A 51045-nucleotide genomic window follows, 5' to 3' on the forward strand; every position below is an offset into this window, starting at 1 on the left:
CTCGTCCCGAAAGATGCCAAGAGTGTTTTGGAAATTGGTGCCGGCTCTGGCAAGAACTGCGTAATCTACCCGAAGGATTCCTACAAGGTGGCAATCGAACCCGAGAACCGTACCGACTGCCAGACGGCGGAAAATTTTCCGGGCGGATTCAACGAATACCATCATGTGCTTTACGAAGACTATAAAGAGGACCGCAAGTTTGACCTGATAGTCATGTGCGACGTGCTGGAACACGTGAACGATCCGGTAGACCTCATCAATTTCTGCAAGCAGCATTTGACTCCGGAAGGCCATATCCTTCTCTCGCTCCCGAATTTTATTTGCGTCGAAAACATCCTCAAGATTGTCTTGACCAGGGATTTCCGCTATGTCAAGGTGGACCAGGGCGAACGTGCGCTTGGCGTTCTTGATATCAACCACAAGACTTTCTGGACCAAAAAGAGCTTTATCCGCTTCGCCAAGGAAAACGGCCTGGAAGTGGAGCGCATCGTGGGTATACGCAAACAGCTCAAATTCATGCCCAATATCCTGGCTCATTTGAGTTATATCCCGTTCCAGTACGGATTTTTGACCAAAATCAAAAAGTAGTTTACATTCCTACTTGCTTTCTACGTTGGAAAATATTATTTTCTTACAGTGAATGTTTACCCAGAATAAAGGGGTGAAGGAGACAAAATGAAAAAATGGTATGCAATCCCCGCGCTCGCCTCGATGGCGATAATCGGAATGGTCGGTTGCTCCACCGAGTCGTCATCATCTTCACTGACGGGTTCCGTGAGCGAAGAACAGAACGTGATCCGCGTGAATATCGCAGATGCCCGGACGCACCTCGCCAAGTACAGACGCTCCGTTGTGGAATCCTGGGATCTTTCCGGTCCTACTGCTGATTCTACGGTGACTGTCGATGTAGATACGACTCTGCAGAGTGACAATTTTGCGGTTGATGCTGATGTGCAGGTCGAAGACGATTCTACCTATACCGTTGCATCTGCCGGCGTCGATGGCGACGGTGCCGCTTGGATGATCCAGGTTGAAGGTGGCGCTATCGTGTATTCTTGGCGCAATCACGGCAACGGCGATTGGCACAAGTTTAAGACCGACAAACATATCGAAAAGAAGACTTTGGCCAACGTGCGTATGGAACGCGCCGGCAAGATTGTCGTGTTCTGGGTCAACGGCCAGATTATCGCTGCCTTCAAGGACGATTCCGGCAAGGTGGTCCAGGTGAGCGGCAAGCTTACGATTGGCTTTGATATCCTTGTTCCGGGCCAGTGCCACTGCGGTAACGGGTCCGTGGAACAGATTGGCGTCGAAAATATCGACGAAATCGAAGACACCCCGATTGATTCTGTCCAGGTAATCGATACCGTGAAGACTGTGGTCGACACGATTGACCTGACCAAGGATTCCGTGATAACTGAATGGGTTGCCGAATGGGACTTCAACGATGCCGCAAATGTGGGCCTCGATGTAACGGGTAACGGACATAATGCCGCTGCTGGCGAAGGTACGGTTTCTTCTGATTCCGGCGTTGCTCGCTTCGATGGCGAATCCGGTCTTAAGGTGTCGCTCGAAAACGACATCAAGATCAACGAATTTGTGGTTGAAGCGCGCGTCAAGCCCACCCAGTTCGGTACCATGCAGAACATTGTCGTGGCCGAGCCTCCTGGACGTGGCGTGGACGGCTGGCAGCTCCGTATTGACGAAGGCGTCTTGACGGTTCACTTGCGTGATACCGACAAGGACGGTGACGACTGGAATATCTTCCCGGGCAAGGAAATGTCGCTCAATGAATGGAGCGATATCCGCCTGGAACGTAGCGCCGACAGCGTCAAGCTGATTCAGAATGGCGAAGTGACCGTTGCCGCCGCTTATAAGGGCGACTTGACCCAGATGGCTTACGACTGGAGCATTGGCTACGATGGCATGAACCAGTCTTTCCATGACCGCTACTTCATCGGCGAAATGGATTATATCCGCTTCGGCGTGTTCAAGGGCTTTACCGTGGGCGCCGTGGTCGAAAAGAGCGAATGGCTGCTTGCTGCATGGGAATTCAACGAACCTACGTTTGTGGGCCTCGATCGCATGGCCAACAATTCTACGAAGGTCGCAGTTGGTAACCCGACCGTTGCAGACACCACCGTTTCTCTCGATGGCAAATCCGGTTTGCCGATCAGCCTTTCCAAGGTGTTCCAGCGCAATACATTCGCAGTAAGCGCCCGCGTCAAGCCGGTCGAATTCGGTGAAATGCAGAACATTATCGCTGCCGAACCTCCTGGACGCTATGGCGACGGCTGGATTGTCCGCATGGACGAAGGCGTGCTCACGGTTCATTTCCGCGATGCCGACGTCGATGGCACGGAATGGAATGTCCTCAAGGGTAAGGAACTTGCTCTTGGCGAATGGAACGACATCCGTGTGGAACGCACCGCCGACTCCGTGATCGTTTACCAGAACGGTCAGCGCACCGCTTGGGCTGGCGCCTCGGGCGATGTTTCTCAGCTGGGCTACAACATTGGCATTGCGTACGATGCTGTAAATCAGGCCAAGCACGATCGCTACTTTAACGGCGAAATCGACTACATCCGCTTTTACGGATTGTAATACTCGGTTGTAAGTTTAAACTATATTTGAAGGGACCTGCGGGTCCCTTTCTTAATTTAGGTGATTATGAAAATAGATGTCGGTATTATCAATTATAACGGCGGCTCGGAACTTTCGGAGTGCGTCAAGAGCTTACTTGCGCAAACGCAAAGTGTGCGAGTTCTTGTTTATGACAATGCCTCGACCGACAATTCTATCGCCCTTTTAAAGAATTCGGGGCTCGATTGCAAAGTCATTGAAAGCTCCGAGAATTTGGGCTATGCGGGCGCCTGTAACGGGCTCCTCGAAAATATGGATGCCGATATCCAGGTGCTTTGCAACATGGACCTGGAATTTGACCCGACTTGGGCGGAAAATCTTTTGAAGTGTTTCGATCGCCATCCCGAAGCTGGTTCTATCGCAAGCCTCGTGATGGAAAAGAGCGGGGTAGTGAATGCTGTGGGCGTACAATTTGGCCCGGACTTGTTTGCCAAAAACGAAGCGAGCGGTTTGAATATCGCCGATGCCGATGTTCGCGAAAAAGAAGTCTTTGGCTGCTACGGCGCCGTGATGAGTTTCCGAAAGGCGGCTGCTGAAGCGGCTGGCAAAATGGATGCCAGTTTCTTCTTGTTCTTCGAAGAAACAGAATGGTATTTCCGCCACAATCTTGCCGGATTCAAGACTGTCTTTTGCCCCGAGGCAAAGGTTTATCACGAACGCTCGATGACGACGGTGCGTTATTCGCCGCGCAAGTTATTTTATTCGGAACGCAACCGTTTGCGTACGGCGGTCCGCTTGTTGCCGGTAGGCGATATCTTGAAACTTCCGGTTCGCGGATTCGTGCGCTATTTGAATATGGCCAAGGGGGGAGTTCCCGGGCAGTCCGGCGATGGCAAAAAGCTTTCGAAAATTGCCATTTGTGGCGCCTTGGCAAAGGCCTGGCTGCAGGCTCTTGTGATGTTGCCCGATGAACTTGTTGTCCGAAAAAGATATCGTAAAAAATTCGGCGATGTAAGCTTTGCTACAAAGGCGATTCTCAACAAGTATCGAATCGACTGATTGAAAATGGTGAACGGCGTTTGCCACAACGAATCCGCGCGGCAATTTACTAAATTAGACCCATGGCTTTTGTTCACCTGCAAGTTCATTCTGAATTTTCTGTTTTACAGTCTTCCGCCCGTCTAGACGGCATTTTGGCAGCCGCCGCCGACGAAAACGCGCCTGCAGTCGCCCTTACCGACCATGGTGCCATGTTCGGTATTCTTGAAATTCAGACCCGCGGAAAAGACATGAACAAGGCCCGCAAAGAAAAGGGGCTGCCGCCGGTAAAGACGATTTACGGCTGCCATATTTATGTGGACACGCCGAGTGCTAATCAGAAAGATCCGATTACATTTGAACGATTGACGCTTTTGGTCGAAAATGAAGCCGGTTATTACAATTTGCTCCGCATTGTGAGTTACCGCTACGAAGACGGTGACCGCTGGGCAGAAATTCCGTCGGTGCCGCTGTCGGTTATCGAAGAGCATAAAGAAGGTGTTATTGCCATTGCGGGCGATTTCTTTAGCAAGTACGGTCAGAGTGTTGCGGCTGGGCGCAATAGCGTTGCCCGCGAATACATGGAAGCCCTCGACAAGATTTTTGACCATGACCATCTGTACATTTCGGTGTGCGACAACGGTGTGCCTCAGCAAAAATTGCTGAACGATTATAACGTTCAGTTGGCTGGAGAATTGGGTCGCGAAATTGTGGCGGTGGCAGACGTTCATTACATTAAGGCCGAAGATGCCGAAGCGCACAAGATTTTGCGTTGCATTGCCTTGAAAGAGACGCTCAATGGTTTCGATGACAAACATTTCCCGGATAACGGTAAATTCTATTTCCGTAGCGAAGCCGAAATGGTGGAACTGTTCGGGCATATTCCGGGCGCCATCGAAAATACGGTGAAGATTGCGGAACGCTGTAATTATACGGTCAAGACCGGTATCGGCGATGAATTCTGGCCGAGGTTCAAGATTCCCGAAGATTTTTTGGCCTCGGATGAATACCAGAGCATCAAGGCGATTATGAAGGCGGAATACGACGCGGAATACCCGGTCGTACGCGAACGCGAACTCAAGGGAGTCATCAAGGACAAAAAGAAGAAGGTGACGGCGACCTATTGCGCAGACAAGGGAATTGCCGAAGACGCCCTGACCGATGCAGACAAGGCCGAAATTGAACGCCTGTCGCAGCCGGAATTCTTTGACGAAGAAGACAATAAGGCTTGGGACAAGAGTGTGCGCCGTTGGTGTAAACCGGGTGGCGATGCCGATATTTATATTACGCACCTTTGTAATCAGCGTCTCAAGTGGCGATTCCCGAAAGAAGACTTTAAGTTCCCTGCCCACGAAACCGATGTGGGCAAGCGCATGTACAAAGAAATCAACTGTATCCGCAACATGAACGTGGCGGGCTACCTGTTGATTGTGTGGGACTTCATTAACTGGTCTCGTGAACATGGGATTCCCGTGGGCCCGGGCCGTGGTTCAGCTGCTGGTTCTCTGGTCACTTACATTATCGGTATTACCGACATCGACCCGCTCACTTTCGATCTCCTTTTTGAACGATTCCTGAACCCCGAACGTGTGTCCATGCCGGATATCGATACCGACTTTGCGGACCGTGACCGCGGTCGCGTGATTCAGTACGTGACGGACAAGTACGGCAAGGAATGCGTGGGCCAGATTATTACCTATGGTATGCTCAAGTCCAAAGCGGTGATTACCGACGTGGCTCGCGTTTTAGGGCTTCCGCCTGCCGAAGCAAAGCAGATTACCAAGCTGTTCCCGCAGCGCACCTTGAACTTTAGCCTTAAACAGGCTTGGACGGGTAAAGACAAGAAGGGCAACAACCTGGAAGACGGTTACAGCCCCGAACCCCTGCAGGCGATGATTGGTAGCCGCGCCAGTTACCAAAACCTTTGGGATATCGCGAAAAAGCTCGAAGATTTGCCGCGCCAGACGGGTGTGCATGCTTGCGGCGTGGTGATTACGCCGACCCCGATTTATAACCTTGCGCCTTTGTACCGTGCCGCCCCCGAAGATACTCCGGTGGTCATGTACGACAAGCACTACGCCGAAGACATCGGACTTTTGAAGATGGACTTCCTTGGCCTTATCAACTTGTCGATCATTCAAGACACGGTGAACATGGTCAAGAAGAATCGTTCGATTGAACTTGACATGGGTCATATTCCTTTGGATGACAAGGAAACGTTTGACCTGCTCGGCAAGGGCATGACCACGACGGTGTTCCAGTTCGAATCTCCGGGTATGCAGAAGTACCTGCGTGAACTGAAGCCCACCCGAATCTTTGACTTGATCGCTATGAACGCCCTATACCGTCCGGGGCCGATTGACCAGATTCCGCACTTTATTGCCCGTAAGAACGGCCAAGAAGAAATTGACTGCTACCACCCCGACTTGGAACAGGTACTGGGTGAAACCTACGGCGTGATTGTGTACCAGGAACAGGTGATGAAGCTTGCTCAGATTCTGGGCGGGTACACCTTGGGTGGCGCTGACAACATCCGCCGTATCATGGCCAAAAAAATGCCCGAAAAGATGGCAAAACTCGAACCGGAGTTTTTCCAGAAATGCTTGGACAAGGGCTACGACAAGGCCATGATTCAAAAGGTGTGGAATGCGGTGCTTCCGTTCTGCGGATACGCATTCAACAAGAGTCATGCTGCCGCATACGCTTACGTGGCTTACCAGACCGCCTACCTGAAGGCGCATTACGGCCCCGAATACATGGCTGCTTCGATGACCTCGAAAATGGGCAAGACCGAAGATATCGTGACGATTATTCTGGAATGCAAGCGCCTCGATATCGAAGTAGTTTCGCCCAACATTAATGCATCGATGGGCGAATTTGTGGCCAATAAGGAAGGCCAGATTCTGTTTGGATTGGCGGGTATTCGTAATGTGGGTCTCGCTGTCGTCGAAGACATTATTGCCGAAAGAGAACGCCGCGGCAAGTTCAAGGACATTTTTGACTTCTGCAAGCGCGTGACTGAATACCAGGGCGAACAAAAAGAAAAACGTCCGCCCATGAACAAGCGCCTTATCGAAAGCTTGATTATGGCTGGTGCCCTCGACGAATTCCCGGGAAACCGCGCTGTACTCATGGCAACCGTAGACCGCGCCATGGAAGTGGCCGCCCGCAGTCAAGAAGATAAAGACCGCGGACAGATGTCGCTCTTTGACATGGGTGGTGGCGCACCTTCTATGGATAGCTCTGCCGAAGTCCTCGAAGAAGCGGAAGAATGGTCCGCCATGGAAATGCTCAACAAGGAGCGCGACGTGGTGGGCTTGTTCTTGTCGGGTCACCCGCTCGACGAATTCCGCCCGGAATTGCAGGGCTTTACCTCGTGCTCTTTGGACGAAGAAGAATTGACTCGCCACGAAGGCGGTACCGTAATCGTGGGCGGCGTGGTGACCAAGCTCCGCTCGATTGAAACCAAGCGCGGCGATACCATTGGCGCGGGCTCCATTCAAGACTTCCACGGTGACTTGGAAATGTTCTTCAAGAAAGACATGTGGGAAAAGTTCCGCGACACCGTTGCGCTCGACGACCGCGTGCTCGTAAAGGGAAACCTGGAACATCAGCGTATGGGCGACGGTATGCAGCTGGTGGTCGAAGAAGTCATCCAGTTGGATCGTGTGCGTTCGGACATGGTAAGCCACATTCACATGGTGGTTTATTCTTCGATGATCGATGATGACTTCGCCGACAAGTTGCTGACGGCCATGGAAAAGTACGAACCCTTTGAAGGCGAACGCGGTTGCGAAATCGTGTGCCATGTCGAGGCGGAATCCGGCAACGTACATGTGCTTGCCTTGAAAAACAAGAAGGTCGTTTATACTCCGGAATTGCTGCAGTTCTTGCGTAAGGAATTGGGTGCCGCGAAGGTCTGGGTTTCGAATCGTGCCAAGCGGTAAAAGCCTATGGCGTGCGAGCCGTACATTCTGATTTGCGCGGGCGAAGACTCCGGGGATTCCGTTGGCGAACCCTTAGTCAAGAGTCTAGTTTCAAAAAAATTTACCGTGAAAGGTTCAGGCGGCCGCCGCATGCAGGCGGCGGGAATGTTGCCCTTGGTCGACTTCGAAAACTTGCCGGTTTCTGGCTTTGGCGATGTATTGCCCAAGTACTTTAAATTGCGTCGGAGTTTTATTGCTCTAAAGACGGCGCTTGAATCGCCGGAATGTCTCGGGCTGATTGCTGTTGATTATCCGGGCTTTAACATGAAACTTGTGGCTCTGGCGGGGGAACTCCGCAAGCCGGCTTTGTATGTGGCGCCTCCACAAGTGTGGGCCTGGAAACGCAAGCGTGCGAAGGTGCTTGCGAAAAATCCGTATGTCAAGCTCGCCGTATTTTTTGATTTTGAGGAATCGGTGTACCGCGAAGCCGGCTGTAATGTGGTTCGCGTTCAACACCCGTTTGTAAATTCAGAATTCGGAATTCGGAATTCGGAGTTGCATTTAGAGAGAAATAAGGCGTCGCATGGAATTGCGGAGACCGAAGCGGTTCCTAGTCCACGTTGTTTGTTGTTGCCTGGGAGTCGAAAGGCGCAGGCGCTCCGCAACTTGCCTATTTATTTGAAAGCGGTGCAGGGGCTTAAAAATGTAGTGGTGGTGGCAGCGCGCCAAGAACTGGTGGATGTTTTTAAGAAGTATAAGATTCCTGTGGTTGTCGCTCCCCAAAGTGCCGCAGAGCGAAAGGCTCTGTATCAAAGTGCGGAATATGCATTGACCGCCCCCGGAACATCGACCTTGGAACTTGCTTTGTCGGGAGTTCCCTTTACGGTTTGTACCAAGCCCGACTTGTTGACTTATTGTTTAGGTCGCTTGTTTATCAAGACAAAATTTTTCGCATTGCCCAACATTATTCTGAATCATCTTGTGTTCCCAGAACACATCGTCCCCCCGTGGTTGGGGGCCAATTCTTGGTCATTTGCTAAGGGTAAAAAAGAAAATGTCGCAGAAGAACTTTTGGAAACGCTCTCGGAGAAACTTGCCGTCGGGAGTTCCTTCGACCAACTAGCGCTTGAATTTCTTGGCCAGTTCGTCGAGCGTAAAGCGCAGTAACGTCGGGTGACCGTAGGGCGATTTAAGCGGTTCTTCGGTCAGCATGAGTTGGCTTACGAGAGCGGCCATTTCTTCCGACTTGAGCTTGTCGCCTGCTTGGTAGGCGTTTGTGTTTGCCCAGGCTTTGGCGATAGTGTCTTGCACCTTCACCATGTCGCCTTCGTTTTTGCCTTCGTCACCGATGCTGTCCAAAAAGTCCTTGACCGCCTTGATGGCGCGCGAAAGCGGGAGCGCGCTCGGGATCGCGCGAATTTGGTAGGTCTCGCCGCCGAAATGTTCAATGTAAAAGCCTAAACGCTTGAATTGGTCTTCGACACTCTTTAAAGCCTCGACCTCAAGCTTGGAAAGGTCCAGAAGTTCCGGAAACAACAGTTCCTGGCTGTCCAGGGCGGCTCCATTTCTTAAGGTGTCCAGCGCTTGTTCGTAAAGCACGCGCGAATGGGCCGCATGCTGGTCAATGACCAAGAGGCCATTGGAGTCATCGCCGGCAATGTAGGTGTCTGCAATCTGGAAGAATGTGGGCGGAACCCATTGGGTTACAGGCTCGGGAGTTTCGTTCACCTTGCCTTCCAGCGAAATGACCTTGCCTGCTTCAGGCGTGCTGAACAAGTCCTGGGCCAAATCATTTTGGCGCACAGCTTTGCGGGGCTTTTCAAAAGTGAATCCGGCAGTCGGAAAATTCGACATTTCGGGAATGTCGCCGCTCGATTCCTTTGTGCTAAATTCCCTGGGAGTAAAGCTCGGAGCAGGGGCGACGGCCGGTTTGGAAATCGGTTCTTCGAATCCGTAAGGAACTTCCGGCTTGCTATCTTGGAGGTCGCTCAAGTCGATCAAGGGCGAGTTGGCCTCCATGTCCTTGGTAAAGGCGTCGCGAATGGCGTGGGACACCACCAGAAATACCAAATTCTGGTTGGCAAAGCGAACCTCGCGCTTGGCGGGGTGCACGTTGACGTCAAATTCCATGTCCGGCATGTCTAAAAACAGGACCGAAACAGGCTTGCATTGGGCGCCGTAAGGCTCGTAGGCCTGCTGTACCGCCTTGCTGATCATCTTGCTTTCGATAGGGCGATTGCGGATGAATAAAAACTGGTGGTTGCGCTTGCCGTTGGTTTCGGTGGTGGGTGAGACGTAACCCCAAACGTGTACGCCGGCTTCGGTGTAGTCGACCGGCAAAAGCGCCTTTGCAATTTTAGAGCCGATGGCTTCGGCAATACGGTTGCGCAACTCTCCTGGGACACCTGTAAACAAGGTCTTGTCTCCGACTTTGTAGTCAAAGCGGATTTCGGGGTGTGCAATGGCCGTTTTTAGAACAACATCGAAAATTCGGGTGCTTTCGGCTGTTTCGCTGCTTAAGAAGTTGCGGCGGACGGGGGTGTTGTAAAACAGGTTTTCGACCAGGAAGGTGGTGCCTCGGCTAGCTTGTATGTCTTGTTTTTCGACAACGTTTCCGCCTTCCAGGATAATTCGGCCGCTATCGCCCTCGTCGGTGGCACTGGTAATGGTCAATTTGGACACCGCGGCAATGGAGGCCACGGCTTCGCCTCTAAAACCGTTTGTCTGCAAATGGAACAGGTCGTCTGCATTAAAAAGTTTTGAGGTGGTGTGTCTCAGGTAGCACAAATCCAGATCGGCCCCGTTCATGCCCTTGCCGTTGTCGGTAACCTGGATCTTTTTCTTGCCACCTTTTTCGATCGACACCTGTATACGGGTGGCTCCTGCGTCAATGGCGTTTTCTATCAGCTCTTTAACAGCCGACGCGGGGCGCTCTATGACCTCGCCAGCAGCAATTTTATTGATGATTTCATCCGATAAAACGTGTATTTCAGCCGATTTCATGCCCCAAATATAGCCTTTTGGGGGGTATATTACGTATTTTTTTGCTAAATTAATAGTCCGAAAAGGCTGAGTGGCGTTTTTCAAAATACCATTCAATAGAGTGAGGTAAAAGTGCTTTCTAACCTATTCCTTCAGTTGACTCACATTGAGTTGCTCATCTCGTATCCTGTCAAGGATATCTTGACTCTCATTAAGCGTGACCCTCGTTTCAATGTCAAGTTGCTAAACGACATCTACTTCGAAGATTCGTTCGTGGATGAAAGTGTTCACCGTCTTATGATGAACAATGTGGTAAACTGGCTCTATGAACGTGGCGAAAATCCAGACGAATTCGTACAGCGCATTATGGACCGTTGCGCCTCTTTCGAAGCGATTCCCGCTCGTAGCGTGCTTCGTTCTTACCTTCCGTATGTTTCGCAGTTCTATGCAACTGAAGACGTCCGTCAACTCTGTCTTGATATTATTCCGAAGCGTTATCCGCTGCTTTCCAATGCGAAGTTTCTCCGCCGTGAACTGGTCGACGGTTTCCGCAAGGAATACTTCACCTACCGGTTTGACTCCCCGGGTATGCTGATTACGAACCCCATGCGCTGGTTCAACGGCTTGGTGCAGATCGGAGCAATTCTCCTGAATACGCCTCGCTACGAAAAAATTGAATATAAGGCTTGCCAGACCTCTTTTGTCGAAGCTCTTGAAAATCGTGCTACAGCCGAAGTTCGCGATGGCTTTGTGTTTGTGAATGGCCGCCAGGTGGGCGAATATAAGACCTTTGGCGATTGCCTTGCCGAATATGGTCTCGAATGGGAATTTGAAGCCGAAAAGAAGATGGCCTGCATTCGTGCCACTGAAGATGTCATTGACGAAAAGGTTGGTGCAGTCCTGATTCAGAAGGGTTGCTATTACGGCGCACCGGCTAGCGTGGTCTACTTTGATTATAAGGCCAATGTGGTGGCTCCGGAACCGTTCAACAAGCTTATGAGTGCGGTCGTCAAGCAGGAATTCGATTCATGGGAACCCATCCAGAAGGCCCAGGAACAGTTGCTTGAAGCCATGAACGACTCCGTGACAATCATCTACTACAAGAGCGACGATTCTATTTCGGTGAACAACAAGCACTTGATGCGTAACGTGCCTGCTCGAATTCTCCGCAACTTGCTGCGCGAATACAGTGCAACTGGTCGTGAAGAATTTGAAAACCGTGAATTCAAGCGCGATCCGTCTATTTGCATGGACCCGCTGCGTCCGAACTTCGAAAGCCGCTTGAACCGCGTGATTGCTCATATCAACGGCTCCGACGATCCGGAACATCCGTCCGAAGGCGTGAAAAAGTTCTTTGAAATCGAACGCCATCGTCGCGGTGGATTCCGCTTCGTACCGAAGTGCAAGATCATTTTCCGCGAAGAGTAAACGCCTGTTTACTAAATCCCAAATGTAATCGAAACGGATTTAGAAAATAAGCAAATTGGTAGTTCCCGCGGGCAAATAAATGGGTATATTTGGGATTGTGAACGGTAGAAGGGTAAATCCTCAAACGACACTATCATTGCTCCCCTCCTGATAGGTTCAAGGTTCCACATACCGATTCATATTTTCTCCTTCTTAGGAAAGGCTCCTCGTTTGAGGGGCCTTTCTTTCATTTGGTTCTTTAGAACCAAATGAAAGCTAACTCTTCGGCTCGGCCATGCCCGTGCAAGCACGGTCGCGTCTCTCGCCTTACGAGTTAGTCTTTTTACAAGAGTAAGAATCTCGTCTTATGTGTTAGTCTTACAGCAAATTCTTCGGCTCGGCAATGTCGGCAAACTTGTTTGCCGCCGCTGCGCTCGCCTTACGGCCTTTTCTACGCCTGTTCTGGGGCTCGGAAATGGCAATGCAAGCATTGCCGCTTCTCGGTTTATTTTTGATTGATGACTTCGACGGTTAATTTGTTGAAGGCGAGCTTGCCGCCGTCGCGGATTTCAAGTGCTGCGCGGAAGGTCGTGTCGTTTTTCTTAAAAGGTTCAAGAACCGGCGTGAATTTGTTCTTGAGCAATCCTTCGACTTCGTCGTCGGTGAGTTTGCGCTGATAGAATACTTGCGGAATTCCAAAACCACATTGCGGGTTCATGCACACGTAAGCGGCGTGATTCGCTTCGCCATTGCCTTGGTTCGATGTCCCGGTGCGAAAACGCAATTGGTCTCCGCAAACGGGGCAGGGGAGGTTCCTGCGAGCGAATTCAAAAACAGCGCGGCCCTTGTCGGCGCCTTCGCCCCATTTGAGGCGAGCGGCAAAATCAGAGCCTTTCTTGCTCTTGAAATCTTGAATCAGCGGTGTTTCGCCATTGGTAAAGAATTCGTTTATTTCGGCGGCGGTAAGCGTGTGGCTTGCGACGGTCTTGAATAGCGTGAATTTGCAGTCGACGCCATCGGTAGCATTGGTGCAGAATAGGGCGTTCTTGTTTTCTTCGAGGGGCTCGCCGCAGAGCGGGCACTTGTATTCTGTTTTTTGCCCGTGGAACTTACCGTCGCTTTCGAATTCAAACTGGATGTTGAAATCTTTGTCAACCGAAAGTTTTGCCGAGAATTCAGTGCCTTTCTTGCTCTTGAAACCGGAAAGCGGGCCTACATGGCCTTCGGCAAGCAAGGTCTTCGTTTCAGAATGAGAAAGCATTTTGCCTGCCACGGTGTGCCCGAATCTGAATCCGCATTCGGTCTTGGGGCACACGTAGCCCCAAGGGGCTACATCGAGCGCGCTCCCGCACTTGGGGCATGGAATGCTTTCGGTTGCGGTTTCGCGCTCGAACTGGCAGCCGTATCGCGCGTGTAAGTCTGCGAACAGCTGCTTCACGTATTCAACGATTCCGTCGCGGAATTCGGCAGGCTGAAGCTCACCCTTTTCGACTTGCGAAAGTTTGTATTCCCATTCGCCGGTCATTTCGGGCGACTTGACTTTTTCGTCCATCAAGGCAATTACTTCGCGCCCGCGCTCTGTACTCACCAGGTAATTCTTTTGCGCTTCGATGAATCCGCGCTTCTTGAGAGTCTCGATAATGCCTGCTTGCGTTGCCGGCGTACCTAGGCCGCGGTCCTTCATGGCTTCGGCAAGTTCCTCGTTTTCGATCTGCTTGCCGGCGGTTTTCATTGCGGCCAAAAGAGTCGCCTCGGTATAGTACTTGGGCTTGCTCTTCTTTTTCTTTTGCAATTCTACGCTGTCAAAAGGCGCGTGTTCGCCAACAGCCCATTCCGGGAAAACTTCTACCAGGTTCGTGATTTCATCGCTGTCGCCCTTGCCTTCGGCTGCGGTACTCCCTTCTTCCGAACCGGAATCACCTTTCTTCTTGCTAGTCTTTTTCTTTTCTTCCTTCACAAGTGCGCGGAATCCCAAATCTTCGTTGCGCTTGAGCTTCAATCTGAATAAATCTGGATCCTTCGACTTCGCTGACGCTTCGCTCAGGATGACATTGCTTTGCAATGTCACCTCCATTTCATCCCACACGTACGGCTTCAGCCACGCCTGCACAAAGCGTTCCTTGGCCAGGTCGTAAATCTTCTGCTCCATTTCGGGCAAATCGTTCGGAGCTTCGCCGGTGGGGATAATGGCAAAGTGGTCGGTCACCTTGCTCGAATTGATGAAGACGAAATTTTCATCGAAAGAACGGAAAACCTTTTGCTGCTCGGGTGTTGCCAATTTCTGTGCGAGGGCGAATGCCTCTTGCTTCATGGTGTCGGGCAGGTACTGCGAATCGGTACGTGGGTAGGTGAGCAGTTTCTTTTCGTACAGGTTCTGCGCGCAATCCAAAACTTGCTGGGCGCTGTATTTAAAACGCTTGTTGCCCTCTTTCTGGAGTTCGGTCAGGTCAAAAGGCTTCTGCGGAAATTGCTTCTTTTGCTGGTTATCGATTTTTGCTATAGCAGCTTCGGCAGGAGGGACGCATCGCGCTACAACCGCATTCGCTTCCGTTTCTTTTTCAAAAACCGCGACTTTAAGATTTGCTTCGCCTTTGGTGTCTTCTTCGCGTTTGACATATTGTGCCTGGAACCCTTTCCATGTGCCCACGACGCTGTAGTAGAACAGTTCCTTGAATTGTTCTACGATGGTGTCGCGTTCTACAATCAGGTTTAGGGTCGGAGTCTGCACGCGCCCCACCGAAATCATCTTGCCGCGCCCTGCAGTGAGCGTGTAGGCGCGTGTCGCGTTTAGGCCTACCATCCAGTCGGCTCGCTGTCTTAAACGGGCTGCATAGCTTAAATTCACGCGCTGGGTGGCGTCTTCCAGGTTCTTCCAGGCCTTGTCCAAGTCCTTGGCCACGTAGCTGTTCACCCACAGGCGCTTAATGGTCTTTTGCTTAAAAGAGGGAGTGTAGTCGAGCACCAAGTCAAAAATCAAGTTACCTTCACGGCCGGCATCCGCGCCGTTCACCAGCACGTCTGCTTGCTCCATCATTTGCCGCACCACATTCAATTGTTTCTTGGTGCTCTCGATTTCCATGAGCTTGAATTTTTCTGGGAGCAGGGGCAAATTCGAAAGTCGCCAGCCGCCTTCAAAACCGGGGTAAGCGTCTAACGGCGCAAGGGTAATCAGGTGACCTACGCACCAGGTGATGCAATGGTTCTTGCCAATCAGGCATCCGTCGCCTTGGGTGAATTTTTCCCCTTCCAACCGCTCCAGCATAGGGCGGTAGTGTTGGTTTGCGACAGACGGTTTTTCGGCGACAAGTAGGATCACTGTTCAATATCCACTTGCAAGAGTTCTTTTTCCCAAGATTCCTTGGCGGCACGCAATTTTTTGAGCGATTCGTCGTCTGCTCCGCTTTGGTCACGCAATTCCATGAGGTCGCGGTACCCTTGGGCGAGTACCTTGGCTTTAGGGTAGTCTTGAACTAGGGAGTCCAGTTCGCTTAAAATGGCCCGATCCGAGTAAAGCCTTGCAACGCCTTCGAGCGAATGCAGAATATAGTCCTCAAACCGGTTTTCTTGCTTGGCGAGTTTGGCCTCTTCAAATTCCATGGGCAAAATCTGGTCGATCCATTCGGCCTCAGCGGTAAAGAGTTCGTTGTCTTCGGCAAGGGCGTCCTTTCGGCGGGTCAGTTCCTGCTGCTTTTTGATGAACGGCCTATAAGATTCGATGTCCAATTCGACACCTTGTTTCTGGGAAAACTCTTTCAGATTTTTCAGGTTTGTTTCGGTCGGATTGTTCAAAAGGCATTCTTTCAAGACAGAAAGCTGGTCTTTGGCCGGAAGCTGCTTAAAGGATTCGCTTTTCATGCTCACATCCTTGATTTTTAGCCAAAAAATGCGCGCAAAGATGAGGGCCATTACGATAGTAAATAGGGTCGAAAACGTCATTATGGGCCATTATTTAGAAAAATGTGGAGACCTGTTCCGCTTGCAAGTTAAAAATAAGTGTTTTATGGCACGAAGTTACTGCAAACAGCCTGTTTAAACGAATTTTCACAATAAAAAGTTAATAAAATGCAAAAAAAAGGTGTATATTTATGATGGAATATTTTAAACCTATAATTATAGGTAAGGTGATTGGTTTATTATGAAATTGAATTCTGTTAAGCGACTAGCACTTAGTGCGGCGTTGTTTGGACTTGTTGGAGTTGTGACTTCGCAGGCTGTTCCGGTTGATCCTGAAAATCAACGCGAATTGGATATTATCATTCGTGACTTTAGTGTGATTCACCCCGACTTTGAAAACTTCCAAGAAGAAGCTTATAACAGTATCAATCATGGTGGCGAATGTATTGGTAAAAGTTGCGTAGGCGAGTTCCCGAGTACATGGAACATTACTTATTCTGCTGATGCGGAATGGACGACTCGTCGCTCTAATTATCCTCTTTATGGTTGCGGTAACACCCAGACTCCCGAATACGGCATTGCGGTCGGTGTGAACGGTTATCCGCACGATATCAAGAGTCCTTCGGGCGCCGAGTCAACGACGCCTGACTATGTGCGTAGCGTGATTGACCAGACGGGTTACGCTTGGTACGGTGAATTCAAGGATTGCGCTTACGATGCAAAGTTGAACCCGCTTGGCCTTAAGGTGATGCGTGGCTTGGTGGCAGACCTTTGTTCCGATGCGTCGGGCTCTTGGAGTGCCAAAATGAAGGACGACCAGAAGTCTTGCTCTAAGACATGTAAGACTCACTCCTGGTCTCAGATTGTTTATACGACTCCGGGCATGGTGAAACAGAAGCTAGTCTTCCCGCCTGATCCGGGTAATTGCAGTGCTGACGATCCGACCAAGTGCGCCCTCGACATGTATGAACCGATTATTGAGAAAAATCGTCCTGCTTGCGATAATGGTTATTTTGAACAGTGGTATTTAGATGTCCCTGGCACGAATATGCGCACGAATACCATTTTGACCTTGGATAAGGATGCTGCTGATCCTGCTTACTTTGAAATTGACAGGAACTGGAACAACGGCGGTTACTTCCCGTTGGATTCCCTGGATGACAACCAGCTTCGCGTCATGAATAATAATGCGCTTGTTTTCCCGTTCATGAAAGAAAATCAGTTCGGCCCGCAGTCGCTGTCTATTTTCTGTCCGCCTTATAGTTACCAGTGGGCAAGCTCCCAGACCGATTACTTGGGTAGCGAAACGTCAGCCCTTTGCAATGCATGGCTTGCCAGTGGTGGCCCGAAGAACCCGGATGCTGCAATTGCTGCCGCATTGAGTGGCGCCGGAAAAAATGGTAACATGGGTCTTCGCCACTTGCGCAATTACGGCTTTACCATGATGGGTTATGCCGCATTCAAGTACAAGAAGGGCAAGAAAGAAGTCTTTAAGTTCACCGGTGACGATGACATGTGGATTTTCGTGGATGGCGTGTTGGTGGTTGACCTGGGTGGTACTCACCTTGCTGCTGCCGGTACGGCCGATATGGACTACCTGTCTCAGATGGGGCATGGCTGCCATGCAGGCGATCCGCTGCTCGATTCTTGCGCCGTTAAGCTTGATGCCGATGGTTCCTGGTTGAACGATTCTTGGCACCACTTGCACTTCTTCTATGCAGACCGTCAGTCTGACGGCTCTAACCTGCGTATCCGCAGCTCCCTTTCTGAACTTGCCCCGTCTCGCTATGGTCAGCCCGCTATCGGTAGCGTGTCTGCAAAGCTTGACTCCAACGGCAACCAGACTGTGACGATGTTCTTGAATACGACCTTGAATCCTGAAACCGTTCAGAATCTTGCCACATTTGGGTCGACTGTACCGGCAATTATCGTGATGCGTACAGAGACGGACCCGGCAACGGGAACCAAGACTGTCAAGACTTACGGCTATTATGTCACTAGCGTCAAGGAAGGCGCGAGCATGGGTTCTGCCGGCGTGCAGTACACCTTTGAAGGTGTCTTGATGGATGAAAACGGCAAGGTGGCCGAGAACCCGATTATTGTGGGTGGCGACAAGATTGCGTTTAACTCTCCCTATGACCAGGAATTTGTGAATAGTGACGAATACGGGATCCAAAAGGCTGACTATGCTGCTCAAGGTATCGATGAGGCTACCTGGAATTCCTTGATTGCTTGGAACAAGAAGATGACCTTCAAGATCACGTCTTCTTCGGGTAAGTCCGTGGTGGGTTATCCGGATACTCCGGAAGATTGGCCGAATGCTGAATTCAGAGCACCGACCATTATCTCTCCGTTCGTGTTGGATTCTGCAATCGTTCGCCCCGACTTTACCAACCAGGCAAACATTCTTACCAATATTGCCGAAAGCCACGATGGCGAACTGCCGTTGGACTACACTGGCGACCTCTTGTTCACCTCGGTACCGAGTGGCGTGGGTAAGGACAACAACCCGCTGGCCCTCACGAGCGACGAAAAGAAGCTGTTCTCTCAGACAAGTGCCGATGGCTCTGTGAACGGTGTGACTAAGGCTTATGTGGGCGGCCAGGAATCCCCAACCTCCATGTGCTATTCTGCAAACGGCACGGAAAGCTGCTTCAGCGTGTCTTATCCGGTGATGGGCCCGTTCCGCATTAACGTTCGCGTGTTCGACCACTTGGGTCACTTTGTGAGCCAGTATCAGAAGAGCATGAACGAAGATCAGTTCCATGCCGCTTTGGGTGCCGCTCAGGGTAGCTGCGACGATGGTTCGAAGTACTATGGTGAAACGGGTGCAGGCTTTATCTCTGTCAAGATGTATCCGGTGTCCCAGAATGGTAGAGCCGTTGCTACGGGTCCCTACATTTACCAGGTGACCTTCATTCAGGAAGCATATCGTCCCTGCATCAAGTCCGGTAACGGTACGTATGCCCAGACGGTTTACTACTCTCGTACCTCTGAAACTTACAGACGCGGTTACAAGCGCGCTAAGAACAAGTAGTAGGCACGTTACATAAAAGATTTAAAGCCTCGGCGAAGCCGGGGCTTTTTCGTATTTGTTCTCGAATAGGCGATGTGCGAGGGGAATGCCGGTTAGTTGATGCGGCCGATTAGGGCGAAGGGTTCGGCGTCCGTGATGGTGACGGTGAACCGTTCGCCGGGTTGTAGCGGCCGGTCGCTAGTGATTGCGACGGGGCGGTAGGCGGCGTTGCGGGCGATGTAGGTGCCCTTGCGGTAGCCTGGCTTTTCGATGACCACGGTTTCGGTTAGGCCAATCCAGCGGGCGTTATTTTCGGTCGCAATCTTCTGGAAGGCTTCGGCAAGGGTTGCCGAGCGCGTGTGCTTGATTTCGTCGGGAACGGCGCCGGCCATATGGTAGGCAGGCGTATTCGGGCGCGCCACAAAGCGCGTGATGTTGCAAACTGTGGGGCGCGTCTTTTCGAGAATGTCGAGTGTGTCATTGAAGTCCTGTTCCGATTCGCCGGGGAATCCGACAATCAAGTCGGTGCTGAGCGTGAATAGCGGAATCTGGTTGAACGCTTCGGCAAGCATCACGTAGTCGGCGGCGGAATGCTTGCGGTTCATTGCTCTAAGAATGTTTTCGCTACCGCTTTGCACGGGCAAGTGAATGAATTTATAGACGCGGTCGTCTTTAAAGCATTCAATGAGCTTGTCCAGGTATTGCATCATGTGGCGCGGGTTTCCCATGCCAAGGCGCATCTTGTAGTTGCCCGGGACTTCGGCCAGAATCTGTTGCACAAGTTCGGCGAGGTTGGTGCCGGTATCGAATCCGTAGCAGCCGCAATCTTGTCCGGTCAACTGGATTTCGATACAGCCGTCGTTTACAAGACGCTTTACTTGCTGGAGAATGTCTGCAGCAGGGTAGCTGCGTAGGCGGCCCTTGACAAGCCTTGTTGAGCAATAGGCGCATGCATCGAGGCAACCTTCCTCGATGTTTACGATGCCCACCAGCGGTGATTCTCGCAGGGCCTTGTTCCCATCGTTGTCATCCCGGCCTTGCCAATAGCCACTTGCAGCTTTGCTGCTTAGTGGATATGGTCCTCGGAACGGGGAAGCCGGGATCTCCGTTTTTTGTCCGAGTTCTTTCAAACTTGTGAATACCACCTTGTCGGTGATTTTTGCGACTTCATCTCTAAAGTCTTTCGGGGCGCACCCTGTAATGAAAATCTTGGCTTCGGGAGCTGTACTTAAGGTTTCGCGCAGTAGCTTGAGCGCTCCTGCGTTCCCTTTTACGGTACAAACGTTCAGCACGAATGCCTGGGGTAGTTGCGCCTCGTTTGTTTGGGTTTCGGTCATTCCAAAGACAACGTGGTATTCGTCTGCGAATACCCGCGCAATCTTTTCGCCATCGCCAAAGTTGGCTGCACAACCTTGGCTAATCACGACAAGTAGCGGCTTTTTGGGGACGCCTTCCATCGTTTTACCGATCGAATTTTTCCAGAGTGATTCCCTGGTAGTAATGGCTTAAGATTTCTTGGTAGCTTTGCCCGGCCTGGGCACGAGCCCGCACTCCCATTTGGCACATGCCCACGCCGTGCCCAAATCCGGTGCCTGTAACAACCCATTCCTTGCCTTCTTTCTTTACGGTAAAGAAAGAAGACGGCAGAATGGTGCCGGCCTTCTTGAATAGCCAGCGAGTGCGGTCCGTCAGAACGTCAAAATATCCCTTGTCGGTTTCGACTCGGAGCGTCATGATTCGGCCGCTTTTTAACTTGTCTTTAATCTTGATGGATTTGACTTTCTTGAAGTCTTTTCCGTTTGTGCTGCCGAATACAGCCTTTGCTTCGTTGGTGTTCGCCTTGAACAACTTGGCGATTTCCTTGTCGGCAAAGCGGCGCTCCCATTTGATGTAGCTCGATTCATCGCACCAGGGCTTGCCATTCGGGCGCTTGTCCGGGACCGATTTTAGGTACGGAAGGTCTGCGCGATTCCAGGTGGCAAGAGTTTCGGTAACGCCACCGCATGTAGAATGGTAGTAGGCGATAATGAATTCGCCACCGTAAGTCATCACGACACCTGCGGTCGCCTTGACGGCGGCATCGGTCAACGGTGTTGCCGATTCCAGGCCCTTGTAGACCTGGTCCTTGGTGTCGGCGTATACGTCAAAGCCGACGGATTCGCGGCTGTTGAAATGCTTGTAGGCGTAAGTGCGTGCGGCCACCGCCTGTGCTTTTAACGCTTCGATGCGGCTGCTGTCCAGCTTGCCGATTTCGTAAGGAATCACTCCACGCAAGTAGTCCTCGACATCGACCGAATTGATTGCGTCGAGTTTGCCGTTTGTATTGCGGAACATGATGCTTCCGGGGTAGCATGCCTTGCCGAGACTTTTCTTGTCGGCGGCGACGGCGAGGCATCCGCCATCTTCGCTGTTGAATTCGTGGGCGATGTCTTCGGTAGAATTGCCGTCGGCTTCAAAACGCACCATGTTGCCGTGCGGTGTGACGCGTACGGTTTCGCCTTGGTATTTCAGGTAGAGTTCCTTGACTCCGGTATAAATCCCTACGCGAAGCGGACGGTCCAATTCTTCGGGAATCAAATGCTCTTTGAATGTGGCAGGCACATCGGTAACGGGCTCATCTGCTACGGGTAAATAGCTATCGACAATAGCCTTTGCTGACCTATTATTCAGAGGTGTGAGTTTTTTCTTTTCTTTATAAGAAGTGTCGCTCTTTGCAGAGGTTGCAGGAGCGATCTTTCTGGAATTGACATTTTCGGGTCGGTTGCTGGCGGGCGCAGGCTCGCTTGTCGTTGTCTCTTCAATGGGCGCGAAGTTTATAGGCCCTTCAGGAACTTCTTCGGCGCTGGCTGGCACTTCAGCTTTTTGCACGTCATCGGGCAAATCAAAATCGTCGTCTGCAAATGCAAACGATGCGCAGAAAATAAAAATAGGGAAAAAGAAAAAAGGATTGCTTTGTCGCATAGTTTCTAGCATAAATGCAGCTAGGTTATGCTTCTTACAATCCATTTTTTCCCTTTTGAACATTCGACTTGACTACTGAAGAATGATTCCGAAATCCGAACTCCGAATTCAGAATTAATGTTTCTTCAACTTCGCCTGCGTGTCCTTAGCCATTTTGCGCAGTTTAGACTGGTTCATGGTGCGGTCAGCAGTCGAAATCTTGTCTACGAACAGGTCGCCGTTCAGATGGTCCGTTTCGTGCTGAATGCAGCGGCCAAAGAGTCCGTCGCAATCATGCAGTTCCTGAGGTTCGCCATTGATGTCGAAAAAGCGTACGCACACTTTGTCGGGGCGAATCACGTTGCAGAAAATATCTGGCACAGAAAGACAGCCTTCGTCGTAAGGCACCGGCTTTGCATCGGGTTCAGGTTCCCATTCGGGGTTGAACATGATGTAAGGGCGCGGGTCCTCTTCGCCAGGAATAGCGGTGTCAATCACGACCAAGCGGATGTTCTTGCCGATTTGCGGAGCGGCAAGGCCGCAACCCGGAGCGTCGTACATGGTTTCGAGCATGTCTTTGGCGAGCTGACGCAGTTCGGGCGTAATCTCGGTGATGGGCTCGCACTTTTTGCGGAGCACCGGATCGCCGTAAGTTTTGATTTCTAGAAGAGCCATGGATTACTTCTTTTCTTCGGTCTTGGCGGCCGGGGCAGTTTCTGCGTTCAGAACGCGGAGAATGGCAGACTTTTCAAAATCGATGATGGTGGTAGAACCCGTGCGCACGGAAACCGTGGTGCCGGTTTCGTCAATGTTGGTGACGGTGCCGATAATACCGGCGGTGGTAATCACCTTGTCGCCTTTCTTGAGTGCTTTACGCATTTCTTCCATCTTCTTCATTTCCTTGTTCTTCGGGCGGATAAAGAAGAGCCACATTACTACGAACAAGAGGATGAGCGGCAAGAAACTGCCAATGGCGCTCGGCTGCTGTTCGGGAGCGGCTTCTTCGGCGAAGGCGGCTATGGAGGAAAGGGTCACGAGAAGTGCGGAAAGTTTCATGTTTATACCTGCTAGGGGGTTAGTTGATTTTCGGCTTAAAATATAGAAAATGTGTAATGTGTAATGTGAAATAAGTCATTCCACATTTCACATTTCACACTCCACATTGCGGCGCAGCCGCTATACCAGTTTCTTGTCGAGCAGCGGGTAAATGCGGTTCAGTTCCATCAAATCAAGGATAGTGTCGAAATCGCCAAAGAAGAACGGAATGGCCTCGATTTCGGGCAAAACGGTTCCGTCTCCAAGCGGAACGGACGCATTCAAAAGCTTGCGTTCCAGGAGCGGGAGCATCGTACGCAAGGTAAGCGTGGCGCCGAACATGGCGCGCTTGCCGACTTTCAGGAGCGATTCGGTGTTGACAGTAAATGCTCCGTTCTTGAGCGGTTCCGTACTTTGCTGGACCGTCTTGATGACGGCATTCAAGACCATCTGTTCGGTCATCGAAAGAATCTGCGGGGGAGTCTTCCTGTAACGCGCGCGGAACCGGATGGATTCGTATAGCAAGTGTACCACGTTGGCGTTCTTTACGTGAATCTCTTCGCCCAAAATTTTAAGGACTTCGAGTTCTTCAAGAATCTTCAGCAAGTCTTCGATGTTGTCTTTCGAAAGGTTGAAAAGCTTTTCGACTCCGTCAATGACCTCGGCGTGTGAGACTTTGGTCTCTTCGTTTGCCTTGACGCGAGACGAAAGCGAATCCAGAATGTAGAGCAGGCTCGGAAGAGCCTTGATCTTGTCGCTTTTGCGTTTATTCTCGCCGGCAATCTGCAAGCGCCCTGTCAGGAACGAAATAATAGACCTGAACCAGGCGGGTTCCTGTTCCAGCGATTCCTCCAGGGCGTCGGGCGTGATTTCGATCAGCTCGCAGTCTTCAGTCGCGGTAATGGTTTCGGTGTATGGTTCTTTCTTCAAAAAGGCGAGTTCGCCAATTAAAGCGCCCGGACCGTAAGTGTTGATGGCGGTGCCGAGCGTGCTCTTGCCCTGCAGCTCGCCGTCGCGCACCACATAAAGATTTTCGCCTGGGGCGCCTTCGCGGAATAAGATCTGTCCTTCTTCAAGCGTCATAGCACCCCTCGAATGTTGGTCTCGTAGCGTAGCGCTTTCAAGAAATATTGGACTTTGGCTTTATTGATTTTGAAGAGATCGCAATCAGGATTCTTCGGGTCGGATTTCACGAACCACTGGATTTGCAACAAACTAATCCATTGCGAAACGTCGGCGTCAGGGAACTTCTCGTGAATGTAACTGATCCAGTCGGGGCCAGTCTTTTCGGGCGAAACTTCCATGGCCGACAAAAACACGAGAATTTTTTTCTGCACAATGCTCAGCCTGTAGGGCGCGAATTCCGTTTCGGTTTCTTGAGCACGGATGTAGTCCGTGAAAATGTGCAGGAGTTCCGGGTCGACAATCTTGCAGAACACGCGGCCGTTCTTTTGCGAAAGCTTGATCAAGTGCCTGCGTAAAAGCGACTTGAAATCTTCTTGTGCGGCCGTGGTTGAAATCTTGGTCAGGAAAGAAAATTCCCGAAGCAGTTCGGCGAGATTGAATTCTGTGTCGCTGGATTTATGGCTCAAGTATTCGGCGAGACTCTTGAGAGTGTTCCTGACGCGAGTCTCTATAGCGGCGCGCTTCAGCAAGTGAGTCTTTGCAGAAAGGCTGCGAATCAGCGCCAACAGCCAAAGCGGGAGCCGCTTGAGTTCGGATTCCATGCACTCTTCGGTCACGAGCGTGATCTTGGAATCCTTGCTGGCCGAAAGTTCATACTTGAATGGTTCTCGTTCAAGGAGGGCGGCCACTCCGACCAGGTCTCCCGGTCGCATGGTGAACACAACGGAATGCGGGGGCGTGACTTCGCGGGCAATCAACTCTCCTTCTTCAAGGATAACGATGCTCCGGTATTCGCTCCCGGGTGAATAAACAACAAAACCCGCCTTCACGCTTTGATGCGTGGGCGGGATTAATTGTTGACGCGAGGTCATGTTCCTCGAGTGTTAAGCTGATTAAGCCTGACGTTCGTCGATACGAGCAGCCTTACCGCGGAGGTCGCGCATGTAGTAGATGCGAGCCTGGCGAACCTTACCGGCGCGGTCGAGCACGATGGAATCGATGCGGGGGGAGTGGAGCGGGAAAATACGTTCCACGGCCACGGAGCCGGACATCTTGCGAACGGTGAGAGTTGCAGAAATACCGGTGTTCTTCTTCTGGATCACAACACCCTTGAACGGCTGGATACGTTCCTTGGTGCCTTCGATCACCTTCACGTTCACGGTGACGGTGTCGCCAGCGCGGAGTTCAGGAAGGTCGGTCTTCAAGTTTTCGTTGTGGATTGCTTCAATGTTCAGGGACATTTGTGTACCTCGTTTTTATTTGATGCCAAATTTAGTATCTTCTTCAAGATTTTTAAAGATGTCTGGGCGTCTTTCTTGCGTTCTTTTTAACGATTCTTGGCGCCTCCAGGCTTTAATGTTCGCGTGATGGCCCGAAAGGAGCACTTCGGGGACCTTTTTTCCTTCAAAAACCTCAGGTCGGGTATAGACCGGCCATCCCAGTACGCCCTGCGCAAAAGAGTCCGTTTCGCCGGATTCCTTGTTGCCGAGAGCCCCGTCCAGGAGTCTCACCACGGCATCCGTCACGAGCATGGCAGGGAGTTCTCCCCCGCTCACGACAAAATCGCCGATAGAAATTTCCAGGTCGACCTCGGACTGGCGGATGCGGTCGTCGATTCCCTTGTAGTGCCCGCAGACAAGCACCAGGTGGCTTTCCTTGGAAAGTTCCTTGGCCATCTTGTGGGTAAAGGGAACCCCGTCAGCAGTCAAGTAGATGACTTTACCGCCGTCTTCCTTGACTCCCGTGCTGCGAATGGCTGCTGCGAGCGGTTCGGGTCTTATGACCATTCCCGGTTCGCCGCCATAGGGCACGTCGTCCACCTGGCCGTAATCGTTGATGGCAAAGTCGCGCAGGTAGACGGTGTTGAATTCCATCAGGCCCTTGCTCTGGGCGCGACCCATGATTGATTGCTTCATGGGGGCAAACATCTCGGGGAAAATGGTGATGCAGTCGATTTTCACCTTTCCTCCGGGCACAGGCTTTTTAGGTAGTCTGCGCTGAATACGATGTTCTTGCCATCTTCGTCCACGTCCAAGACACAGTCGTCTATCCAGGGGGCGAGGATTGTTTTCGCGGAAAATTCGCGTTGGAAGGCTGCGTCGAACTTGACGTGAAACGCATTCACGGTAGGCAGTTCTTCGACTTCAAGAACTACGCCTATGTCGCGGCCGTCTTCCAGTTTTACGCGGAACCCGATAAGATCGTCCAGGTAATATTCACCTTCGGGGGCGGGAAGCCTCTCCGATTCGGGAATCATTACGTCTGCATTGACGAAATGTACCAGGGATTCCGGCGTGTCATACCCCTTGAACTTTAATAACCACAGATTGTTTGCAAGCCTGGAATCTTCCAGAGTCAATTGGACCTGTTCACCATTGGTCTTCTTTAGCATCACGTCCTTGAGCTTCTCATGACGCGTAAGGTCGTGAGTGAGCGGCATCGCCTTGATGTATCCCTTGACGCCATGCGTGCGCATGAGCTGGCATACGGTGATGTAATCTTCGGACTCAGACATGAAAGACTTAGTGGGGTTTTGAATCAGCGGAAGGTGGTTACCTTGGTTCAAGCGGCTTTAGCTAGACAAAAAAGCCCCGTGCCAATTTGTGTGGTCGGCACGAGGTTTCTTTTCAAGCGAAAATTATGCTTCGGCGGCAGGAGCTTCAGCGGCCGGTGCTTCGGCAGCGGCAGCAGCTTCAGCAGCGGCAGCTTCCTTGGCAGCCTTTTCAGCTTCGATCTTGGCGAGAGCCTTAGGACCGAGCTTGGCCTTCTTGGCCTTTTCTGCACGCGGAGTAGCGGTCTTGCCTTCGATAGAACGGCCAGCGCGGATTTCGTGGAACAGGTCCATGATGCCGACCTTCTTGAGGAGGCTGCGAACGGTGTCAGACGGCTGTGCACCGGTCTGGAGCCACTTGAGGACCTTTTCCTGTTCGAACTTGATTTCAGGAGTCTTGGAATTCGGGTTGTAGAAACCCACCTGTTCGATAAAGCTATCGTCGCGAGCCTTGCGGGAGTCAATCACCACGGCGCGGTAGATGGGGTTGTGACGCTTGCCGAAACGAGCGAGACGGATAACGGTTGCCATTTTAACCTCTTATTTGTTTATTTTCCCGTTTTTCAGGGAAAATGGGGTTTGTTTTTATTGTTTTGGGCCAAAGATAGCAAAAAAAATCTTGTGTGTAAAGGACGGAATGTAAAATTTTTCCGTTCTTTACAAACAAATTAATTAGAATTTGTGGCGTTTATAGCACGAAAAAAGCCCAAAAACGTTGTTTTTGGGCTAAAATCGGTGATTTTACTGCTTTTTATTCTTTGTCGCTGTCGTCTCCGTGACATGGACAATGGTAGCAGTCACCCGTTTCGGCGTAGTCCTTACCGCTCCAGCAGAAGGTGCAGAGCTGGTCGGCGGGGAGGCCGATAGCGTGAATCAGGTCGTCGATGCGCTGGAACGCAAGCGTCGTGAGGTTCAGCTTCTGGCGTATGTATTCCACCATGCCCTTGTAGGCGTCTCCATCCGGGTCGGTGTACTTATCCAAATCGGGATTCTCGCCTTCCTGGTCGCGGATATAGCGACGGGTAATCAGGTCGTATTCGTTCTTGGAACGGGAGAAGTTGATGAACTTGCAGGGGTAAACGAGCGGCGGGCATGCGATACGCATGTGGGTTTCTTTACAGCCGAGCGAATAAAGCTTCTGGGCCTGCTTACCGAGCTGCGTGCCGCGCACGATAGAGTCGTCGCAGAACACAAGGCGGCGGTCCTTGATGAGTCCCGGAATCGGAATCAGCTTCATGGAAGCCACGCGTTCGCGCTGCTTCTGGTCTTGCGGCATAAAGGAGCGGGCCCAAGTCGGCGTGTACTTCACGAACGGGCGGGCGAACTTGATGCCGGCTTCGTGGGCGTAACCGAGGGCGTGAGACGTACCGGAGTCAGGAATGCCGCAGGCGGCGTCGGCTTCGGTGGGGGTGCGCTTTGCGAGTGCGGAACCACAGCGGTAGCGGGTCATTTCCACATTGCGGCCTTCGTAAGTGGATGCCGGGTAACCGTAGTAAACCCACAGGAACGAACATATTGCCATCTTCTTGCCCGGGGCGACGAGAGTCTTGTCGCCGTCCGGTGTGAGTTCGGCGATTTCGCCCGGCCCCATGTCGCGGACGTATTCAAAGCCGAGGTTATGGATAGCGCAGCTTTCTTGCAGGGCGATCATGGCGCCGTCTTTTTTGCCGAGTACGATCGGCGTACGGCCCCACTTGTCGCGGCTTGCGTAGAACTTGCCGGTTTCGTCCATCAAAAGAACAGAGCAGCTTCCCTTGATTTTCTCTTGTACGTACTTGAGACCTTCGACAATAGAATCTTGCGTGGCAATCAAGGCGGATACCACTTCGGTCGGTCCGACCATTCCGCTGGTCGTAGAGTACTGGAGCTGCATGCAGTTGTTCTTGAACAGCTCGTTCTTGATTTCTTCGATGTTCGTAATCAAGCCGACGGTCACGATAGCGAACGTGCCGAGCTTGGAGGTCATGACGAGCGGCTGCGGGTCCGTATCCGAGATAACACCGATGCCTACGTTTCCGGCAAAAGAGGGCAGGTCATGCTCAAACTTGCTGCGGAACGGGGTGTTCTGGATGTTGTGGATCGAACGATGGAAATGTCCGTTGGACTTGAGAACCGCCAAACCGCCACGGTGGGTTCCCAGGTGAGAATGGTAGTCGGTTCCGAAGAAGAGGTCGCTTACGCAATCTTCTTTAGAAACAACACCGCAAAAGCCGCCCATAAATACTCCTTGAGTGATTGGGGAAAATTTGCACTCAAAGGTAGAAATTTTGCGAGATATGGTGGAGTAAAATTCCTTATTATTGCTTTCCAAGAAAATTACAATCAAGACATAAATGGGGTTTAGGGCGCTTAAAACGCAATTCGAAGTGAACGTATGTGCATTCTCTTGTCGGAAGGCGGCTTTATCTAGATTTTTTTGTAGGAAAATTCTATTTGCAATGCCCTCTTGTTAAAATAATGTTATTTTAAAGATATCTTGATTTTGCTTTGGACCTGTTTATGAATTCGCTTTTATCTATTGAAGATGTGTCGCTTGCTCTATCGCTCGATTACGAGTGCGTGTTTTTTGTCGATATCGAAAGTGACAACTATGCCATGTTCGCATTTGGCGGGAATCATAAAAATCTGGAATTGAGTGAAACCAGCAATTTTTGGACGGATTCCCGAGTAAACCTCGAAACGGTTATTTATAAAGACGACAGGGAATGGTTTGCTCAAAACATGGCCAATAAGGAATCCTTGGTCGCCTCGGTGCAAGACGGTAAAGCCTTTAGTGGAAAGTACCGTATTATGGCAGGGGATAAACCTGTCTGGTATTCCATAAAGGTGGTTCTTGGGCGTGCGGAACAACGCAATTACCTGATTATCGGTGTGACCAATATCGATACCCAGGAACGTGAACGCTTGGCTCTTGAACAAAAAGCGACCAAGAGCGAACTTTATGGCCAAATCGTGATGGCCCTTGCCGAACGCTACGATGCCCTTTATATGGTCGATTTGGATACGAACCATTATGCGCTGTACAAGAGTGAACGGGTGTTCTGCGAATTGAGCGTGGCGCTCGAAGGCGAAGATTTCTTTAACCAGCTGAAAAAGGATGCTTTAAACGTCGTTTACAAAGAAGATATTCCCTTGATTGTGAATGCTTTGGATAGGCGTACGCTTTTAAAGGAACTTGATGATAATGGCGTGTTTTCGTTGACGTACCGCCTGAACACTCCGAAGGGACCTTTGTATGTAAACATGGTGGCGGTTTATGCCGATAAAAAGCATGTTGTTATCAGCGTGACCAATATTGATGCTCAGGTTCGCCGCGAACAAAAAATCAGGGAAGAGGTGAGTGCTGCTTACGAAAAGGCGCGCCGCGACGATTTGACCGGGATTAAGAATAAGACCGCATATGGTGAATTTGAATCTAAACTGAACCAGCAAATCCAGTCGGGCGAAAATGTGAAATTCGCGATTGCCTTGTGCGATGTAAACGGTTTAAAGACGGTGAACGACACGCTGGGGCACATTGCCGGTGACGAATATATTCGCTCGGCCAGTAGGCTTGTGTGCCAGATTTTTGCCCATAGCCCGGTGTTCCGTATTGGTGGCGATGAATTTGTTGCGATTCTGCGTGGTTCCGATTTTGAAAACCGTGAAAAGCTGGAAAAGGAATTTACTGAAGCGATTGAGAAAAACGCTGACAAACATAAGGTTGTGGTTGCTTGTGGAATTTCTGTATTTGACAAGGAACATGACAAGGATGTTTCGTCTGTCTTTGAACGAGCCGATGCGCTCATGTATAAAAACAAAGTGCGCATGAAGAATGGGCATGATGAAATTATCGGAACGATTATTCAATCGATTGGAGCCAAAGTAACTAATTAGAGCCTTGCCGTGCTCTTCATGGTAGATTGCAACGTCATAGCATTACCCGCAATGACGTTCTTTTTTTTATTTTTGTGCAGATAATTTTTATGATTTTTTAGATGGACAAAAAAGATGTTTAAAGTAGGGTTTGATAACGACGCGTACCTGAGGACGCAGTCCGAAAAGATTGCCGAGCGCATTGCGAAGTTCGGCGGAAAACTTTATCTGGAATTTGGCGGAAAACTGTTCGATGACCATCACGCATCCCGCGTGTTGCCTGGCTTTGCGCCCGACAGTAAAATCCGCATGCTTGAAAAGCTCAAGGACAAGGCCGAAGTCATTATCGCCATTAACGCCGGCGATATCGAAAAGAACAAGGTCCGTGGTGACTTGGGCATTACCTACGATCAAGATGTCTTGCGCCTGATTGATGCCTTCCGTGGCTATGGTCTATATGTGAGTTCCGTGGTGCTGACCCGCTGGCAGGAACAGCCGAGTGCTGTTGCCTATCAGAAAAAGCTTGAAGATCTTGGCCTCAAGGTTTATCGTCATTACCCGATTGCGGGTTACCCGAGCAACATTCCGCTGGTAGTGAGCGACGACGGTTACGGCAAGAATGAATTTGTCGAAACCTCTCGCGAACTTGTGGTGGTGACGGCACCGGGTCCTGGAAGTGGAAAGATGGCTGTGTGCCTTTCGCAGATTTACCACGAAAACAAGCGTGGCGTGAAGGCCGGCTACGCCAAGTTCGAAACCTTCCCGATTTGGAACATTCCGCTCAAGCACCCGGTGAACCTCGCATACGAAGCCGCCACCGCCGACTTGAACGACGTGAACATGATTGACCCGTTCCACTTGGAAGCCTACGGACAGACGACTATCAACTACAACCGCGACGTAGAAATCTTCCCGGTGCTGAACGCCCTGTTTACCCGCATTCTCGGTGAATCTCCGTACAAGAGCCCGACGGACATGGGCGTGAACATGGCTGGCAACTGCATTGTCGATGATGATGCCGTTTGCGAAGCGGCCAAGCAAGAAATCATCCGCCGTTACTACAACACGCTTTGCGACGTGCGTAAGGGCAACGCCGACAAGGACCAAGTTTACAAGCAGGAACTGATTATGGAACAGGCCCAGATCAGTACAGCAAACCGCCCCGTGATTGCGGCTGCCGTCAAGAAGGCCGAAGAATCCGAAGGCCCGGCTGTAGCAATCCAACTGAACGATGGCGCTATCATTACGGGTAAAACGTCCTCGCTGCTTGGCGCCTCTTCTGCAATGCTTCTGGATTCTCTCAAGCACTTGGCCGGTATCCCTGACGAAGTGCGTCTGCTTTCGCCGATGGTGATTGAACCGATTCAGAACCTGAAGACCAAGCAGCTCGGCCACAAGAATCCGCGCCTGCACATGGATGAAGTCCTCGTGGCACTCTCTGTTTGCGCCCTCACGGATTATAACGCGAAAATTGCCATGGAAAAGCTCCCGGAACTTCGCCACTGCGAAGTGCATTCCAGCGTGATTCTTTCGCAGGTCGACGTGGGCGTGTTCCGCCGCTTGGGTGTGAACTTGACTACGGAACCTACTTATCAAACGAGTAAGCTTTATCACGGGTAAAAACGCAGATTAATCTGCGCAATACAGCGTTGCTCGTCCCCTCACGTACGTTTTAGTACGCTACGGGGACTCGCGCCTTGTCTTGCTTGATTATTCAGCGTTTTTGATGGATTGATTCGCTAATCCGATTTTTTATAAACGCAGGCTAATTTGTGCTATTGCAAAAAAGGTCGCGACAATGTCGCGGCCTTTTAGCTTGTATGCAAACGCTTTGTTTGCTTGGAAGAATTACTTCTTCTTGGAAGCCTTCTTGCTAGAAGATTTCGGGGGGTGTACCGCAATCTTCTTGACGCTCTTGTCTTCGGCCTTGGCGAGTTCAGCTTCTTCGGCTTCGAAAATAGCCTGAGCCTGGCGGAGGGCGTCGGTCGGGTCGATTTCGATTGCTTCAGAGGCTTCGTCTACGAGTTCGGCGAAGTCGTCGTACCAGTCAGCGAAGATTTCGACTTCGAGGTGGTCAACGCCCGGAACGGTCAGACGTGCGCCGCAGGCTTCGCCCACGCGGTCGAGGTACTTGGCCATCTGCGGCTTGAGGAGAGTGAGGTCGAGACCGTCGAGGTCTTCGGGTTCGAAGTAAACGGCGTCGACATCGCTGTCGTCATCCTTGGCCTTTTTCTTGCTCTTCTTGTCGTCGCACTTGCCGCACTTGCATTCTCCGTTGCAGCATTCTTCGTCACCGTACAGGGCCATGTATTCTTCGTCGTCCATGCCGCTGTCGTAGTAGAATTCGTCTTCTTCGAGGTACAGGGTTTCAACAAAGATTCCCTTGGCGCCGAGAGTCTTGGCGGCGGCAATGAATTCCTTGAGGTCGCCACCGAAGTAGCGGGTCGTTTCCATGTCTTCGTTCAAAGTCTGAACGGGAATGGGGGAGAGTTTCTGCTTCTTGAGGTAGTCGCAGATTTCGTCACTGATGGATTTCTGAATCTTAGCCATTGGATTCTCCTGGAAAAAAAGGTTTGGGCTATGGGCACGCTTCGCTTTGAGGTCGGTCGCCAGAGGCTCCCTTTGGGCAAAACTTCTCGTATTGTATTTTACCTCAGAGCACCCGCAGGGTGCGACCTCATTCCTCAAAGCACCGTAGGTGCGAGCTCATTCCTATACGTGATACTTCTTGAGGCTCGGGGCCTTTTCTTCAATCAACTTCATGATGCGGGCGACAGCGTCTGCACCGTTTGCGGTATCCTTCACGCTCACGAGCGGCTGGAACAGCGGGCTGTTGAACAGCGTGCCCAGCGGAATCGGGTTCTTGCGGCAGAACGTGATGTCGATGAAGTCGCGGGCGTTCTTCTGCAGGTTGTGCGCCTTCTCCTTGTCGCCGGCCTGGAATGCCTTGTACAGGTCCACGAACGTCTTCGTGGCTTCAGGAATGTTGCCCGAAGCGCTGATGAGGCCCGTGCCGCCCATCTCGAGGAGGTCGGCGAACAAGCCGTCTTCACCGCTCATCACGGCGAAGTCCTTGCCCTTGGTTTCCTTGATCACGCGCATCGTGTCTTCGTGGAACTTTTCGCCAAAGCCGAATTCCACAGCCTGCTTGAGGCCGATGATGTTCTTGTCTTCGGCAAGTTCAATCAAGGTGTCGGGGTGCACGTAGCTGGAGGTACGGCCCGGAACGTTGTAAATCACGATCTTGGCGCCCGTTTCGCTGCTGAGCGTGCGGTAGTGCTTCAAAAGACCTTCTTGCGGCGGGTTGTTGTAGTAACCCGTGACGCAGAGGACTGCCACCGGGGCAATCTTCTGGACATTTTCGATCATCTCGATGGATTCGCGAGTGCAGTTGGAACCGGCACCGGCAATCACGGGCACGCGGCCGTCCACATAGTCGAGCGTAAACTTGATGACATCCAGGTGCTGCTGCGGAGAAACCGTCGCACTCTGACCCGTGGTCACGGCAGGGAGCACGCCACTTGCGCCGTTAGCAATCACGTCGTCGATCATCTTGCCCATCTTTTCGTAGTCGATGGAGTTGCGAAGGTTCTTGGGATCGTCGTTCTTGAGCGGGGTGAACAACGCGGGGAAAACACCAGTAAGTTGAGAAGCGTTAGTAATCTGCATAGTGACTAAAATATAGTATTAGAACTTAGCACTTAGAACTTAGAACTTAGAAAATGTACTCTGATTATTGCTCTCAATGCTGTGTTTTACACTTTGCGTCTAAGAAATCTCTTTCGTGCAATTCAATTTAAAAGTTTAGTGCTAATGCTCCGCCGTAAGTTTTGTTTATCGGGTCTATAATCGGGGCGAAACCAACTTTTGTAGTTTGCCGTACGGAGTATTTTTTTCGCCGTATATTGTAATTCGAGTAGTTGCTCTTTCGTATCGCGGCCGCAATTTCAAATCCGCCATAAACAAAGGCAGAGGTGGCCCCGATGCCGCATAATATAAATGTTGTGACTGCCCATGGGTGTGACATGGAAAGCGGACTTTTGTTGTCTTCGGAATATTGTTCGAAAACGTAAAAGGTGATTGAAAATCCTGACACCATCGCCAGTCCTACAGAGACCCCTGCTGTAATCAAGGCTATGTTCGCGGCTTTCTTGTCAAAATTGTACTTGTCCAGATTGTACTGGTACAGTTGTTCGTAGTAGGCGGCAGAATCGACTTCCTGTTTTACTGGGGGCTCGTTTTGGGCAAAACAGAATGTTGAGAGGAAAATCAAGGAAAAGAATACTTTGTATAAAAAATGATTCATGTTCGTAATTTAACAAAATCTGTAATATGATTTTGTGGGGCGTTGCGGGGGGGGCCGCTAGAGGGGGTAGGTGGCAATGCAGTGCCGCCGAGGGGGAGACTTCCCCCCTTAAATCCCCAAAACACTCGTCCCGCACCTCTTTTTCTATCGTCAATCGTCAATCGTCAATCGTCTTTTTTCTAAATTTTACGCGTAAAAATTTAAACACAGGAACCCTTATGGAAAACATTACGCAGATTTGGAAAAAGATCCAGTCCCCCGAATTCAACCCGGCTACCGATATGGGCCTGGTCGAACAGGTAAAGCAGGTCGCACTGACCTCCCAGGAGCCCGCCAAGGTGAGCTTTGGTACGTCCGGCTGGCGCGGCGAAATCGGTTCTGAATTCACCCTCCGCAATCTGCAGGTGGTGGGTGCCGCAATCGTCCGCCTCTATAAGGAAGCTACTCCTGAATTGTTCGAAGCTCTCGGCGTGAAGGATTTTGCCGAACTCCAGAAGCGCGGCGTGGTCGTGGGTCACGACAACCGTTTGCTCGGTCACGAATTCTGCGAAGCTGTGGCTGACCAGTTCGCCAAGGCCGGCGTGAAGGTCTACTACGGTGGCGAAATGCCGACTCCGGAATTCAGCGCCTGCATCGAAATGCTCGGTGCCGCCTGCTCCATCAACATGACTCCGAGCCACAACCCGAGCCACTACAACGGTATCAAGTTCAACCCGGCTGACGGCGGTCCTGCCGGTCCGGAAATCACGAACGTGATCACCAAGCTCAGCAACGAAATGATGGCCACCTGGAAGTTTGAACCGGTGGGCAAGGTCGACTGGGAATTGATCGACTCCCTCAAGATTTACAAGGAATTCTTGGTCAAGCAGGGCACCATCAAGTTCGACCGCATCAAGGACTTCATCAAGAAGGGTCGCCTCACTCTCGTGTGCGACCACGTGCACGGTTCTACCCGTCGCCGCCCGGCCGCTCTCCTCGACAATCCGGAATGCCTCATTACGCTCCGCAACGAAGACGACTCCCTGTTCGGTGGCATCGCCCCCGAACCGTCCAGCAAGAACCTGGAAAAGGTCCGCAAGGTGCTGGACGAAAGCAAGTCCTGGTTCCGCCTGGGTGCCATTTTTGACCCGGATGGTGACCGTATCCGCTTCTACGACGGCACTCGCGAAATCGATATGAACCAGTTCGGCGCTATCGCTTTCCACTACATGGCTACCTGGCGCAAGGAACAGGGCTGCGTGGCCAAGTCCGTTGCGACCTCTAACTTTGTGAACATCATCGCCGAAAAGCTCGGCGTGCCTGTGATGGAAACTCCGGTGGGCTTCAAGAACTTCCGCCCCTGGCTTTCCCGTAACGCCAAGCAGAAGGCTCTCATCGCTTTCGAAGAATCCGACGGTATCTCTGGCCTGAACAACACGCTCGAAAAGGATGCCCAGTTCGGCCTCCTCATCGCTCTCGAAATCATGGCGGTGACTGGCAAGAACCTCGGCGAATACCTCGACGCCCTGTACGAAGAATATGGCCGCTTCTACCCGACCCGTTCGGGCTTCGAAGTGGACAAGTCTCTCGTGGGTGCCCCGCTGAAGGCCAAGGTCGACGCCATCGCTACCATCGCCCAGCCGGGTGCAAAGGTCATGGTCGGCAATAACGAGAAGACCGTGAAGCAGCTTTTGACGCTCGACGGCGTGAAGGTCATTTTCGACGACGACTCCTGGATGCTCGTCCGCCCGTCCGGTACCGAACCGAAGGTGCGCATTTATACGGAATGCCGCAACCCGGATGAAAAGGACCCGATGTTTGAGGCAGCCAAGGCTCTGTTCTTCAAGAATTAATAAGCTTTTCAAAGGGAGGTTCCTATGAAAAAACTTATAGTGTTGCTTTGTTTGGTTTTTGTCGCGGTTTGTTCGGCGCAGACGCTGGAGCCTGAGTTCCAGGCTTTTTCGGGTGCGCTGCTCAAGCTGAAAAAGGCCAATAAGGGTTATCACAAGTTCCGCTTGACGGTGGATGTCGCTCCGTGGGCTTTCCAGGCTGACGGTGAAGTGCAGGCCCCGGGCGGTGACGGCGATGCCTTGATCACGGGCCTTTTCGATGGCGATGTCTATGCGATGCTTGCCTATGTTCCGTCTACAGCCGTTGGCTCCGACAACAAGGAATATCAGGTGGGCTTCTTTGACATGATGCTCTACTTTGAAGACGAACCGACCCGAATCCGTAACCTGCGCTTTAAGCTTTTGCCGCCGGCAAATGATGAATGGGCCATGGGCATTTTGAAGGATGCTCTGGAATCCGGTTCGCTTCTTGGTAACGTGTGGGGCGGTAAGTATGACAAGGCCATTACCAGGGCCTCCGCCGACCCGCTCGACAAGGCTAAACTCCGCACTCTGCAGAAAAAGGCTGAAAAGAAGCCCGAGGAAGAGGCTACCATTACCACTCGCAAGCGCCGTGTAGAAGCTAGCGAAGAAGAAGCTGCTCCGAAGAAAAAAAAGAAAAAAAAAGTCGAAGCCGAAGAAGAATCAACGATGAACAAGCGCAAGCGCCGCGTTGATGCTGCTGACGAAGAAACTGCTCCGACCAAGAAGAAGAAAAAAAAGAAAAAAGTTTCAGGCGATGAATGCGACGATCCGAGTCTTAGCGTCAAGGAAAAGCGCCGTTGCCAACTCAAGAACAAGTAAATTCAGAATTCGGAATTATGAATTAGGAGTTGTTAGCTGATAAAAATTCCGAAATCCGAATTCCGAATTAGGTCGATTTTTTAATCTAAAAACTAGAGGTAATCTATGTCCGGTCACTCCAAATGGGCCACCACCAAACGCAAGAAAGCCAAGACTGACGTTGCTCGCGCCAAGGCTTGGAACAAGTTGATCAAGGAAATCTCTATTGCTGCTAAGCTTGGCGGCGGAAACCCGGATGCGAACCCGCGTCTGCGTGCTGCTATTCTTAAGTCCAAGAGCCAGAGCCTTCCGACCAAGAACATTGAAAGCGCTATCGCCAAGGGTACGGGTGCTAACTCCGGTACCGAAATGACGGAACCGCTGTACGAAGGACGCGGCCCGGGTGGCATTGCCATCATGGTGCAGTGCCTGACCGACAACAAGGTCCGTACCGTTGCTGAAATCCGCAACATCTTCAACAAGAACAACGGTTCCATGGGCGAATCCGGTTCCGTTTCTTGGGCTTTCACCTACAAGGGCGTGATTGTCGTCGATGCTGAAAAGTATCCGGAAGACCAGGTGATGGACCTTGTTCTTGAAGCCGGAGCCGAAGACATGTCCACCGAAGACGGCGTGCATGAAATCTCCACCTCTCCGGAAGCTTTCGATGCTGTTTCCAAGGCTCTCGAAGCTGCCGGTATCGAAATGATGAGCGCCGAAATCACCTACGTCGCTAACGACCCGGTGAAGCTCGGCCACGAAGATGCCCAGAAGCTCCTCAAGCTCATCGACAAGTTCGAAGACCACGACGATGTTCAGGACGTTTATCACAACGCCGAAATCGACGAAGCCGACTTGGACGCTGAATAGAGGCTTGAGGTCGGGCTACGCCCTTTGGGGTGTGAGCTCGGTCGCAGGCTCCCTTTGAGTAAAGTTTAAAGCCGATTGCCAAGTGCAGTCGGTTTTTTTTGTGCTTAACGAATACTTTTAACTAGTAACGCTGCGCTATGGGTGGCTTACCGCCCGAGCGTTTCGCGGTAGTTGTGGACGGCTTCCTTGTACATGCTGACGGCTTTTGAAACTCGCTTAGCGATGTCTTCTTGAGCCTTAGTCGTGATCATATAGGCTTCTTCTTCGGGGTTGCTGATGAAGCCGATTTCAAAAAGGACTGCGGGCATTAAGGCGCCTACGAGCACCATGAAGCCTGCACCACCGACGCCGCCGCCCTGGCGCTTGATTTTGCCGTCGTCGAAGGCCTTGAGCATTTGTTCGGTGAACATGTAGCTGTTCTGCTTGTACTTTTCCAAGCGGGCTTCGAGCTTGAACCATTCAAGCGGGGAAAGTTCTTCCTTGGCGTTCTTTTCGCCGTAGAGCGTGGCCACCTTGTTTTCGCGGCGGGCAATCGCCTTGTCTTCTTCGCTTTCGGGGGCGCGGAGCACGTACACGTGGTAGCCCTTGATTTGCTTTTTGCGCTCGGGGCTTGCGTCAATGGCGTTACAGTGCAGGCTGATGAACAGGTCGCCGTCCCATTGGTTGGCGAGGTTTGCGCGTTCGCCGAGTTCAATGAACACGTCCTTGTCGCGGGTCATTTTGACCTTGAAGCCTTCTTTTTCGAGTTCCTTTTCCAGGAGCTTGCCGACGGCCAAGACGATGTCTTTTTCGTTGGAATTCTTGCCCTGGGCGCCGGTATCTTTGCCGCCGTGGCCGGGGTCGATGACGATGGTTTTTACTTCGCGGGTGCCGGCGGTTTCGTTTTTCGGAGTCGCTACAGGTGCAACTGTCTTCGCGGACTTTGTGGCCGCGGGCGCGGCGTCGACTTTTACTGAAGACGAAGAGACTTTGGCGGGGGAGCTGCTGCTGGCTGGCGTTGCCGTTTGAGCTTTGCCTGTGTTGAGTAATGCGACAACGTCTGCGGAATCCAAGAGAATATGGCTGCCCGCGATTTCGGGCGCATGCTTGATTTCGACAGATTTGCCGTGTGTATTCACGAACGGTAGCCCAATGGCGAATTTAAGAGTATCGCTTTCGCTTGCGAGCAGGAATGTCTTTTGAACTGGGAACCAGTGGAAGCTGGCCTTGATCTCTTTGGCGAGTTGTTCGGCATCGACTGTGTTTGCGGCCCAGGCAGAGACTGCGAGAGCGAAACAGACAAGTATATGCCAAACAAAAGCCTTCATTACTTGTGTGCCTTTGCCGCGCGGGCCATTTCAAGTTTTGCGTCGCGGTTGATGATATCCTGGCGCTTGTCGCGCTGGTCTTTACCGCGGCAGATTCCCATTTCGAGCTTGGCGCGGCGGTTCTTGAAGTAGAGCTTGAGCGGGATGAGCGTGCAGCCCTTTTGCTCTTTTGCTTTGCGCATCTTGGCGATTTCATGCACATGTGCCAAGAGCTTGCGGCGCCTTGCCGGAAAGTGGTTGAAGCGGTTAGCGAACAGGTATTCGTCGATGTGCGCACCCACGAGCCAGATTTCGTTCTTGGTGTCGTCGATGTCGATCCACGCTTCGCCCAAAGTGCACTTGCCATCGCGGATAGACTTGACTTCCGAACCGATGAGCATGATACCTACTTCGAAGGTTTCGTCTACGAAGTAGAGGTGGTTTGCCTTGCGGTTTACGATGACCGGTGTACTCTGTTCTTTTTTCGCCATTCGTTAAGCCTTCTTCTTGCTGCGGGCTGTTTTTGCACTGGCGGCCTTGGAGCCTGTTTTAGCGGAGCTTTTCGCTGCCGGGCTGGCCTTGCTCTTTGCGATTTTCTTGCCGGTGCCGTCGATGCCGGTGGTGGCGCTGCTGAGTTTCTTGCTTTCCCAGCCGACTTTCTTCTTTTGCACGTGGGGCACCGCTTCGTCTAGAGCCAAGGTGAGTTCCTTGCAGCCGTCGCCCGTTACAGCGGAGGTTACGATGACGGCTTCCTTGTGGGCCTTGAACTGCTTGATCGCTTCGTCGATGCCGAGGTCGCTCTTGTTGAGGGCGATTACGTAGGGCTTCTTCGCGAGCTTCGGGTGGAATGCCTTGAGTTCTTCCTTAAGAACGGTGAACTGCTCGTAGGCGTTTTCAGCAAAGCCGTCGATGACGAACAGCAGCGTGTGCGTACGTTCGATATGCTTTAAGAACTGGTGGCCGAGGCCCTTGCCTTCGCTTGCACCTTCCAAGAGACCCGGAATGTCTGCGACTACAAAGCTGTGGCCGTTCATCTGCACGATGCCGAGCACCGGTTCGAGTGTAGTAAACGGATAGTCACCGACTTTCGGGCGGCCGCTCGAAATCTTGTTCACGAGGCTCGACTTGCCTGCGTTCGGGAATCCGACGAGGCCCACGTCTGCCATAAGCTTGAGTTCCAAGAAGAGCTCGCGACGTTCGCCTTTTTCGCCGGGCGTGCACTTGCGCGGGGCCTGGTTGGCAGGCGTTGCAAAATGCTGGTTGCCCATGCCGCCCTTGCCGCCGCGAGCCGCAATCCACTTCTGGCCGGGTTCGGTAAGGTCTGCCAAGATGCGACCTTCGGCATCTTTCACGATGGTGCCGCGCGGAACATCTACGATTAGGTCTTCGGCGCTACGGCCGGTGCAGCGCTTGGCGCCACCGGGTTGTCCACTTTGCGCCTTGTACAGGCGAGCGTTGCCCATGTCGAGGAGGGTGGAAAACTGTTCGTTCACCTGCAGAATCACGTGACCGCCACGACCGCCGTCACCGCCATCGGGACCGCCGAGGGGTACGAACTTTTCGCGGTGGAAACTGCAAATGCCATCGCCGCCCTTGCCGGAGCGAACTTCAATTGATTTTTCGTCTAGGAACATGGGAAGTGGTTCGTGGTTGGTGGTTAGTGGCTAGGAAAGGCTTACGCCTTCATCGATTCCCAGCGCGATATTCATGTTCTGGATGGCGGCACCGCTTGCGCCCTTGCCGAGGTTGTCGATAATAGTCGTCACCTGCATCACGGTTTCGTTGCCGAACACCTGGATGCGGGCGTTGTTCGTATCGTTGCAGACGGTAGCGTCAAGGCGGCCGTTGAACAGCACGGGGGCTGGCTCAAAGGGCATCACCTTCACAAAGCGGGATCCTTCGTAATGCTTCGCCAAGATTTCGGTGAGTCCTTCGGGGCCGACCTTCTTGGTGAGTTCATTTGCAAAGATGGCGACGGTGACCGCCATGCCCTTGTAATAAGGGCCAAGCACCGGGTTGAAGAACGGCGTATTTTCAAGTTCGCAGTACTTCTTCATTTCGGGGAGGTGCTTGTGTGCGAGCGCGAGCGCGTACGGGGCGGGCGCCATGATGGCCTTCGATTCGCCGGCCTTATGTTCCATGGAGGCGGCTTCTTCGTATTCGGCGATCAGCTTCTTGCCGCCGCCGGAATAACCGGTGATGCTGTAGGCGGCAAGGTTTGCGCTCTTCGGGAGGATGCCTGCGGCAACCAGCGGGTGCACGCCGAGAATAAAGCCCGAGGCATGACAACCGGGGTTCGCGATACGCTTGGCTTTTGCAATTGCTTCACGCTGGGCGGGGCTGAGTTCCGGCATCCCGTAGGTCCAGTCGGGGTTTACGCGGTGAGCAGTCGATGCGTCAATCACGCGAGTGTTCGGATTTTCGCAGAGGGCGGCACTTTCGACAGCTGCTGCATCGGGCAGGCACAGGAACGTCACGTCGGACTCGTTGATGAGTCGCTTTCGTTCGTTAATGTCTTTGCGGAGTTCGGGAGAAATGCGCAACACTTCGATGTCGGTGCGCTTTGCGAGTCTCTCATAAATCTGCAGGCCAGTGGTACCTGCTTCACCATCTACGAATACTTTGAACATTATTTTTCCTTCGGAAAAAGGTTTTGGGGTCGCACCTGCGGTGCTTCGAGGTGTGAGGTCGGCACTCCGTGCCTTTGAGTTTGCGCCTATGGCGCGATTATTGTTGCTCAAAGGGAGCTTGGGCGACCGCGCTCATGCCTCAAAGGGGCGAATGCCCCGTGCTCTTGCCTGTCTACTTGTTAGCGCCGCAGCACTTCTTGTACTTCTTGCCAGAACCGCACGGGCACGGATCGTTACGACCAACGACCGGACCTTCGTGACGGACAGTTTCCTGCTTCACGGCACGACCGTCGTAGAAGAACCATGCGCCGCCGACCTTATGGAATTCGCCGAGCTCGTGGTGGTTACGGGTGATGTTGCCCTGCTTGAAGCGTGCGATGAATTCGACCCAGCCGATGTTCTTTTCTTCTTCGGTCTTGGTCTGCTTGATTTCGATGCCGAGCCATTCGGATTCCTTGCTCCAAGCGGTCACGCTCGGTTCGTCGAAATCACCACGCTGCGTGGGTTCGAGAGATTCCTTGAGCCAGCCGATTTCCTGCTTTACGTAAGCGGTGTAGCGAGAACGCATCAATGCTTCGGGGCTTGCCGCGAGAGCTTTCTGCTTGATAATGGGTTCGCAACATTCTCCGTATTCCTTACCGGAACCGCAGGGGCATAAATCTTTAGCCATAATTCAATCCTTGTGTCTTTGTTGAAGCGGCTTTGCCGCCGTTAAAATTTGATGAAAAAAATAGAAAAAATGAAAGAGAATTGACTCTGTCAAGTTGGTCTTGGTAACGAAAAAGACGAGAGTTTTCTCTCGTCTCTAAACATTCGTCTGTAGCTCGCAAAGCAAGCAATCTTACGTCAAGATTACAGGCACTTCTTGAGGAGCCAGATTTCTTCCTTGCCTTCGCGGTTTGGGAGGCTGTTAGTCGGCTTGATGCGTTCCACGACATCGAACACGCCGTCGAGACGGGCCATGAGTTCGCCTTCACTGGTGGCATGCGGAGGACCCTGCAGAGTCTTGCCGTTCATGAGCGGATACAAGAAGAGAATCAACAAGCCGTCATCCTTCATCATCTTGTAGCAGACTTCGAAGAATTCGTCGCGACGACCCGGGTGGATTGCCGTGAAGCAGCAGTAATCGTAAACAATATCGAAAAGCTGACCGCCGCGCTTGTCGTCCTTGGGAGAAAGCGAGAACAGGTCGAGGTCCAAAGAACGCAGGTTCTTGTGTTTGCGGCTCAAGTGGTCAAGTTCGTCGACGGCAGAGGGGGCAAAGTCGACTGCCAGCACGTCGTGACCGCGCAAAGCCCAAGCTTCGGCGTCGTAGCCAAAGCCAGCACCGGGAACCAGAACGGAGCCCGTTGCGGGACAAGAGGGGTGCTTGAAAAATTCCGTCAGAGCGGGCGTCACCTTCTTGAGATTCCAGTAGTCCTTGCCTTCGGCATAAAGATTATCCCAGAAATCCGGGAGGTTCTGCGTTAACATTATTTACCTTCCTTTTTGTACGCAAGCTGCCCGCAGGCGGCGAGAATGTCGCGGCCGCGCGGGTTGCGGATCGTGATTTGAATTTCGGCTGCCCTAACCATAGCCAAAAAGTCTTCTACCTGTTCCGGCGTAGGGGCGTGTAGTGTGGGGTCGTCGCCGTCGTTTAGGACGATGGCGTTTACCTTCACGCGGCGGGGGGCGCAAATGCGAATGAGCTCCTTGGCCGCCTTCGGGGTGCAGGTGATGTCCTGAATCAGGACAAATTCAAACGTTACATAATTGTCGGTTCTGCGAATGTATTCGTCAACCGCTTCCAAAAGTTTTTCGATGGGCCAGGTCTTGTTTACCGGCATGACAGACGAACGGTATTCGTTATTCGTGCTGTTCAGACTTACGGCGAGGCAACAGGGGGTATTACGGTCTACCAATTCCTTGATCTTGGGAACCACGCCGCTCGTGCTTACGGTCATGCGCTTAGAACCCATGTTGAACAGGCTCTGGTTATGGAGCGTACAGCAGACGCGGTGTACGTTTTCCAGGTTGTTCAGGGGTTCGCCCATGCCCATGAAGATGATGTTGGTGACTTGGGCCGTTTTGCCTTCTTCATTCAAAAAGCCGGATTCTTTCAGGTACCAGTTCACGTTGATGATTTCTTCCAGGATTTCGCCGGCTTCCAGGTTTCGGGTAAAGCCCATTTTGGCGGTACGGCAGAAGGCGCAATTCATGGCGCAGCCGACCTGGGTCGAAACGCATACGGAATAGCGACCGTTTGCGGGAATCATCACCGTTTCGATATGGTGGTCGTCGTGTGTCTTGAAAAGCCACTTGACCGTGCCATCTACCGACACCATGCGCTGTTCTTCGGTCAAGGCACGGAGGGTAAACTGTTTGGCCAATTTTTCACGTAGGGCGGGGGAAATGTTCCCCATTTCGTCGTAGCTTTTGACCTGCTGGCAAAAGAGCCATTTTTGAATTTGGCTTGCACGGAACGGCTTCTCGTCCTGCTCGCGGAGCCAAGCCTTAAGCTCGTCCTCCGTTAGCGTTTTTATGTTCTTCGGCCATTCCATCGGGGGGTAAAGATAGCAAAAAAATACATTTTTGTTAAGGGTAAAATACCCCTAAATGCCTTATCTCATTGGCATCTGCCAGTAGATTTGCTATTAGACTTTGGATTTCATTGGCGCTCCGCAATCCTTGCTTTTCTTGGCCGATTCGATGTATTCCGACATCCGTCTTTTTGTTTCGGCGGCGATATCTGCCGAAATTTCAAAGATTGGAGCTGCATTGGCCACAAGGGGGTAAAGGCGGTCAACTTCCTTGAACAGTTCCGAAAGCGACTTGTTGTAGACTCGGGCGAGTGCGCTTAAAGTGGTTATGGAGGGCATCCTTTTACCGACCTCGACCTGTGAAATAAATTGTCGGGTGATATTGGACTGTAGGGATGCTGTGTTTTGGGTGAGGCCGCTTTCGCGGCGGCAATCCAAGAACACTTGGCGGATAGTTTCGTTTAATATATGATCTTCGTATTCCACAAAAAAAACACCTCTGAAAAAATGTGGATTACCAAGCACTCTCTGGGGTGAATTTTAGAATTCGTGAGGGTTGTAGCGTGCAAACAATAGATTGCAAACTTTGCAAAATATTGTTAACGGGTTTTACGGATTGTGGAAACGGAAGAATGTATACATGAAACAAGGAAGGTCAATCTTTCGATTGACCTTCCTTTCTGCGGGTGCCAGGACTCGAACCTGGAGCCTTTTGGTTCGTAGCCAAACGCTCTATCCAGTTGGGCTACATCCGCTTGATTGATGGCCCAAAGATAGTTTAAAGTGCGGGGGCTGTCAAGGGTTTTTGTTGAAAAATTTTTAAGAATTTTTGAATTGTAGGCGAATCACCCCGCTTTTGCGTGGTTTTAAGGAGCGGCGCGTAATCGGATTGCCATACAATAACTATCTTTTTGGCCAAATTTTTTAACGGTATTGGACCATGGATAAAGTCAAACCCGTATTACTTTCGGTTCTGAATATTTTGAAGGGCTGGTTTACTGACCGCAGGGTGGTCAAGTGGCTGATTATTTTTGCGGTACCCGTGCTTGCGGCCTTTATCGCCGTGCTTGCGGTCTACAATCACTTTTCGCCGGAACTGCCTTCGCTTTCGCAGCTCGAGCAGATCAATCCGAGACTTGTCACGAACATTTACGACATGAACGGAAAGATTGCCCACGAATATTTCGTGGAACGCCGCGAATGGACGAGCTTCGATTCGATTCCCGAAAATGCGATCCACGCCGTGATGGCCACCGAAGACCGAGCCTTCTATAGCCACTGGGGCATGAACGTGTGGGCAATTCCGTCTGCCGTTATGGAAAGCGCCTTGTCGGGCAAGAAACTCCGCGGCGCATCCACCTTGACCCAGCAGCTGACCAAGCTCCTGTTCCTCACGCCGGAACGTACGATTTCGCGTAAGATCAAGGAAATGATGACGGCTATCCGCATCGAACAGACTTATACTAAAGAAGAAATCCTTGAATTCTACATGAACGAAGTGTACCTGGCTGGCGGTAACTACGGTTTCCAGGCGGCAGGTAAGTTCTACTTCGGCCGTCCGCTCGATAGCCTTACGATTCCGGAACTTGCCGTTTTGGCCGGTATGCTGCAGCGCCCTGAAGCTTACCGCCCGGACCGTCACCCCGAAGCCGCATTCGAACGCCGCAATACGGTGCTTTATGCCATGCGCGATGCCGGCTACATTAACGACGACGAATACCACGAATATATCAAGACCCCGATTACGCTTGCTGAAAAGGAAACTTCGAACGAATCGGGCCTGTACTTCTACGAAGAAATCCGCAAGTACATGGAAAAGAAGTACGGCGAAAATTCTCTGTATGCCGACGGCGTCTCGATCAACTCGACGATTGACCCGGACATTCAGGCATTCGCCGATAGCGTTGCCCGTGTACAGGTCGAAAAGGTCCGCCGCCGCGTCAAGTACCGCGCTACCCGCCGCCTGTACCTGACTAAAAAGTATAACATGCCCGAAGATAGCGTGGTCGCTCACTTCGATAGCGTCTACACGCTCTTTAAGAAGGAATACCTGGCCGACGACTTGAAGCGCCCTGCCGACAAGCGCCGCTTCCCGGATTCTATCCTTTATCACCATCCTGAAATTGCGGCTATCTTGATCGAGAACGAATCGGGTGCAATACGCGCCATGGTGGGCGGTTCCGACTTTAACCAGTCCCGCTGGAACCGTGCGGTGCAGTCCCTGCGTCAGCCCGGCTCGTCGTTCAAGCCGATTGTGTATTCGACGGCCATGGACAACGGCGCAAGCCCCTGCGACTCGGTGAACGACCAGCCGGTGAGCATTCCCGACCCGGACGACAAGGACAAGAACAAGGTCTGGCGCCCGGCGAACTTCGAACATGACTTCGAAGGCATGATGACGCTCCGCCGTGCCCTTTACAAGTCCAAGAACTTGCCGGCTATTTTGACAGGTATGAAATACGGCCTGAACAACGTGGTGAACTACGCCCGCAAGTTCGGCATTGTGCGTGCCCCGCTGATGGCGGTACCTAGCCTTGCCCTGGGGTCCGTGGGAGCAACGCTTATGGAAATGACGTCTGCCTATACCGTGTTCCCCAACGGCGGCAATCGAATCGAACCTTACATGATCGAATCCATTGTGGACCGCAACGGCGAAGTCATCGAAAAGAATTCCAAGGTCGAACACGAAGTGTTGCGCCCGGCTTCGGCCTACTTGATGGTCGACATGCTCAAGGACGTGAACATCCGCGGTACGGCCGCCCGCGTGTGGGCGAACGGATTTACGCACCCGAGTGGCGGTAAGACCGGTACCACCAACGACTATACCGACTGCTGGTACATTGGCTTTACCAAGCAATATACGATGGGCGTGTGGGTCGGCTCCGACAGCCCGGGTACTTTAGGTGCTGGCCACACAGGTACCGAAGACGCCTTGCCGGTATGGATTGCGACCATGAAGCAATTGCACAAGGACTTGCCGCGTAAGCCGTTCCCGGTTCCGAGCGGTGTGGTGAGCAAGGGCATTTGCAACCATACGGGTAAGATTGCCGGCGAATTCTGCTCCGAAAAGACCTACTGCCTGTACACGGCGGGCTACGCTCCGACCGAAGTCTGCGACGGTAACCATTTCGAAGTCAAGACCAAGTCTGCCGACGACGCAACGCTCTTCAGCAACAAGGGTGCAAGTACAGCCCCCAAGCCGAGCAGCAGCGGTAATGGCCCCGCCAAGAAGAACACGCGCAAGATGTTCTAATTAAATCGGAATTCGGAATTCGGATTTCGGATTTCGGATTTCGGATTGTTTAGCTAGGCGGCTACGCCGCAATTATATTAGTTGGCGTTAGATTTATAATAACTCTGAATTCTGAACTCTGAATTCAGAATTCTACTTGAACATCTTATTGAGCGTGGCGCGCATGTGGTTCATGTTCGCTTCGTTCAAAGTTTCGTAGCGGTAGAAGGTTCCGTCCTTCTGCACCACGTACACGACCGGAATGTAGCCGGTGCCGTAAGCGGGGCCGAACTTGTAGTCGCTATCCTGGAATACGGGGATTGCTACGTGGAACTGGTCGATAAACAGACGGATGTCGTTTTTCTTGATGCCGCCGCCGAGACCAATGGCGATGCCGGTTAAACCCTTGGGCTCGTATTCCTTGACCAGGTCCTGGATTTCGGAAATGTGGCGCTGGCAGTGCGGGCACTTGGGGCTAAAGTAATAGATCAAAAGAGGCTTGTTTGCAAACTGGCTGAACAGAATCCCCGGATCGCTAATGCCCGAAAGCGGCTTAGAAAAGTCCATCTTCATGGGCTGGTTGGTGGTAGAATCCTGCATCAACTTCACGTCGGCCATCTGGGGTTCCGGAGCAAGCTGCGCAAAAGGCGCAACCGCTGCAATGGCTGCAATAGATAAAATTTTAGAAACGAAATTCATACCCCTTAAAATACGAAAATATAGCCCGAAAGGACAGGTTTTCATAAAAAAAATGCGATTTTTTGCGAAAAATCACACTTTTGACTGCTGAATAAGGTTGCCTGACTACAGGTTGTAAGTCGTGATAATGGAATAGTGGGGTTCGCCCTTGCGCACGCCGTTCAGCGGGAAACTCACGTCGACTTTGTTCACGAGCCTGCTAATCGACTTGGTCTGCGCAAAACGCATGCCGAAGCCCACGAGGTAAACCAAGTCCTTGCGGTTGATATCCCAAATGTCCCAGGCGGTTTCGCCGACGCTTTCGAAGATGGCGAATACGGGCATGAGCGTTGCAATTTCAAAGTCGGTAAAGTAGCGCTGTTCCAGGTTCGCGAATACGCGGGCCTGCCCGGCGTAGAATCCGGTGGGGAACCCGGCGAATCCGTTTACGCCGCCTAAGGTAAGCTGCTTGCCGTAGCGGGCGTCTTCGTAAAAGTCTACAAGGCCTGTGAGTGCCATCGAGAATTTTTCGTTCGGGTGGAAAATGTATTCGCCCGAAAGTTTGCCGTAGTAGTCGTGCTGCTCGCCATGGTCCAGGTAGAAGTTCATTTCGGATTTGAGCGTGAGGTGGTGCATGGAGTATCCGAGCATCAGGTCGGCCCAGAAGTCAAGTCGAATATCGTTGTCCGCGGCGCCTAGCTGTTCGTAGTTCTTTGAAATTTGCGCCTTGAGCGAGTAGCCTTTTTCGATGTCTTCGGTCCACTTGGCGTTGTGGAAATTCCTGATTTTTTCGTAGCGGATGTTTGAAAACATCAAGTACATGCCGAGACGGGAATCTTTCTGTTCGGGGAGCCATTTGTTGACCGCGGTGGCGGAATCGATGGCGTAGGTGGTGTCGCCGTCGGTAAAGGCGTAGGGGTAAAGCTTGCCTTCGCTGGCGGTGGTGTAGTGGTAGTCGTAGGTGGCGCCGGCGTAGAGCTTGCGGTAAGTCCCGCCGAAGGAGCGGCTGATTCTAAAGCTCAGGGAGTCGTCGATAAAATCCTTGACGGCTAACAGTTTTACGACTTCGTTGCCGTTATACAGCGGGAATGAATCAAGCAGGGCTTTTTTGTGATTGTAGATGGGTTTGTCTCCGTATTTCTTTTGGGCATCGTACATGGTGGCGCCTGGCGGCAGTTCTCCGCTACCATAAAAATAGGCGTCGCGCTTGTTCTTTAAGCCTTCGATGATGTAGGCCCACTGGTTTTGGCTGCGGCTGAGAAACGGAATGTACATCTTTCCGTAGGCGAGGTAGCCATCGGTATTGTAGCTGTAGAGAAAGTCCAGGTGGTTATAGCGGAACAAAAAGTGCGGATCGCCGTATTCAACCTGCCACATGTCGCGGAACTCGTCGTGCCCGAAGTAGAAACCGAGCTTTTGTCCGAGGCCAAGGAAGTTGCTTTCTTGGACGCCGATGCCCCAGTTCAAATTGTCGTAGGTCCATTGGCTGCCCGAAAAGCCGAAAGTAGTCGGGACGGCGAGCGTCCAGTTGTCGCTGGTTTTTACGGTGGCGATATTCTTGCCGTTTTCGTTCGAAATCTTGATGCTTGCATCCGAAAGGTAGCGCTGCGTGCGCAGGAACCGCTCTGCATCTTGCACCTGGACATCGGTCACCACGTCGCCTTCGCTAAAAAGGAGCAACTTTTTGACCGTCGATTCGCGGGTTTCGATATGAATCCAGTTTAAAAGGTCAAGCGCCCACTTGTCGTACTTGGTATGGTACCTGGAATCGTCAAAAGCGTCGCCGATATTGTAGCGGATAGAATCAATCTTGAATGCGCCGGGAGTGTCCTGGGCAAAGGCTGCAAGAGGTACAAAAAAGAGAATGAACAAAATAATAGGCATTGCGTGGATAATATAGAAAAAAGAGTAGATCCCTTCTGTTTGTGCAGATAGGAACCTGCTGTAAATGTAAAAAGAAATAAATTTCCGAGAAATTGGTATTCAGACGCCCCAAAAAAGCGTGTTAGGTAATAGGGAGTGCCCCACAACTTAACACAAAAGGAAATCAATATGCCTGAAGAAAATGCCAGTCGGCCGACCAAGAAGTACATCGTCACGAACGAGCGTGGCGAAGAATTCCTGCTGCCCAAATACGCGGCGACATTCCGCATCCTGATGGACGACAAGGACACGATCCGCGATGTGCTTAACAGCCTGCTCCAGCTGGACCGCGACCATGAAATTGTCGACCTCGAATATGAATTCGAGAAGCCCATCGATATTTTCATGCCCGAAAATGACCCCGCACGTCTTGACGTCTGGGTGCATACCAGAGATAACCGCTACTTGAATATCGGAAAGCGTGCGAGCCGAATGTTGCAAAAACAAACTAGTTTGTTTTTATAACTGAGGCGAAGCAGCGGACGCTGAAAGCGTCAAATGCAAAACAAGGTTCATGCCTTCTTTTTCGACCGTATGCAACTCTACAATTCGTACCTCACGCTGCGCGGCAAGTACGAGTTTAACCGTTCTGACTATT

General features: G+C 51.7%; 41 protein-coding genes and 1 tRNA gene (1 of these 42 running past the window's edge). 14 read left to right on the forward strand and 28 right to left on the reverse strand.

Going from position 1 to position 51045, the window contains the following annotated elements:
• From B7988_RS01380 to B7988_RS01400, 5 genes are all read left to right on the forward strand, one after another.
• Positions 1-588, forward strand: the 3' portion of a protein-coding gene (locus tag B7988_RS01380; RefSeq protein ID WP_073318171.1) for a class I SAM-dependent methyltransferase. 36 nt of this gene lie to the left of the window's left edge; the window shows 588 of its 624 coding nt (coding positions 37-624); the start codon falls outside the window, past its left edge; it ends in the stop codon at positions 586-588.
• 87 nt (positions 589-675) lie between these two features.
• Complete coding sequence (locus B7988_RS01385) at positions 676-2604, forward strand: LamG-like jellyroll fold domain-containing protein (RefSeq protein WP_088656554.1); 1929 nt, start codon at positions 676-678, stop codon at positions 2602-2604.
• A gap of 66 nt (positions 2605-2670) precedes the next feature.
• Positions 2671-3642: a glycosyltransferase family 2 protein gene (locus tag B7988_RS01390; RefSeq protein WP_088656555.1), complete on the forward strand. Its 972-nt coding sequence runs from the start codon at positions 2671-2673 to the stop codon at positions 3640-3642.
• A 62-nt stretch (positions 3643-3704) separates the two neighbouring features.
• On the forward strand, positions 3705-7568 hold the full coding sequence (dnaE, locus tag B7988_RS01395) for a DNA polymerase III subunit alpha (protein WP_088656556.1): 3864 nt from the start codon (positions 3705-3707) through the stop codon (positions 7566-7568).
• A 6-nt stretch (positions 7569-7574) separates the two neighbouring features.
• Positions 7575-8714 (forward strand): lipid-A-disaccharide synthase, encoded by a 1140-nt coding sequence (locus B7988_RS01400; RefSeq protein WP_088656557.1) that lies wholly within the window; start codon positions 7575-7577, stop codon positions 8712-8714.
• On the opposite strand, the gene mutL is transcribed toward B7988_RS01400, so the two are convergent.
• Complete coding sequence (mutL, locus tag B7988_RS01405) at positions 8667-10550, reverse strand: DNA mismatch repair endonuclease MutL (protein ID WP_088656558.1); 1884 nt, start codon at positions 10548-10550, stop codon at positions 8667-8669. The two genes, B7988_RS01400 and mutL, sit on opposite strands and share 48 nt — an antisense overlap.
• Before the next feature lie 111 nt (positions 10551-10661).
• Here mutL and B7988_RS01410 point away from each other — a divergent pair, with 111 nt between their 5' ends.
• Complete coding sequence (locus B7988_RS01410; protein ID WP_088656559.1) at positions 10662-11957, forward strand: hypothetical protein; 1296 nt, start codon at positions 10662-10664, stop codon at positions 11955-11957.
• 484 nt (positions 11958-12441) lie between these two features.
• Here B7988_RS01410 and B7988_RS01415 read toward each other — a convergent pair whose 3' ends face one another.
• Together B7988_RS01415 and B7988_RS01420 are read right to left on the reverse strand one after the other, a co-directional pair.
• Entirely contained in the window at positions 12442-15198 is a 2757-nt protein-coding gene (locus B7988_RS01415; RefSeq protein WP_249268792.1) for a type IA DNA topoisomerase, read from the reverse strand.
• A 50-nt stretch (positions 15199-15248) separates the two neighbouring features.
• Positions 15249-15791: a hypothetical protein gene (locus tag B7988_RS01420; RefSeq protein ID WP_139260983.1), complete on the reverse strand. Its 543-nt coding sequence runs from the start codon at positions 15789-15791 to the stop codon at positions 15249-15251.
• A gap of 280 nt (positions 15792-16071) precedes the next feature.
• On the opposite strand from B7988_RS01420, the gene B7988_RS01425 reads away from it, so the two are divergent.
• Positions 16072-18867: a fibro-slime domain-containing protein gene (locus B7988_RS01425; RefSeq protein ID WP_088656561.1), complete on the forward strand. Its 2796-nt coding sequence runs from the start codon at positions 16072-16074 to the stop codon at positions 18865-18867.
• A gap of 92 nt (positions 18868-18959) precedes the next feature.
• Here the strand turns inward: B7988_RS01425 and B7988_RS01430 are convergent, their stop codons facing one another.
• The 11 genes from B7988_RS01430 to B7988_RS01480 form a co-directional block, all read right to left on the reverse strand.
• Complete coding sequence (locus B7988_RS01430) at positions 18960-20303, reverse strand: tRNA (N(6)-L-threonylcarbamoyladenosine(37)-C(2))-methylthiotransferase (RefSeq protein WP_088656562.1); 1344 nt, start codon at positions 20301-20303, stop codon at positions 18960-18962.
• 4 nt (positions 20304-20307) lie between these two features.
• Complete coding sequence (locus B7988_RS01435) at positions 20308-21807, reverse strand: SpoIID/LytB domain-containing protein (RefSeq protein ID WP_170930505.1); 1500 nt, start codon at positions 21805-21807, stop codon at positions 20308-20310.
• Positions 21808-21921: 114 nt separating this feature from the next.
• Positions 21922-22461: a peptide deformylase gene (gene def, locus B7988_RS01440; protein ID WP_088656564.1), complete on the reverse strand. Its 540-nt coding sequence runs from the start codon at positions 22459-22461 to the stop codon at positions 21922-21924.
• A gap of 3 nt (positions 22462-22464) precedes the next feature.
• Positions 22465-22842, reverse strand: coding sequence for a preprotein translocase subunit YajC (gene yajC / locus B7988_RS01445; protein ID WP_083532164.1), 378 nt, complete (start codon positions 22840-22842; stop codon positions 22465-22467).
• Between the two features lie 120 nt (positions 22843-22962).
• On the reverse strand, positions 22963-23904 hold the full coding sequence (locus tag B7988_RS01450; protein WP_088656565.1) for a cyclic nucleotide-binding domain-containing protein: 942 nt from the start codon (positions 23902-23904) through the stop codon (positions 22963-22965).
• A complete protein-coding gene (locus B7988_RS01455) occupies positions 23901-24818 on the reverse strand; it encodes a cyclic nucleotide-binding domain-containing protein (RefSeq protein WP_141225521.1) in 918 nt (305 codons plus the stop codon). Before B7988_RS01455 ends, B7988_RS01450 begins: the two co-directional genes overlap by 4 nt.
• A 21-nt stretch (positions 24819-24839) precedes the next feature.
• A complete protein-coding gene (gene rplS / locus B7988_RS01460) occupies positions 24840-25187 on the reverse strand; it encodes a 50S ribosomal protein L19 (protein WP_073053577.1) in 348 nt (115 codons plus the stop codon).
• A gap of 15 nt (positions 25188-25202) precedes the next feature.
• Positions 25203-25907: a tRNA (guanosine(37)-N1)-methyltransferase TrmD gene (trmD, locus tag B7988_RS01465; RefSeq protein ID WP_088656567.1), complete on the reverse strand. Its 705-nt coding sequence runs from the start codon at positions 25905-25907 to the stop codon at positions 25203-25205.
• The gene (gene rimM, locus B7988_RS01470; RefSeq protein ID WP_088656568.1) at positions 25904-26461 is read right to left on the reverse strand and encodes a ribosome maturation factor RimM; all 558 of its coding nucleotides are present in this window, start codon (positions 26459-26461) and stop codon (positions 25904-25906) included. The genes trmD and rimM overlap by 4 nt, the downstream gene beginning before the upstream one ends.
• A gap of 123 nt (positions 26462-26584) precedes the next feature.
• Positions 26585-27028: a 30S ribosomal protein S16 gene (gene rpsP / locus B7988_RS15365; protein ID WP_073318120.1), complete on the reverse strand. Its 444-nt coding sequence runs from the start codon at positions 27026-27028 to the stop codon at positions 26585-26587.
• Between the two features lie 220 nt (positions 27029-27248).
• Positions 27249-28715: an amidophosphoribosyltransferase gene (locus B7988_RS01480; RefSeq protein ID WP_088656569.1), complete on the reverse strand. Its 1467-nt coding sequence runs from the start codon at positions 28713-28715 to the stop codon at positions 27249-27251.
• A 281-nt stretch (positions 28716-28996) separates the two neighbouring features.
• On the opposite strand from B7988_RS01480, the gene B7988_RS01485 reads away from it, so the two are divergent.
• Together B7988_RS01485 and B7988_RS01490 are read left to right on the forward strand one after the other, a co-directional pair.
• Positions 28997-30373, forward strand: coding sequence for a GGDEF domain-containing protein (locus B7988_RS01485; protein WP_088656570.1), 1377 nt, complete (start codon positions 28997-28999; stop codon positions 30371-30373).
• A gap of 114 nt (positions 30374-30487) precedes the next feature.
• Positions 30488-31972, forward strand: a complete 1485-nt coding sequence (locus B7988_RS01490; RefSeq protein ID WP_073318112.1) for a DUF1846 domain-containing protein — start codon at positions 30488-30490, stop codon at positions 31970-31972.
• A 228-nt stretch (positions 31973-32200) separates the two neighbouring features.
• On the opposite strand, the gene B7988_RS01495 is transcribed toward B7988_RS01490, so the two are convergent.
• From B7988_RS01495 to B7988_RS01505, 3 genes are all read right to left on the reverse strand, one after another.
• Positions 32201-32902 carry a hypothetical protein gene (locus B7988_RS01495; RefSeq protein ID WP_073318110.1) on the reverse strand — a complete coding sequence of 234 codons (702 nt, stop codon included), beginning with the start codon at positions 32900-32902 and terminating at the stop codon, positions 32201-32203.
• A gap of 162 nt (positions 32903-33064) precedes the next feature.
• Positions 33065-34021, reverse strand: a complete 957-nt coding sequence (dapA, locus tag B7988_RS01500; protein WP_073318108.1) for a 4-hydroxy-tetrahydrodipicolinate synthase — start codon at positions 34019-34021, stop codon at positions 33065-33067.
• Positions 34022-34148: 127 nt separating this feature from the next.
• Positions 34149-34658: a hypothetical protein gene (locus tag B7988_RS01505; RefSeq protein ID WP_073318106.1), complete on the reverse strand. Its 510-nt coding sequence runs from the start codon at positions 34656-34658 to the stop codon at positions 34149-34151.
• A gap of 218 nt (positions 34659-34876) precedes the next feature.
• Between B7988_RS01505 and B7988_RS01510 the strand changes: the two genes are divergently transcribed.
• The 3 genes from B7988_RS01510 (at position 34877) to B7988_RS01520 (ending at position 38179) form a co-directional block, all read left to right on the forward strand.
• Positions 34877-36490, forward strand: coding sequence for a phosphomannomutase (locus B7988_RS01510; protein ID WP_249268793.1), 1614 nt, complete (start codon positions 34877-34879; stop codon positions 36488-36490).
• Positions 36491-36514: 24 nt separating this feature from the next.
• The gene (locus B7988_RS01515; protein WP_141225522.1) at positions 36515-37330 is read left to right on the forward strand and encodes a hypothetical protein; all 816 of its coding nucleotides are present in this window, start codon (positions 36515-36517) and stop codon (positions 37328-37330) included.
• A 105-nt stretch (positions 37331-37435) separates the two neighbouring features.
• Positions 37436-38179, forward strand: coding sequence for a YebC/PmpR family DNA-binding transcriptional regulator (locus B7988_RS01520; RefSeq protein ID WP_073318101.1), 744 nt, complete (start codon positions 37436-37438; stop codon positions 38177-38179).
• Between the two features lie 146 nt (positions 38180-38325).
• On the opposite strand, the gene B7988_RS01525 is transcribed toward B7988_RS01520, so the two are convergent.
• The 9 genes from B7988_RS01525 to B7988_RS01565 form a co-directional block, all read right to left on the reverse strand.
• Positions 38326-39486 carry an N-acetylmuramoyl-L-alanine amidase gene (locus B7988_RS01525; protein ID WP_088656572.1) on the reverse strand — a complete coding sequence of 387 codons (1161 nt, stop codon included), beginning with the start codon at positions 39484-39486 and terminating at the stop codon, positions 38326-38328.
• Positions 39486-39956, reverse strand: a complete 471-nt coding sequence (gene smpB / locus B7988_RS01530; protein WP_073058148.1) for an SsrA-binding protein SmpB — start codon at positions 39954-39956, stop codon at positions 39486-39488. The genes B7988_RS01525 and smpB overlap by 1 nt, the downstream gene beginning before the upstream one ends.
• 3 nt (positions 39957-39959) lie before the next feature.
• Positions 39960-41099, reverse strand: coding sequence for a GTPase ObgE (gene obgE / locus B7988_RS01535; protein WP_083564347.1), 1140 nt, complete (start codon positions 41097-41099; stop codon positions 39960-39962).
• Positions 41100-41129: 30 nt separating this feature from the next.
• Positions 41130-42095, reverse strand: coding sequence for an N-acetyl-gamma-glutamyl-phosphate reductase (gene argC, locus B7988_RS01540; RefSeq protein WP_088656573.1), 966 nt, complete (start codon positions 42093-42095; stop codon positions 41130-41132).
• Positions 42096-42267: 172 nt separating this feature from the next.
• A complete protein-coding gene (locus tag B7988_RS01545; protein WP_073318092.1) occupies positions 42268-42765 on the reverse strand; it encodes a YchJ family protein in 498 nt (165 codons plus the stop codon).
• Between the two features lie 182 nt (positions 42766-42947).
• Positions 42948-43568 carry a methyltransferase gene (locus B7988_RS01550; RefSeq protein WP_088656574.1) on the reverse strand — a complete coding sequence of 207 codons (621 nt, stop codon included), beginning with the start codon at positions 43566-43568 and terminating at the stop codon, positions 42948-42950.
• A complete protein-coding gene (gene rlmN, locus B7988_RS01555; protein WP_073318086.1) occupies positions 43568-44635 on the reverse strand; it encodes a 23S rRNA (adenine(2503)-C(2))-methyltransferase RlmN in 1068 nt (355 codons plus the stop codon). Before rlmN ends, B7988_RS01550 begins: the two co-directional genes overlap by 1 nt.
• Before the next feature lie 93 nt (positions 44636-44728).
• Positions 44729-45100, reverse strand: a complete 372-nt coding sequence (locus tag B7988_RS01560; RefSeq protein ID WP_083564346.1) for a helix-turn-helix transcriptional regulator — start codon at positions 45098-45100, stop codon at positions 44729-44731.
• A gap of 195 nt (positions 45101-45295) precedes the next feature.
• Positions 45296-45369 (reverse strand) — tRNA-Arg (locus tag B7988_RS01565).
• A gap of 185 nt (positions 45370-45554) precedes the next feature.
• Here B7988_RS01565 and B7988_RS01570 point away from each other — a divergent pair.
• Positions 45555-47867, forward strand: a complete 2313-nt coding sequence (locus B7988_RS01570; protein ID WP_073318080.1) for a PBP1A family penicillin-binding protein — start codon at positions 45555-45557, stop codon at positions 47865-47867.
• A gap of 132 nt (positions 47868-47999) precedes the next feature.
• Here the strand turns inward: B7988_RS01570 and B7988_RS01575 are convergent, their stop codons facing one another.
• Both B7988_RS01575 and B7988_RS01580 read right to left on the reverse strand, forming a co-directional pair.
• A complete protein-coding gene (locus B7988_RS01575) occupies positions 48000-48545 on the reverse strand; it encodes a TlpA disulfide reductase family protein (protein ID WP_088656576.1) in 546 nt (181 codons plus the stop codon).
• A 105-nt stretch (positions 48546-48650) separates the two neighbouring features.
• Entirely contained in the window at positions 48651-50408 is a 1758-nt protein-coding gene (locus B7988_RS01580; protein WP_088656577.1) for a hypothetical protein, read from the reverse strand.
• A 168-nt stretch (positions 50409-50576) separates the two neighbouring features.
• On the opposite strand from B7988_RS01580, the gene B7988_RS15220 reads away from it, so the two are divergent.
• Positions 50577-50912: a hypothetical protein gene (locus B7988_RS15220; protein ID WP_249268794.1), complete on the forward strand. Its 336-nt coding sequence runs from the start codon at positions 50577-50579 to the stop codon at positions 50910-50912.
• Positions 50913-51045: the final 133 nt, after the last annotated feature.

The organism is Fibrobacter sp. UWB1, assembly GCF_002210325.1.
Lineage (GTDB): Bacteria > Fibrobacterota > Fibrobacteria > Fibrobacterales > Fibrobacteraceae > Fibrobacter.

Bases quoted from the DNA above. Each gene is read 5' to 3' on its own strand.
- B7988_RS01385 (WP_088656554.1), top strand. From the start codon at position 676: ATGAAAAAATGGTATGCAATCCCCGCGCTCGCCTCGATGGCGATAATC.
- B7988_RS01390 (WP_088656555.1), top strand. From the start codon at position 2,671: ATGAAAATAGATGTCGGTATTATCAATTATAACGGCGGCTCGGAACTT.
- dnaE (WP_088656556.1), top strand. From the start codon at position 3,705: ATGGCTTTTGTTCACCTGCAAGTTCATTCTGAATTTTCTGTTTTACAG.
- B7988_RS01400 (WP_088656557.1), top strand. From the start codon at position 7,575: ATGGCGTGCGAGCCGTACATTCTGATTTGCGCGGGCGAAGACTCCGGG.
- mutL (WP_088656558.1), bottom strand. From the start codon at position 10,550: ATGAAATCGGCTGAAATACACGTTTTATCGGATGAAATCATCAATAAA.
- B7988_RS01415 (WP_249268792.1), bottom strand. From the start codon at position 15,198: ATGCTGGAGCGGTTGGAAGGGGAAAAATTCACCCAAGGCGACGGATGC.
- B7988_RS01420 (WP_139260983.1), bottom strand. From the start codon at position 15,791: ATGAAAAGCGAATCCTTTAAGCAGCTTCCGGCCAAAGACCAGCTTTCT.
- B7988_RS01425 (WP_088656561.1), top strand. From the start codon at position 16,072: ATGAAATTGAATTCTGTTAAGCGACTAGCACTTAGTGCGGCGTTGTTT.
- B7988_RS01430 (WP_088656562.1), bottom strand. From the start codon at position 20,303: ATGGAAGGCGTCCCCAAAAAGCCGCTACTTGTCGTGATTAGCCAAGGT.
- B7988_RS01435 (WP_170930505.1), bottom strand. From the start codon at position 21,807: ATGCGACAAAGCAATCCTTTTTTCTTTTTCCCTATTTTTATTTTCTGC.
- def (WP_088656564.1), bottom strand. From the start codon at position 22,461: ATGGCTCTTCTAGAAATCAAAACTTACGGCGATCCGGTGCTCCGCAAA.
- yajC (WP_083532164.1), bottom strand. From the start codon at position 22,842: ATGAAACTTTCCGCACTTCTCGTGACCCTTTCCTCCATAGCCGCCTTC.
- B7988_RS01450 (WP_088656565.1), bottom strand. From the start codon at position 23,904: ATGACGCTTGAAGAAGGACAGATCTTATTCCGCGAAGGCGCCCCAGGC.
- B7988_RS01455 (WP_141225521.1), bottom strand. From the start codon at position 24,818: ATGACCTCGCGTCAACAATTAATCCCGCCCACGCATCAAAGCGTGAAG.
- rplS (WP_073053577.1), bottom strand. From the start codon at position 25,187: ATGTCCCTGAACATTGAAGCAATCCACAACGAAAACTTGAAGACCGAC.
- rimM (WP_088656568.1), bottom strand. From the start codon at position 26,461: ATGTCTGAGTCCGAAGATTACATCACCGTATGCCAGCTCATGCGCACG.
- rpsP (WP_073318120.1), bottom strand. From the start codon at position 27,028: ATGGCAACCGTTATCCGTCTCGCTCGTTTCGGCAAGCGTCACAACCCC.
- B7988_RS01480 (WP_088656569.1), bottom strand. From the start codon at position 28,715: ATGGGCGGCTTTTGCGGTGTTGTTTCTAAAGAAGATTGCGTAAGCGAC.
- B7988_RS01485 (WP_088656570.1), top strand. From the start codon at position 28,997: ATGAATTCGCTTTTATCTATTGAAGATGTGTCGCTTGCTCTATCGCTC.
- B7988_RS01490 (WP_073318112.1), top strand. From the start codon at position 30,488: ATGTTTAAAGTAGGGTTTGATAACGACGCGTACCTGAGGACGCAGTCC.
- B7988_RS01495 (WP_073318110.1), bottom strand. From the start codon at position 32,902: ATGGCTAAGATTCAGAAATCCATCAGTGACGAAATCTGCGACTACCTC.
- dapA (WP_073318108.1), bottom strand. From the start codon at position 34,021: ATGCAGATTACTAACGCTTCTCAACTTACTGGTGTTTTCCCCGCGTTG.
- B7988_RS01505 (WP_073318106.1), bottom strand. From the start codon at position 34,658: ATGAATCATTTTTTATACAAAGTATTCTTTTCCTTGATTTTCCTCTCA.
- B7988_RS01510 (WP_249268793.1), top strand. From the start codon at position 34,877: ATGGAAAACATTACGCAGATTTGGAAAAAGATCCAGTCCCCCGAATTC.
- B7988_RS01515 (WP_141225522.1), top strand. From the start codon at position 36,515: ATGAAAAAACTTATAGTGTTGCTTTGTTTGGTTTTTGTCGCGGTTTGT.
- B7988_RS01520 (WP_073318101.1), top strand. From the start codon at position 37,436: ATGTCCGGTCACTCCAAATGGGCCACCACCAAACGCAAGAAAGCCAAG.
- B7988_RS01525 (WP_088656572.1), bottom strand. From the start codon at position 39,486: ATGAAGGCTTTTGTTTGGCATATACTTGTCTGTTTCGCTCTCGCAGTC.
- smpB (WP_073058148.1), bottom strand. From the start codon at position 39,956: ATGGCGAAAAAAGAACAGAGTACACCGGTCATCGTAAACCGCAAGGCA.
- obgE (WP_083564347.1), bottom strand. From the start codon at position 41,099: ATGTTCCTAGACGAAAAATCAATTGAAGTTCGCTCCGGCAAGGGCGGC.
- argC (WP_088656573.1), bottom strand. From the start codon at position 42,095: ATGTTCAAAGTATTCGTAGATGGTGAAGCAGGTACCACTGGCCTGCAG.
- B7988_RS01545 (WP_073318092.1), bottom strand. From the start codon at position 42,765: ATGGCTAAAGATTTATGCCCCTGCGGTTCCGGTAAGGAATACGGAGAA.
- B7988_RS01550 (WP_088656574.1), bottom strand. From the start codon at position 43,568: ATGTTAACGCAGAACCTCCCGGATTTCTGGGATAATCTTTATGCCGAA.
- rlmN (WP_073318086.1), bottom strand. From the start codon at position 44,635: ATGGAATGGCCGAAGAACATAAAAACGCTAACGGAGGACGAGCTTAAG.
- B7988_RS01570 (WP_073318080.1), top strand. From the start codon at position 45,555: ATGGATAAAGTCAAACCCGTATTACTTTCGGTTCTGAATATTTTGAAG.
- B7988_RS01575 (WP_088656576.1), bottom strand. From the start codon at position 48,545: ATGAATTTCGTTTCTAAAATTTTATCTATTGCAGCCATTGCAGCGGTT.
- B7988_RS01580 (WP_088656577.1), bottom strand. From the start codon at position 50,408: ATGCCTATTATTTTGTTCATTCTCTTTTTTGTACCTCTTGCAGCCTTT.
- B7988_RS15220 (WP_249268794.1), top strand. From the start codon at position 50,577: ATGCCTGAAGAAAATGCCAGTCGGCCGACCAAGAAGTACATCGTCACG.